This window comes from Psychrobacter sp. 4Dc, from assembly GCF_002836715.1.
GTDB lineage: Bacteria > Pseudomonadota > Gammaproteobacteria > Pseudomonadales > Moraxellaceae > Psychrobacter.
In genome coordinates this window covers 1-43,777 of record NZ_PJAT01000103.1, presented here as the reverse complement: position 1 = coordinate 43,777, position 43,777 = coordinate 1, and the positions used below count along the sequence as shown (strand labels likewise).

Genomic DNA, 43,777 nt, shown 5'->3' with positions numbered 1-43,777 from the left:
GAGCCTAAGATTCAAACATATCTAAAAGATGCTGATAATATCATGGTAACGTCTGCTGATGAATTGACGCAGGCCGTTGAACAGGCGAAGACATCAAGTTTGTTTATTAACGAATCTTTAGACAGTTTGACAAGAGACGTATTTGATAGCGCACAACGTCAAGCAACTACCATTCGTCTTATTCAGGTACTTGGTGTTGCCGCTATCTTTACCTACTTCCTAATTTTCGTATTCTTCTTTGTACGTCGTCTACGTGAGACGGATGCTGAAGCATCTGCCGCTCGCCAAGAAACGCAAGAGATTATGGAAACGGTAAATACAGGTCTTTTCCTACTTGATAAAGACTTGAATATTGGTCAACAGCATTCTCGAGCGCTGAACAATATCATCGGCTCTGATAGCTTGGCAGGGGAAAACTTTACCAATGTCTTGCGTGGCCGTATCTCTGATAAAGACCTCAAGACCACACAGCAATTCATTGAACAGCTCTATAACCCTCGCGTTAAAGAAAAATTGGTAGATTCACTTAACCCATTAAACAAAGTCATGTTGCATAATTTGTCTGAAGACAAGAGTCTTGATAATCGCTTCTTAGATTTTAAATTCTCACGTGTTTATGACAATAAAGACATTGCCCGTATCTTGGTCAACGTGAACGATGTATCAGATGCAGTCTACTTAGAACAGCGCCTAGAAAAAGAGCGTTCACAAAACGATATGCAGATTGAGATGTTAACGACTATCTTGAATGTGAATCCAAAGATTATTAATGAGTTTATTGGTAATACACAAGCGCATATCGAGAAAATGAATAATATCTTGAAAAATCCTGGTAGCTCACAATACGAGCTTGAAGGCAAATTGAAAGCTATTTATCGTGAAATGCATAGCTTAAAAGGTGAAGCATCAGCACTAAAACTACATAGCTTTACAAAGATTGCTTCTGATGCTGAAGACAAGTTACATGCATTACAAAACCAAGGTCAGTTGTCTGGTAATGACTTCTTGCCATTGGCAGTACATTTGGATGATTTGCTTAGCTTATCGAACACGATTGCGACGTTGGGTGAGCGTATCAACCGCTCAGCACCGTCAGCAGCTAAGGCGTCAACCGTACAAGCACCAGTCGCTACTCAAAATTCAGTAGCAGATCATGCAGCTAGCAATGCTGACTTCGATGGTGGGCTAGATATCGACTTAGACAATGAAGCAGATGACGATTTATTGTCTTTTTACAATGAATTTACAAAAGAAATTGCTGCAAGACAAGGCAAGCGAGTACAGCTAAAAAGTACGACGCTAACCCAAACCAGTATTCCGGCGCATCTTGCAAAGCCAATCAAAGAAATCAGTATTCAGTTGCTACGTAATGCGGTAGTCCATGGTATCGAGTCACCAAGTGTGCGTCACACTGCTGGCAAAACTGAAGTTGGGATCATTGATTTGGAAGTGCAAGACAACGGTTCAAACTTTATGCTGGTTGTGCAAGACGACGGACAAGGTATCAACTACGACAGCATCCGTAATAAACTGATTGAAGAAGGTCGTTTCAGTACGGAAGAGGCAAATCAGCTTAGTAAAGGTGACTTGCTCAAACAGCTGTTCTCTTCTGGATTCTCTACCAAAGAGCACGCAGATGAAGACGGCGGTCGCGGTGTTGGACTTGATATCATCAAAGCAAAAGTAAAAGAGTATGATGGCAAGCTTAATGTAAATAGCGAGCTGGGTCAGATGACACGGTTTGTCATTACTTTACCTAAAGCTTAATCAAAATAGTAATTATATTGTCAGGGACGACAAGCACTTCATTAAAGGTAGTAGATAAATTATGTATAAGTTAATGATTGTTGATGATTCAAATATTATTAGAAACCGTATTCAGCGTGCATACGATTCAGGAAAGTTCATGCTGGTGGCGACAGCGACTAGCGGTGTTCAAGCCATCGAAAAGTTCAATGTCCATCGTCCTGATGTAATCACCATGGACCTAACCATGCCACAAATGGATGGGCTAGAATGCATTGAAAAAATCATCGCGATTGATCCTGAAGTACGTATTTTAGTGGTGTCAGCATTGTCCGATAAAGCCACTGGTATTGAGGCATTATCATTGGGTGCCAGCGGCTTTTTGTGCAAGCCCTTCTCAGAAGAGGAGCTTGTCGAGTCTTTGTATGAGCTGATGCAAGACTAACACCATTTATCGACTACAGCAGATATCATTATGAAAGAGCAAAAGTTACAGATTTTTTTGAGCATTATTAGTAATTACTTTGATCAGTTTGGCGGAGAAGAGCTTATTGCCGATACCCCTTACTTACTAGAAAACAAACAGCCAAAAGTCCATGACTATACAGGCGTGATTGGTATATCTGGTGGCCAAAAAGGCGTGGTATATTTTTCGGCGACGCGTGACTTGCTGTCTTCAATCTTAGACAGTATGGGCGAAACCGATAAAAGTGAAGAGAACTATGTAGATCTGGCTGGGGAAGTGGCCAATACAATCGCAGGCAATGCACGCAAAGAGTTTGGCTCAGAGTTTCATATCTCTGTACCATTTGTGTTCAAAGGTGCGCCGCAAAGTATTGTGTTGCCGAACGATGAGCGTTCTTTTATCATCCCCATCACTTGGCATTCTCAAGTAGGCGAGATTGTGGTTTGCTTGCAAGATTAATGCTGCCACGTAATACAGATGGATATTAATATATTATGGTTAAAGTAGAAAAATTGGGTGTGTTTCTAAGCTCGATCAATGCGTTTTTTGCGCAAATCGATGGCTCGGAAGTGTCAATTGATACCCCTTACTTGAATAACAACAAAAGCGCGATTGGCTTTGATTATAGCGGTGTCATTAAGATATCAGGGCCTTTAGAAGGTTGCGTCTATGTCAGTGCACCAAGCGCGATGTTGCGAGAAGTCATCAAAGTGATGGGCGAGCCTGACTCTTCAATCACGATGATGAAAGATTTGTTGGGTGAAATGGCCAATACAATCTCAGGTAACGCTCGGACAGAGTTTGGTTCAGAGTTTATTATCTCGCCGCCGCACATTGTTGAGAGTGCGCCAAGCGTGTCTTATTTGCCTAAAGATCGTCAAAGCTATATCACACCATTTACGTGGCGTGGTTACAAGGCGGTCATTGGTATTTGCATTGCATAAGTTATAGTCAGTCCTCTATAAACGAGTGATAACTATAAAAGAGTGACAGTGTTGACCTTGCTTGAAAAACAGCTATTAAAAAGATAATCATAAAAAAGCGATGCAAATGTGTCGCTTTTTTTGTTTTGTTATCGCCATATTTTGTTTTTATCTTATTGATACGCTACGAACAAACTGCTGGAGATTCTGAGGCGTTATGTGATAAAATACAGCGCAGCTATTTTTTATAATTCACTTTATAGTTTAGATTTGGGCATCTGCTTCAATCTAGCGATAGCTTCTTTTTTTAAACCAACCAATGACACACACATCATGGCAAAAAATTGCTGGGTGTTTGGCGACTTGATTAATTTGTGATCTGTTAGTGCTTTACTAATGAAAACTAACCGGTAGCAGATGCGTGTCGCTAAATAGGCTGTTTTTGTGATGTGGAGGCATAACCCAACCAATAGGATATATTCTCATGGCTACAAAGAATCCAACCAAAATCGAAATGCGCGACTTACTACAAGCAGGCGCTCACTTTGGTCACCAAACACGTTTTTGGAACCCAAAAATGGGTCCATACATCTTTGGCGCACGTAACAAAATCCATATCATCAACTTAGAGCACACCGTAAAAGCGTTCAACGAAGCGTTGACTTACGTAAACGGCCTAGCTGCTAAGAAAAACAAAGTATTATTTGTTGGTACTAAACGCGCTGCAAGCGGTATCGTACGTGAGCAAGCAGCTCGCGCTGGCATGCCATACGTTGACCATCGCTGGTTAGGTGGTATGTTGACTAACTGGAAAACTCTACGTCAGTCAATCAACCGTCTAAAAGAGCTAGAAAAGCAAGCAGAAGATGGTACTTTCGCTAAGCTGACTAAGCGTGAAGCGCTAGAGCGTACTCGCGATATGGAAAAACTTGAGCGTTCACTAGGTGGTATCAAAGATATGGGCGGTCTACCTGACGCTATCTTTGTAGTAGACGTAGATCACGAAGCTATCGCTATTAAAGAAGCCAAGAACTTGGGTATCCCAGTTATCGGTATCGTTGATACTAACTCTAGCCCAGACAACGTTGACTACATCATCCCAGCTAATGATGATGCTATCCGTGCTGTGACTTTGTACGTAACTTCTATGGCTGATGCTATCATCGCTGGTAAAGAATACGCACAAACTCAAGCTGGTGGTAAAGCTGAGCAAGCACCTGCTGCAACTGAGGAAGCGCCAGCTGCAGAAGAAGCTGCTGCAACTCCAGCAGAATAAGTAGCTGACTTAAAAAGTTGGTGGTGTGTCAAAAAGTATGCTGATTAAAATTTGAACAATTTTTGAAGCCTTGAAAGCTTTATAGAATCAGAGAACTTAGCTTAGATTTCTTATTGACTTTTATCGCCAGCATACTTTTTAGAACACCACCAAAAAGTTTAACTTTGTAAGGATGCCTTGATAGTGTTTCTATCAGCATCCATATAATGTTTTGAACAGCGTATAAGCTCATAATAGGCATGATGTAGTTTTACTCGTCATGCCTTGTTATTGAATAAAGCCTTATTAATAATGCCATGCGTATAAGCGAGTAGCTATTGGGCGAGTATTATCGCTCCTACTGGTCATATCGCTATATTGTAGAGATGTTATTTATTTGACATCATTGATGGCTATATTAGTAATCGTTCAAAACGAGCTGTCTGCTAGATTTTAAGTAATACCAAGATATCGAATAGAAATACAGCATTTAGAAATACAGCACTCCTATACATAACTATACTAAGGTGACTCTTATGACAGAAGTAAAAGTATCTGCCAAAATGGTAAAAGAATTGCGTGACCGTACTGGTCTTGGCATGATGGAATGTAAAAAAGCGTTAGAAGAATCAAACGGTGATGTTGAAGTTGCCATTGATAACCTACGTAAATCTGGTCAAGCTAAAGCAGCTAAAAAAGCGGGTAACATCGCAGCTGACGGCGCTATCATCATCGCTCAAGGCGAAAACAAAGCATTCTTGTTAGAAGTTAACTGCCAGACTGACTTCGTTGCAAAAGATGACAGCTTCACTGCATTTGCAGAAAAAGTTGCTAACCTTGCACTAGAAAACAACGTAACTGACGTTGCTGCTATCTCTGAATTGTCTTATGGCGAAGGTCAGACTGTTGAAGAAGCACGTGTATCTCTAGTACAAAAAATCGGTGAAAATATCCAGATTCGCCGTGTTGAAACACTTGAAGGTGCTAACATCGCTGCATACCGTCATGGTCTGCGTATCGGTGTAGTGGTATCTTTTGAAGGTGGCGACGCTGACACTGGTAAGAACCTTGCTATGCATATCGCTGCATTTAATCCTGTCGCTGTAGATGACGAAGATGTTGCTGCTGACGTATTGGCACGCGAAAAAGACATCATCGAAGCAAAAGCTCGTGAGTCTGGCAAGCCTGATAACATCGTTGAAAAAATGATCGAAGGTGGCCTACGTAAGTACCTAGACGAAGTAACTTTACTACGTCAGCCATACGTTATGGACAACGACAAGAAAGTTGGCGAAGTCCTAAAAGCTGAAGGCGTAAAAGTACTTGGCTTCAAACGTCTAGAAGTTGGTGAAGGCATCGAGAAGAAGCAAGAAGACTTCGCTGCTGAAGTTGCTGCAACTCAGGCTGCTAACAAGTAAGTATCAAATAGTGTTGGATAAGGCTGTGAGTCCTTAATTGTGGCTCACAGTTTGGCTTTATTACTCTTAATGCATCAAGATATAAAGCATCCAGACATAAAAAAGCCCATTAATTCGTTAATGGGCTTTTTTATGTCTGGCTTTTAGATAACTGGCTTAGCGTAAAGCCGCATAGGCTGAGTTGGCATAGCTGGCACTATTCACATTGCTGCTAGTAGCATAACTTACATTTTGTAAGCCATTACTTGTACTGGTGCTACTAGTTTGATTGTTAGCACTGATACTTGCACCAAACAGTCCGGCATCGTTTTTATACAGGCTATGATAACGGCTCATCACTCTTTGAACATAGTTACGTGTTTCTTTGAACGGAGGGATGCCACCGTATTTATCGACATTGCCTTCACCCGCATTGTAGCCTGCGACAGCATGTTCAACATTATTGTTGAAGCGGCGCATGAGCCATGCAATATATTTGGCTGATCCTTCGATATTATCTGCAGGGTTCCAAGGATTGCTCACATTGAATCGGCGCGCAGTCGCTGGCATCAACTGCATCAGGCCTTGTGCGCCTACTGGTGAGCGTGCATTTGGATTAAAAGCTGATTCAGTGTGCATCATTGCTTTCATTAGGGCAGGGTCCACACCGTTGCGCTCAGCGGACGCACGAATGTAGCTGTCGTAAGAGTTGCGACTTCCGCTATTGCTAGCGGCGCTGCTACCATAGCTATCGCTGCTTCCGTCATACATCTTAGAGTCTTTATAATAAGTTACTTTTACTTTTTTCGTAAACTTATCAAAATTTCCACTAGGATTGACGTTGGTCAACAGTACTTGTCCACCTTTGTCTTTGTAGATATACATGTTGCCTGCATTGGCAGCGACAGAAAAGGTCGAAAGAGCAATGGCACTTAGTAAAAGGGGAGATAAGCAGCGAGTCATCAAAGTAGCCGTATTTATCATAGTAAAATCACTTTTTATCGAATAACAGCAAATTATTTTGCCTATATATGCGTTGATTTAGGCGCTTAAGCGGTTACTGATTTTGCAGAATTATTTAGCCCACTGTGAGGACAGCAGCTGAGCAATTATCACTTTCAATAAGGAACCACTTGTAATAGATACAAAAAATAATAGTTGCTTACTATAACATATAATAATTTTTTGGCGCATCAGATTGACAAACTAAGTTGTAAAATCAGATTTCTATTATTAAATAACCTTAGATAAATCAATATACTAACTTTTCTAAGTGACTTAATGAGCCATTTGTAGTGGGCTTTTTGAGTTTATAAGTTCAGGTAAATAAAGTGTCTCAGTTTTTTAAGAAATAATAATGACATTTGAATAGTCGAGGTGATTTTCAATCTGACATTAACAGTAGATAAGCCTATTAATGGTTAAATTTTTAAAAATATAAGAATAGTTTAGGTAGACTTTTAGTGATGACTAGATACCGATAGCACTGATAAAAATAGGTACCCAAACTGCGGTAACTAACCCGTTCACTGCCAAGCCAAATGCGGCATAACGTCCGGCTGTGTGACTGATTTGCCAAGCTTCTACTGTACCAAACGCGTGAGCTGCTAACCCCAGTGCTAGACCTTTGGCTCGGTCGTCATTGATACCGCGGAACAAAAAGCGAGCGACCGTACCACCTATCAGACCTGAGACAATGATAATTAGGTTAGCCATTGCCAATGGTGCTTTGATTAAATCTGCAACACTCAGGCCAATCGGCGTAGTCACAGAACGGGTAGCGAAAGCCAATAGGGTCTCATGACTGAGCGAAAATAAATAGGCCAGTGACATAGGCAGTAATGCGCCAACAACACTAGCAATAGCGACAATTAGAGTGAGTTTTTTAACTGGTAAGCCTTTAAAGTTCATCGCCGCTAATGGCACAGCCAAGAGTACTGTGACATATCCCAATAGATGGTCAAATACAGGCTTTGCCGCGCTGTAATAGTTGTTGTAATCCCACTGCAGTATAAATAGGAAAACAAGCACTAGGACAAGTGCGGTAATGACCATCGGTAGCCATGACAATTTACGTGCTAATACACGTGCAATTATGTGTGCTGCTAATGTCAATAATATTGCGGCTAGGGTTGCCATAAATACGCTGTCAAAAGTCATAATATCTCTCCGCAGCTCACGGCTGTCCCTTTTGCTCAGTGGTAGTCTTACTATCAGTGTTTGCAGCGTGATTGAGCCAACGATTGGCCAATAATGCTAGTCCCCACAGCGGTATGAGCGTACTAACGATCATCGTTATCATCACGCCCAATAGCTCATCTCCTAGAGCAAATAGCAACAAGCCTGCACCAGCAGAAACGGGTAAGAAGGCAAAACCACTATCGACTAGCAATGTATTACTGGCCTGTGTGAGCCAGCTCGGTAATCCCTTAAGCAGTCGCCACGCCATCAAGATAACAAACATCGCAACCAAACCGACAATATTGGCCGCTTTTTCGATGCCTGCCATTTGACAGATGATAACCGCCGTTTCTCGGACAACGATAACCATGGTCAACGTTAGAACTAACGCAAGCCATAGTGGGAGATGGGGAGAGTGAGCAGACTTCATAAGCAATTCTGGCCAAGTCAGATATAAATGGAGGGTGTACAAAAAAAATGTGTGATCGCACCAAGAACACAACGTAGAAAATGATGCTATGCATACTGATGGTAGCAATGATTCATTTTCGAGATATTAACGCTATCTATCAATATTTATTGAATGTATAACAGGCGATTATATAGAGAGTGGGGCAACTAATAAAGCCTATGCACCGTGACTGGTCATATCCAAAAAAAATAGACGATATCAATGGATATCGTCTATTCTATTTTAACGTACTATATAAGGGTTTGTGATCTAACAGTATGAATCAAACGTTCATTCAACTACTGTCGCAAATGACTCACTTTAACAATAGTTCTTATTTTGCAGAAATGATCATTATTTTTCTGAATCAGCTGTTTCTGAGTGTAATGCATCAAACTCGTCAAACGCCTTTTCTTCAGCCTCTGTCATGGTTGGCTCTTCAACGTCGTCAACCTTCTCAAACTCTTCGAGTACCGGCATCAGTAGTGTTGCTTGTGCAAGCGGCAATACATCGATAGGTTTCAAGTTTGCTTGACCCAGTAGCTGTCTTAGACGGTCACTTGGCAGACGAATCGTCAGACATTCACGACCTGTATCGTCGTAGCTTTCTTCTTCAATAACACCCAGTTCATATAAGGTGTTTTTGAACTGTCCAGCATCATACGGCAAGGTCAAATCAAACGTCGTCAGTTTACCTGTCAGCAGTTGCTGTACGGCAAGCGTTAGCTCTTCCATGCCTAGGTTCTGTCTAGAAGAAACATAGACGCGGTTTGGCTGACCTTCGCTAGCATAGCCGATATGTGCAGGCTCATCAGTCAGATCAATCTTGTTGTAGACATTGAGCACAGGTACATCGTTATCGATTTCTGCCAATACTTCTTTGACCGCTTGAATCTGCTCGTGCATGTCCTCGCTAGAGGAGTCAATAACGTGCAATAACAAGTCTGCTTCTAGCGTTTCTTCTAGGGTTGCATGAAAAGACTCAACCAGCTCATGCGGCAGATGACGGACAAAACCAACCGTATCGACTAAGACGACACGACCAACTCCCTGCCAGTCCAGACGGCGTAGAGTAGGGTCTAGCGTCGCAAATAGTTTGTCAGCAGCGTAGATGTTTTCATCGACCAAACGGTTGAACAAAGTAGATTTGCCCGCATTGGTATAGCCGACCAATGAGATGGTCGGTACGTCTGATTTTTGGCGACGGGCTCGACCTTGCGCACGGGTCTGACGGACTTTTTCTAGCTTGCTCTTTAACTGATTGACGCGAGTCTGTAGTAGACGACGATCGGTCTCAAGCTGGGTCTCACCAGGTCCACGCAGACCAATACCACCTTTTTGACGTTCCAAATGCGTCCAACCACGTACCAGACGCGTTGATAGATGGTTAAGCTGAGCCAGCTCTACTTGCAGCTTACCTTCGTAGGTACGGGCGCGCTGCGCAAAAATATCCAAAATTAAACCAGTACGATCCAACACGCGGCACTTCACTAGCGCTTCGATATTACGCTCTTGTGATGGCGACAGGCTGTGGTTAAACAGTACGATATCTGCTTCGTGTTCGCGCACTAGTTCTGCGATTTCTTCTGCTTTTCCGCTACCAACGAAGTATTTGGCGTCAGGGCGCGAGCGTGATCCAGTGACCAGTGCCAAACGATCGGCACCTGCTGAATCAGCCAACAGCTCAAATTCACTAAGATCATCAGGATCTTGAATTTGGCGGATGTCTAAATGTACTAAAATGGCGCGTTCGCCACCTTCATGTCTTTCAAAATAATCCAAAGAGTATCACCTATTTAATAAAGTAAATGTCTCGCCATAATCAGCTCAATAAGCTTCAACGTAGCGTTCATATGATTATCTATATATGGTCTTATCACTTGATATTAAAGCGTATGAGCATAATTAGCGATGGTTTTATGTTACAGCGTTTGCTGCGGATAATTTTTTATAAATCTGCTTTATTACCCATTTGTATAAAAGTCAGCACTCACTGAGTGAACAAGCTATCACTGAGTGTGCGAACTTTGTTATACTGGGCTCGTTTTTTGACTATTAAACACCCGTTATTTAATCATGAGGGCGAAGATGAGCCAAGCTAAATCAAGCTTTTCACTCAGACGACAGTTGAGCCGAGGCCGTCAGGTTGCTGGTATGACCACGACTATGGTCGGCGGCATACGCGCGGCGAAGCGTATTGGTGCATTTAAGCAGCCACCACGCGAAACCCTACCACGTTATATCCAGACATTCTGCCGCAAGATGGCAGGCTCTTTTGGGGTTAAAGTAGTAGAAGTGGAACCTGTAGAGCAGTTCCATGGCTTGTGGGTATCGAATCACGTGTCATGGATGGATATTCCTGTCGTTGGTACTGTGAGCCCAGCGTTCTTTTTATCCAAGGCTGAAATCGGTGAATGGCCTGTATTTGGCAAACTTGCCCATGCCGCAGGGACGCTTTTCATCGAGCGTGGCTCCGGTGATGCAAGCTCAGTATCGGCACAGATTGCTGACTTTTTAGCCAAAGGTTTTTCGATTATTTTCTTCCCTGAAGCGACCACTACTAGTGGTAAAAAAGTAAAGCGCATTCATGGAACATTGCTGCAAGCAGCCATTGACGCTGATGTGCCTATCAGACCGATCATCATCGCTTATGTCAATAAAGACGGCACACTAAGCGACGCATTGCCATACTATGGTAAGCTGACGATGAAAGAAAGTATGAAAAAAGTGCTCGATAGCAAAAACGTGACCGCTTATGTATTGCCACTCGCGCCTATAGACCCAGAAGGTCGTAACAAAAGCGAGCTGACCAATTTATTACAAGCACGCATGAATGAAGGATTGGCTGAGCTGCACTCAAGAGTCCTTAGCGCACCAGTTGAAGACTGATTACTTAAAGTTGAGCTAGTGTAGCTAATATCAGATAGTCAATAAAAGGGCGCAAATCGTTTCGATTTGCGCCTTTTTTTACAGGAGGTTTAATAGAGCACGCATAATATTATTTATTCAGCAGGCTCTATTAACATCCAATCTCTATAGAAGACCAACTATGGTGATGGATTAGGTTGCTGTGTATGCACTGCTTCAATCGCTTCTAATACATCTGATGTTAGCTCCACATTGACACTATCGATGTTTGATTTGAGTTGCTCAGTCGTCGTTGCCCCAATAATGTTGCTGGTGACAAAGTGACGAGAGTTTACAAAAGCCAATGACATCTGCGCCATGTCCAAACCTGCATCAGCAGCTATCTTGGCATATTGTTCGGTGGCTGATTTGGCTTGTTCATTCACATAACGACCGAAACGATCATACATGGTCAGACGCGCGCCAGTTGGACGTTTACCATCAAGGTATTTACCAGACAATACACCAAAACCAAGCGGTGAATACGCAAGTAGACCCACGTTTTCACGATGGGCAATCTCAGCCATACCAACTTCGTATAAACGGTTCAATAGGCTATATGGGTTTTGTACGGTAAGTGGTGGAATTAGACCGTTTTTATCTGCTTCCCATAGGTAGTGCATGAGTCCCCACGCGGTATCATTCGATAAACCATAAGCACGAATACGACCTTTTTTGATCTCATCATTCAGGGCCTGAATAGTCTCTAGAAATGGCGTTAAATCGTCTAATGACTGTGCTGCCATCTCTTCATCATAGCCGCGCTGACCAAAGAAATTCGCTTGGCGTTCAGGCCAATGCAGCTGATAGATATCGATATAGTCGGTTTGTAGACGTTCCAAATTCCCGTCAATAGCGCTGCTGATGTGATCGGCATTAAAGCGCGTTTGACCATCACGCAAAAAGTTCATTGGCGATATCTTGCTAGCGAGAATAACTTTGTCACGCTGTTTAGTCTTGTTAAACCAAGTACCCATAAAGCGCTCGGTATCACCTTGTTTGTCTTTATCTGGTGGTGACGGGTACATCTCGGCGGTATCCCAAAAGTTCACACCCTCAGAGAGCGCCATGTCCATTTGCTCATGTGCTTCGGACTCAGTATTTTGCTGTCCCCACGTCATCGTGCCTAGACAAATTTTAGATACTTTTTCATTGAGTTGCGGTAACGTTTGATACTGCATATAAGTCTCCCTTTTGGCTGTTTTTATCGATATTAATTTTTATCGTCGCTAGTTTTTATCTTAGTTAACGTTTAACGAGTTTTCGTTAGTTTTTAAACGGCTACATTAACTTGATGCCTGTGACACCAGGCGGTGTGACTTTAAAGATTTTTACTTTGAACAACACGTCTTGTCCAGCAAGCGGATGATTAAAGTCGACTTCGACTTGATCATCATCGATGGCACTAATCGTACCGGGCAGCGTGTTTTTCCCTTTGTCTTCGAACTCAACCATCATGCCAATTTCTGGATTGTCAGCGACTAGCGCAAACTGAGTACGGCTAAAATGTTGGATGTTTTCAGGATTCCACTCACCAAAAGCTTGCTCTGGCTCAAGGTGTGCGGTACGAGTGTCACCGGCGCGCAAGTTCATCAGTACTTGCTCAAAACCAGGTAACAAGCTCTCATCACCAATGGTCAAAGACACAGGTGCATCACGATTAAAGGTTGAGTCGATGATGGTGCCGTTCTCTAGTGAAACTTCAAAGTGCAGCTTAACGAGGCTGCCGTAAGCGATACGAGTGTCTTCGTTTGGGTTAATAAATTGAGATTGAGTCATAATAAAAAGCCATCGGTTGCTAGAATAGAAAATAATGCGTTTGATTAAAGTGTTTTTAATTGCAGTATTATAGTGTAAGAAATAATAAGCCATCTAAGACCAGATGTAAGCGTCAATAATGTAACGCAGATGGTGTACTATAATTGGCAATTCTAAAAGATATGAGGTGTCGGTAGTGAATAAACAACAAGGCACTGTCAAAAAATGGCAGGACGATAAAGGGTTTGGCTTTATTGAAACTGAAGCGGGCGAGTCTGTCTTCTTTCATGTGAGTGAGTTTAAGGCTCAGCGCCGTCCTAACATCGGTGAGGCAGTGGTCTTTAGCATTGGACAAGATGCGGAGGGACGCAAGCGAGCCACGCAAGTACAAGAGCTTGGGTTTGTACAGCAAAAAATGGCACAAAAAAATCATCAGATCCGTCAGCGCAATCAGAAACGTAGCCATCAAGCAGAGTTTGAAGCGGGCCAAAAGAAACGCTCGTTTCTTGGACTGGCTTTTTATGGTGTCTTAGCTTTATTAGCAGCGACAGATAAACTAAGCTGGCTAGTGGTCGGCTGGTACGTCGTGCTAGGGATTATTACTTATGGCATGTATGCCAAAGACAAAGCTGCTGCGCAAAGTGGCGACTGGCGTACGCCTGAGTCTAAATTACATATACTAAGCGCGCTTGGCGGTTGGGTAGGAGCATTGCTCGCCCAAACGTATTTACGTCACAAATCACAAAAGTCTGAGTTTCGAGTGACTTATTATTTGACCGTCGTTGTGAATATGGCAGGGTTGCTATTTTTATTAGCAGGTGGCGGCTTAGAGACTGTGACTGATTTATTATCAGAGTTGCTATAAATGAATAATTGCTTTCACGACTGGCAGCATTGCTACGTGTCTGACGAAAGCACTAAAACGATCGACAAAAAAAGGTGGGTTACGACTACGTAACCCACCTTTTTCGTTTATAAATTGCATTAATGTCTCTAGCTATAGACGATTATGACCGTGGCATTTCACGCTTCTTTTCCAAAAACAGCATATCAATGACAATCAATAGTACACCGATAGATATACCGATATCCGCGATATTAAAAATCGGATAATGCCAAACATCAGCATAATGCACATGGATAAAATCAATCACATGACCATGTAGTAAGCGGTCGATTAAATTACCAACTGCACCGCCCAATACTAAGGCTAGGCCAAAAGATAACAGCGTGGCTTTGCGTGGTGCTTTAATCAGATAGATGATTAGAAATAGCGACATTAGTAATGCCAGTCCTGAAAAAAACCACTTCTGCCAACCGCCAGCATCCGCCAAAAAGCTAAATGCCGCGCCATAGTTATAAGCCAATGTCCAATTGAGAAATGGCTCAATCACAGGTACTGGATCATGAAAGGTCAGTTTGGTTTCTGCCAACCATTTGGTCCACTGATCGATAATGACGATAACCAATGCCAGAATATACCATACAAAAGCACGACTGCCATTTGCCACCATTTTCGGGGTCTTGGTCAGGCGACTTCTAGGTGTAGTCGAGCTACCTGTGGTTGCATGAGCAGGCTTAGGCGAATGGTCAACCTTCACCTGCGGCTGCTGGTCATGCTGGCTTTCAGGTGAGTCTGTTGGGTTAGGCATAGTGACGTACCTCGCCATCGCCACTAACATTGGTCACGCAGCGCGCGCATAGCTCAGGGTGTGCGCTATCTGTACCGATGTCATCACGGATGTGCCAGCAGCGTACACACTTAGTACCAGTAGCCGCGCTTACTTGTACCACTAAATCTACAGCCTCTTCGGTATTGGTGTCGGTCACATCTTCTGTCTGTGTGATGCTATCAGCAGGTGCTTCGTTCATTGGCTTTAGTGCAGCGTTACTAGTAATTAGTACAAAACGAAGCTCTTCATCAAGCTTAGCTAAGCTCTCATACATTGCACCGTCAGCGTATAGACTCACGTCGGCAGACAAGTTGGCATTGATGATTTTTTCGCCACGTGCAGTTTCGATATGTTTGTTTACCATGTCTTTTGCGAACATGATGCGCTGCCAGTCATCGTTGCTGATAGCACTTAGCTCAAACGCTGGGAACTCGTACCATTCTTGAGTAAATACATAGCCGCCTTTATCCGCATCACGTTGGTTCAGTACTTCCCAAGCCTCTTGCGCCGTAAATGACAGGATTGGTGTAATCCAGCGAATCAGCGCATGAGTGATATGGTAGATAGCAGTCTGCGCAGAACGACGAGGCTGTCCATCTGCCTGCGTGGTGTACTGGCGATCCTTGATAATATCTAGATAGAAGCTACCCAAGTCTTGCGAGCAAAACGCAGTGACGTGCTGAGTGACTTGGTGAAAGTCCATCGCATCGTAAGCGCTAATGATTTGCGCTTGTACGGTTTGTGCGCGCTCAATGATGAATTTATCAAGGCTAACCAATTCATTGATATCAATGCTATCAGTCGCTGGATTGAAGTCATCGGTATTGGCAAGCAAGAAACGTAAGGTGTTACGGATACGGCGATACATATCGATCGCACCTTTAAAGACCGTCTTACCCGCGCTCATTTCATAACGATAGTCACTTGAAGCAATCCATAGACGTAGCATGTCCGCGCCTGTCTTATTGATCTCTTCTTGCGGCGTGATGATGTTGCCCAGTGACTTACTCATTTTGCGACCGTTTTCATCGACCACAAAGCCATGCGTCAGTACTTGCTTAAACGGTGGACGCTCATACATCGCTTCTGACGTCAGTAGTGACGTCTGGAACCAGCCGCGATGCTGGTCAGAGCCTTCTAGATACATATCAGCTGGATTGGTCAATTCATCACGTTGATCAAGTACCGCAAAATGCGTTGTGCCTGAGTCAAACCAAACGTCTAGTGTATCGGTAGCTTTGTCATAGTCAGCGGCTTCACTGCCTAAGAAATCTTCACAGCTAGCATCAAACCACGCTTCTACGCCGCCTTCATTGATTTTTTGCGCCGCAGTTTCCATTAGCTCAAGGGTGTTTGGATGCAGCTCGCCTGTTTCCTTATGCGTAAAGAAAGTAATCGGCACGCCCCACGTACGCTGACGCGAAATACACCAATCAGGACGACCCGTCATCATTGATTCGATACGATTTTGTCCCCACGCTGGCGTCCAGTTGACTGTAGGGATGTCAGCAAGCGCGCGAGCACGTAGGCCTTTGGTTTCCATATTGATAAACCACTGAGGCGTAGCACGGAAAATAATTGGTGACTTATGACGCCAGCAATGCGGGTAGCTGTGCTCAATTTTGGTATGGCTGATTAGATGGCCATTTTCATGTAGTGCAGCGATGATTTTTGGATTGGCTTTATAGATGTGCTCGCCGGCAAATACAGCAGCGCTATCTAAATAAACGCCCGTACCGCTTACTGGGTTTTCCACGGGTAAGTTGTATTTTAGACCAACGATATAATCGTCTAAACCGTGACCAGGTGCGGTATGTACCAGACCAGTACCACTATCGGTAGTTACATGATCGCCCAAGATGAGCGGCACTTGACGGTCTTCAATCAGTGGATGCTGAGCATGTAGACCTTCAAGCTCGCTACCTGAAACAGTTGCTAAGATACCGTTATTTTCTAGTTTTAGCTCACTCAATGCAGTTTCAACCAGATCAGCAGCCAGTAGTAAATTGCCCCTTGAAGTCGCGACCACACTGTAGTTATGTTCTGGATGTACTGAGATAGCTTGGTTAGCAGGTAACGTCCATGGCGTTGTAGTCCAAATAACAGCAGCGATGTTATCTGCGATATCTGCCAATGCAGCTACTTTGTCCGTACCGAGCACATCAAAGCTGACATAGATCGCGTCAGAGACTTTGTCTTGATATTCTACTTCTGCTTCTGCTAGGGCAGAGCTACAGTCCAAGCACCAGTTGACCGGCTTCATACCGCGAGTCACATGACCATTGTCATAGATTTTGGCAAGCGCGCGCACGATATTGGCTTCTTGATGGAAGTTCATAGTCAGATAAGGGTTGTCCCAATCACCAAACACACCTAAGCGCTTGAAGTCTGCTTTTTGCAATTCAATTTGAGTACTCGCATATTCGCGGCATAGACCACGGAATTCGGTTGCAGACACTTTTTGACCCACTTTACCAACCTTAGCTTCGACTTTTTGTTCGATTGGCAGACCATGACAATCCCAACCAGGGACATAAGGCGCATCAAATCCTGACAAGGTTTTTGATTTTACAATAATGTCTTTTAGTACTTTATTGACTGCGTGACCCAAGTGAATCTGACCGTTGGCGTATGGAGGGCCATCGTGCAAAATATATTTGGTTGCACCAGCACGCGCCTGACGAATTTTACCGTAGACGTCATCCGCTTCCCAAGCAGCTAACCAATCTGGCTCGCGTTTGGCAAGGTTTGCGCGCATCGCAAATGGCGTATCCGCAAGGTTCAGCGTGTCTTTGTAATCTTGGCTTGGTGTGTCAGTGCTTTTATCAGTCATAGAAGGTATCTTTTTAAAAGGTAGGTTTGTGTGTCGGTTCAAAACCGGATACAAGGCTCGATGTTCAATGTAGTGCTGAGGTTAATGCTGTGTCGATATTATTCAATTACTAATAGTAGGTATATTGCTCATCATAGTCGGTTTATCAACCATCATGTCAATAAATACCCATTGTCGCTCATCAGTCGGTAAATAGTTACGTCAATAATAAATGGTAACGAGACGATTGCAACATAAAATATGCTAGTAAAAATAATTCAAAAAAATATTTAGATCGGCAGCTATTATATGACAAAAAGGGTAGGGTAAAAAGAGCTGTGCGAGGTCGACCCAATTTTGTCCAATATCAATCGTTTATCTGTGTCATATATCATTGGTGAAGACATAGCTATAGGCCTTTTACACAATGACTTATTGAAACATAAAGTACGACTCAACTGCTAAAACACAGATGCTAACCACAAGCGCAGTTTCAATGACCATAATGGCTGAATACCTGTTAGCCCTTGTATCATCTCGCCATTCTCTAATACCACATAGGACGGTGTGACTTGTCCTTGCCAATCTGCAAAGATATTGCCTTGTTGATCATTTATGGTGGTGAAATCAAACTTATGTTGATCGAGGTAGCCGCGTAGCTCTTGGTTTGAGCCTGACTGTACGGCAATAGTGACAACGGGATAGTTATCTGCTGCTAGTTTATTGATGGTGGGCGAAGTAAAACTACAGACTGAACACCACGTACCCCAAAAGTATACCAGTGTAGGACGCTCGTGACTCATCGCTGCTAGATCGATAGTCTGTCCTTGGTAATCGGTCAGTTGCAATTGAGGGTTGGCAGGCATGACAGGTTGTCGCCACCAATTGACCACGCTATAGATTACAACAAACATGAGACCATATAACATTATCGTTTTAAATATCGAAACTATCTTTCGCTTCGACTGCTTCTTTGGCTTTACTTCTTTTTGCTCAATATCAGTCGTCATGACATCCGCTTTTTAGTTTGTATATTGTTTTCAGTTATTTTCAAATAATGGCTTATCGTTACTGCTTATCTTATCGTGATTGCCTATATGATCATTGCACAAAGAGTGGATAGTAGATAAAAATAAACGGCTGAAAATCAGCCGTATTATTTATAAAGTCTACTATAAGTGTGCGACGTCAACCGACCATAACTAACTACAATTAACTACGGCTTTTGTGCTCGGTTTTGTAATGGATCACCAATCAGTACGCTACCTGAATTTTCACGGCGCTGCTCATCACTCAACTTGCTCGCTGGCACTTTGGCCTTGCGCTTCCACTTTAAGCTGAACAAATCATCACGGCGGTCAATCAGGTTATGTACTGAGCCTTCGTGACGAACGTGAGTCAGCTTGTCCAAGTTTACATCAGAGAAGAATACCATCTCCGTGTTGGCAGTGGTCTCTGCCATAATCGCATCATGCGGGAACGCAAAGTCTGACGGTGAAAAAATCGACGATTGAGCGTATTGAATATCTAAGCTCTCAACTTGCGGTAAGTTGCCCACTGAACCACAAATCATCACATAGCATTCGTTTTCGATAGCACGGGCTTGCGCACAGTGGCGGACACGTAGATAGCCGTTTTTGGTATCGGTCCAGAAGGGCACAAACAAGATATCCATGTCATCAAGTGCCATCAGACGTGCAAGCTCAGGGAACTCAACATCATAGCAAACCAAGATACCGATACGACCCGCATCCGTGTCGAATACTTTGACTTCATCGCCACCTTCGATTACCCAAGCGCTGCGCTCATGCGGAGTAATATGAATTTTGCGTTGCTCTTCAACGGTACCGTCACGGCGGCACAGATAGCTGACGTTGTATAAGGTATCGTCTTCATCCAGTAACGGCATCGAACCGGTAATGACGTTGACGTTATAACTGACGGCTAAATGCGAGATTTCATTTTTGAACCACTCGGTATAACCTGCCAAAAATCGAATGGCAATATTTTGATCGGTTTCTTCGCACAGACCCATCAATGGCGCATTGAAAAATTCAGGTAAGCAAGCAAAGTCTGAGTTGTAATCAGCCATGATATCAACAAAGAACTCAACTTGTTGCAGTAATTCTTCAGGTGATTCGACTTCACGCATCTGCCACTGAATACCACCAATACGAACCTCAGACTTGCGAGTATTAGGCTTATAGTCTTTAGGCTCATAATAAATATTTGCCCACTCAAGCAAGGTAGCAAAGCCCTTTGACTGCTTATCATCTGGCAGATAAGCAGTCAAAATACGTTTAACGATAAAGCCATTAGACAGCTGGAATGACAAAGCTGAATCGTGAATTTCACGGCTTTCAACGGCATCAATATATTCACCTGGAGTCAGATCTTTATGGTTATGATAGTTAGGTATGCGTCCACCGGCTAAGATAGCGCGGAAATTCAACTGTCGGCACAGCTCTTTACGTGCATCATACAGACGTCGACCGAGACGGTAGCCGCGATAATCAGGGTCGATGAGCGCATCCAAACCATAAATGGCATCACCTTCTGGATTGTCTCTGATGATTTCTTTTTGCCCAATCAAATCGTCATAGGTATGCGGATTTGAAAACTTGGCATAGTCAACGCGCATAGAGAGCACGATACCAATCAGCTGATCGTGATCAAACAAGGCAATCTGGCCTTCTGGGAAAGCATCAATCAAAGTATGAATGGTTGTCTTTGACCATGCGCCACCCAAGTTTACATAGACACGATCCATCAATGCCTTTAATTGTGGATAATCTTTTTTCTTAATCTCAGCAATCGTGAGGTGAAAGTCATCTAGTTTTTCCATCTTACTCATAAGTTTCCTGTTTTAAATAGCTATTGAATGTAGTGGTATCACATAATGGTGTCATGGCACATTGATGTACCGATTTTTGTGCAAAAAAGTAATAAAAACATTCCAATAGGAAGATATTGTCGTTACAATAATTTATTGCCGTATTTACAATAGGTTATGTTGATATCTTAGGCCGTTTTACTCACTTTATTTAGTAATGATTTTGGCTAACATAGAGGACTAAAGGATAGCGAACGCCGCATTCTATACCACTTTATACCTATTGGGTTTGTGAGCACCGATAAGCGCCTAACTCTGCATTATCATTGTACCTGCGACTGTCTTGCTATTTATTATCTCAATATAGAATCTAAATAATATCTATCAGCACCTTTTGTTTTGCTTGTTATCATAGCAAGCTGTAACGGTAATAACAGTCTCACGTAGTAAATATTTGCTACGTTTTTGTGAGTCAATTTTTTGGTTCAACTCAGGCATAGTATTGTGTTGCTTGTTTCGTTTAGCCGTATCTCATCGGCTTCTTAGGATTATTTTATTATGCCTTTAAATCATACCAATAGAATCATGAAGTGGGATGACATAGATGACTCCGCTTTGGTTCAGTTGGTTTATGTCAGTACGCTGACTCTTGGCTCGCGTTTGAGCACCTCTATTTTTGATGAAGTAGAAGGTCACGCACGTAACTACAATCAGCAGCATAAAATCACAGGCACGCTATGCTACGGCAATGGTCATTTTCTGCAATGTATTGAAGGCAAAAAGTCAGACGTATTTAATCTGCAAGAGCGTATCTTTGTCGATAGCCGTCATAAAAATGTAGAAGTGTTGCTATTACAAGTCATCAATCATCGCAGCTTTGCCGACTGGCGTATGCGCTTGCTGTTTTTGGAGCGTTGGTTATGGTCCCCCGCGACCAAGAAACAGGCCGTACAATTATCTCCATTTTTACCATTTGCGCCGCACGGTTGGTCATCTGATCGGACCGAACAGTTTTTGCAAATTATCAAAACTTTCGATAGTCCACCTCATATTAAGGCGGCAGGTATTACTTATAATGCATTGGGTAATATGGTGCGTCATATCGCGGCACCGCATCAGGCATTTCTGATTATTCAAGGGTTTTTGAGCATACTACTGGTCGTCGCATTGATACTGTTATATTTATAGATTGTAGTTTTTGCGAATTATAAAGCCATAAAAAAGACGCTAGCTCTCGGGTTAGCGTCTTTTTTTTGGGTTAAGCGTTTAGAGTACTAATCACATATCAAAAATCTTACCACGGTTCATAATGTTGTTTGGATCGAATACTTTTTTGACTTCTCGTAAATAATCAATCTCCGTCTCACTGCGGCTATAGTGCAGGTACGGCTTCTTCGTCATACCAACCCCATGCTCAGCAGACACTGAACCGCCATATTTCTGTACCGTCTCAAACACGTATTTATTGACGACCTGACACTCTGCAAAGAAATCATCCTTATTCATATTCTCAGGTTTTAAGATATTCAAATGCAAATTACCATCGCCGATATGACCGAACCAACAGACTTCAAAGTCAGGATAGTTGCTGCTAACAATATGATCAATCTCTTCGATAAAGGTCGGTACGTGACTTATTAGCACCGAGACATCGTTTTTATAAGGGGTAAATACTGAGATGGTCTCAGAGATATACTCACGTAGCTTCCATAACTCTTCAGCCTGTGTGAGGTTTTGGCTCATGACACCATCAACAACCCAACCTTGCTCCATACAATGCTCAAATATGGCCATGGCTTTGTCCATGATTGGCTCATAAGGTGCTTCAAACTCTAGCAATGTATAAAACTTGGTACGTGATTCAAACGGCTCTTGTACTTGACCATGTGCCATCAGCTTATCAATCGCCACATCGTCAAAGAACTCAAACGCTGTTAAATCAATCTGTGCCTGAAAAGCAGAGAGTACGTTCATCACGTCATTGAAGCTGTCCATGCCAAGCACCATGACGTTTAAGTCTTGTGGCTGACGCTCAAGTTTGATTTGCGCATGAGTGACAAGGCCAAGTGTGCCTTCACTACCGATGAACAATTGGCGCAGATCATAGCCGGTGGCGTTCTTTACCATGCCGCGATTGAGATGCAAGATATCACCTTTACCCGTAACGACAGTCAGACCCATAATCCATTGACGGGTCATGCCATAGCGAATGACTTTGATGCCGCCTGCGTTGGTGCCGATGTTGCCGCCTATCTGACTAGAGCCTGCTGAGGCAAAGTCGACAGGGTAGTATAGGTCTTTTGATTCAGCGAATTCTTGCAACTGCTGGGTGACGACACCGGCTTCGACTTCAACCATGCGATCGGCAGGATAGAACTGTCCGATCTGGTTCATTTTATCCATGCTAACCACGATCTCACCGTTGGCTGCTACTGCACCAGCAGACAATCCAGTACGACCACCACTAGGGGTGAGGACGACGTTGTGTTCATTAGCTAGTAGCACAATAGCTTGTACTTGCTCGGTGGTCTTTGGAAAGACGATGGCAGCAGCAGCAGGAGCAAAGTGTTTGGTCCAGTCTTTACCCCAATGCTCTAAGCTCTCAGCATCAGTTTTGATTTGGGTCGGGTCGAAATCATGGGTATCAGTGAGCGTGCTCAAGATGGTTTGCACGGCATTGGTTTCGGATGTGTTTTGAGCGGTAGTTGGCGTCATGGTCAAATCTCAATATTGGCGTAAGCACGATGCTGGGGCTGCTTATTATATAGTGAAATAACTATAAATTCAGTGATGAGTCAGCTCGTAGAAGTAATAAGGGGGTGATAATTTTTACCTATAAGAAGAGGTAAGTAATAAATAACTGGTTCGATCGGTTTCAAACAGAATAATTCACTATAGCATAAAAATTTTTCAGGCTTGATAACCAATAATTCATCTAATCTGCTAACATCGACCTCAAATTTTGTGTAAGATATCGGGACTGTTTTCGTTTCCTCCATCATAGATTATCCAACAGTTAATCTTATAAAACAATTATAGGACAGTTCTCATATGGCGTTATCACTACAAAAAGACAAAATCCGGTTTTTATTGCTTGAAGGTCTACATGACAATGCCCTAAAAGTATTGGAAGGAGCTGGTTACCACAACATCGAGAATATCAGTCACGCCTTAGATCAAGACGAGCTGATCGAAAAGATCAAAGATGCTCACTTTATCGGTATTCGTTCGCGCACTCAGTTGACGCGTGAAGTACTTGAGCACGCACACAAGCTTATCGGCATTGGTTGCTTTTGTATTGGTACCAACCAAGTAGATCTAGACGCCGCTCGTGATCTTGGTATCCCTGTCTTTAACGCGCCATTCTCGAACACTCGTTCGGTAGCTGAGCTAGTATTGGCCGAGGCTATTATGCTGTACCGCGGTATTCCCGAAAAGAATGCAACCGTACATCGCGGCGGCTGGGGCAAGTCTGCGACCAACTCACACGAAGTGCGTGGCAAGACTATCGGTATCGTCGGTTATGGTTCTATCGGTTCGCAGCTGTCTGTCTTGGCAGAGAGCTTCGGTATGAAAGTCATCTATCATGATGCTGTGACCAAATTGCCACTAGGCAATGCGGTACAAGTTGGTAGCCTAGAAGAGCTATTATCAACGGCTGACATCGTGACATTGCATGTACCTGATGTGCCAAGCACTCGCTATATGATGAAAGCTGAGCAGTTCGCTCAGATGAAAGAAGGCAGCTACTTTATCAATGCGGCACGCGGTACGTGCGTCGAGATTGATGATCTAGCAGATGCGCTTGAGTCTGGTAAAATCTTGGGCGCGGCTATCGATGTGTTCCCAAAAGAGCCAAAATCAGCTGACGAAGAGTTTGAGTCACCACTACGTAAGTTTGATAATGTGATTTTGACGCCGCATATCGGTGGTTCAACACAAGAAGCACAGGCCAATATCGGACTGGAAGTAGCAGATAAGTTTGTTAGATACTCTGATCAAGGTGATACGGCGACGGCTGTGAACTTCCCAGAAGTTTCTATCCCGTTCAAAGAAAACTCGCATCGTCTACTACACATTCACAAAAACGTGCCAGGCGTACTGTCTCAGATTAACCGCCTATTTGCTGAAGCTGGTATTAACATCCTAGCGCAGAGCCTGATGACAGAAGGTGATGTTGGTTATCTAGTGATGGATGTCGATTACAATGATTCGACCGCTGCACTAGACCAGTTAAAAGATGTAGAAGAGACTATCCGCGTACGTATCTTATTCTAATATAGTCAATCCACTATAAAGTTGGATTAACTATATCAGTGCTAATAGCTTTGATAAGCATTGAAGATTTATCATAAAAAAAGAGAGGCTCTATTGATTAGAGCCTCTCTTTTTTATTTCACTTCTTTTTTATTGTACTAATGCTAAGTTTAGTTGGCTTTAGCGTTGTTTGCAGCTTCTGCTTGTAAACGAGCTTCCGTCTTAGCAGCTTTGCGTTTTTCTATGACATCCATCACATCGCTACCGATATGAGCTTCGCCGCGCTTTTTCGCTAGCTGCATTTGATGCTCACGCTCACGGAAACGCGCTTTTTGCTCATCGGTCGCTTTATCGATACAGTGTGGGCAGGATTCGCCTTTGATGTAGGCTGGGCTTTGCATGTCATCGCTAGTGATCGGCATACGGCAAGCAAAACACTGCTCATAGTTGCCTTTTTCTAAGTTGTGATTGACCGATACACGGTTGTCAAAAACAAAGCAGTCGCCTTGCCACATAGAGTCACTGGCAGGAACTTCTTCTAGGTATTTTAGGATACCGCCTTCTAAATGATAGACCTCTTCAAACCCTTGCTCGCGCAAATACGCAGTTGACTTCTCGCAGCGGATACCACCTGTACAAAACATGGCGACTTTTTTATGCTTGGTTGGATCCAGCTCTTTTGAGACGTATTCTGGAAACTCGCGGAACGTTTCAGTGTTTGGGTTAACCGCATTTTGAAAGGTGCCGATTTGCACTTCATAGTCGTTACGCGTGTCGATTAAGGTAACTTCAGGATCTGAGATCAACGCATTCCACTCGCTTGGCTTTACATAGCGACCAACGGATTCCAATGGATCGATATTCTCGACACCCATAGTGACGATTTCTTTTTTCAGTTTCACCTTAGTGCGATAAAAAGGCTGTGCGTCAGTATAGGATTCTTTAAAGGTAAACGTACCAATCGCCTCAATACTACGCAGGTAGTCAAGTACGGTATCGATACCTTGACGCGTACCAGAAATCGTACCGTTAATGCCTTCGCTTGCAAGTAACAACGTACCTTTTACATCGTGATCGAGCATAGTGTTTAAGATAGGCTCACGATATTGCTCAAAATCAGCAAAGCGCGTGAACTTATATAGTGCGGCAACGACGATATTATTAGTCACACTATCGTATACAGGGGCTGAATTGCTGTCAGTTATCGCGGTTTCTTTATTGATGCTCATGTCTTTCTCCTGCTGGCTAGGTCGCAAACCTAGTGCAATGATAATAAAAAAGTAGATAGGTATATAACATTATCTCAATTGTGGAATTGATTAATGCGCGCGTAGTGTAGCAAATTTTAGATGGGTTTTGAATAGTTTGTATTGCTTGGCTTGCTGTCATAGAAAACAAAAAAGCCCAGTAAAATACTGAGCTTTTTTTATATTCAATTCGTAGTACGAAAGTTAGATACTATTTACTCTGGAACCAAGTATCTGCTTTGCTACGAGCACTAGCGATATCATCACTTGATAAGTTCAATGCCAACTGACCAATTTTACCACGCGCTTTGTTACGGACTTTTTCATCTAGCATGCCATCACGGGCAGCCAAGTCATACCATTTATAGGCATCGACTAGATTTTTTTGCTTTTCATCTAATAGCGCAAGCGTATAGCTGGCACGGTTATCGCCACGCATTGCAGCTTTTTCTAACCAAAGACGGGCTTGTTGCAAGTTAGGCTGTACGCCTTCGCCACGCAAATACATGATGGCAAGGTTCAACTGAGCAGGAGCAACGCCTTGCTGAGCGGCTTTGGTATACCACTGGATTGCTTGTTGAGTATTTTGAGAAATACCTTCACCTTTTTGTAAGCGCTTGGCCAAATAGAACTGAGCGTGATCGTTACCTTGGGCGGCACGACTAGACAACTCGCTCACAGGCATGAGTTCAAAACGTGAGGTATCAAGCGGTACGTTTGATATTAACTCAGCATTGGCTAAACCAGCACAAGAAAATAATGCAGTAAACAACGCAGCTTTTAATAGTTTCATAGCAGCTCCAAAATTAGGCAGTTAATAAGCAAAAAAAAATTGTACCGCTAAACATTGTCTCGCTAAAGACAGTCAGACGGCGATAACAATTAGGTGGAATCTTGCGATATGAACTTACCTAATCATTAGCAAAAGGGGGTTGTCATCTCTAAATCAGAGATTTCACCCTAACTGATTAGACAAACGGTCGTAATAGTGGGGTGGCTGACAATATTTTGCTAGCTTAACACCCAAACTTACGAAACTCAAATACTAATTACAAGGTCTAATAGACGTTTGTACCTGATTGTCCTTAACAAAATCAGACAGTTACTAAAAAATTATATTAAGTTAACAATCTATTAAGGTTAATATCAGTACTTACAGCACTGTTTAGTATTCTATAAAACATAAAGACAGCTGAGCATTCACCGGTTATTTCTTGGTCACTCGGTAGATAGCGACGTCTGCTAAAAAGTTAGGGGCTTGTCTTATTAACGCTTTCATTAGCGGTGTGTGACCTTTCTCAGAATCGCTAACGGCAAAACGATTAATAATATGAATATCATGCTGCGCACATAACAGTTCAAAATCTTTAAAGGTACATAGGTGAATGTTCGGCGTGTTGTACCATTCGTAAGGCAGCGCTTCAGAGACGGGCATCATACCTTTTAGCCCTAAATGAATGCGGTTTTGCCAATGCGCAAAGTTAGGGAAAGTGATGACTGCTTCACGGGCAACTCTCAGCATATCAAGCAACAACTCGTCAGGTGCTTTTACTGCTTGTAGGGCACGTGCCATGACGACCGTGTCAAAGCTGTTATCAGCAAAGCGCGCTAGGCCATCGTTGAGGTCCTGCTCGACAATTGATAAGCCATTACCAATCGCCTCATTGATTTTGTCTTCATCAATCTCTAGTCCGTAACCTGTTACGCCTAGTTTCTGCTGTAAGTGGGCAAGCAGCTCGCCATTGCCACAACCTAAGTCCAGTACATGTGCTTGCGGCGCAATCCAGCGCTCTGCCAGTTGGTGGTCCATTCTCATGAGCGCTCTCCTGTGGCTGAGCGGCTAGGGGTAATAAATGGCGCAGTCAAAAATCCTTTAACCGCACCCATGTAGCGAGGAATATCAAATAAGAAAGAGTCATGTCCATGCGGCGCGTCAATATTGATATAGCTGACTGGTTTGCCAGTGGCCATCAGCGCATCGACAATCTCTTGCGAGCGCTCAGGTGCAAAGCGCCAGTCAGTGGTGAATGAAACGACTAGATACTGGCATTGTGTATGGGCAAAGGCGGCTTTGAGCGCAGAAAGCTCTTGCTGACGATCAGATTCAATATCCTCAATCGTCGTTACCGCATCTTCTAACTCACTCTGTGCATTCGCTTTGCTAGATTCGACTGACGCCGCGATTGAGTCTTCTATTTGCACTGCCGACTCTGTAGTATCTTTTGCTACCGTTGATGGATAGTCGCGCGTCGGATCAAAGTAATCTAAGGCTTTAGTCATGAGCAGATAAGTATTGGCATCGAAGTTTTCACTAAAGCGCTCGCCTTGATAGCGTAGGTAGCTTTCGACCTGAAACTCGACATCGTAGCCATACATGAATTTACCTGATTTTAAATCACGGCCAAATTTGGCTTTCATCGCGTCATCAGTTAAATAGGTAATATGCCCAACCATACGCGCCAATATCAGTCCGCGACGAGGATAAGTGCCTTCTTGTATATAGCGCCCGTCTTTAAAGTCAGGATCGGATAATATAGATTGGCGCGCCACTTCGTTAAAGGCGATATTTTGAGCAGATAGCTTTGGCGTACTGGCGATGACCACACAGCGCTTTAACCGCTCTGGATAATCAACAGACCATTGTAGCGCTTGCATACCGCCCATTGAGCCGCCGACAATGGCGTGCCAAACGTCGATGCCTAGACGATCTGAGAGCATTGCTTGGGTTTTCACCCAGTCTTTGATAGTGATCAGCGGAAAATCAGGACCATACACTTGCGGCTCATTGCTACTATTTGAATCAACGCTGTCCGAACTAACACTATCCGAGCCAACGCTATCTGGGTTAATAGTGGTAGGCCCTGTTGAACCAAAACAGCTGCCGATATTATTGACACACACCACATAGAACTGATTGGTATCAATTGCTTTATTGGGGCCAATCATATTGTCCCACCAGCCTGCTTTTTTGTCATCAGCGCTATGGAAGCCAGCTGCATGATGATTGCCCGATAACGCGTGGCAAATCAGAATCGCATTTGATTTATCGCGATTGAGCGTACCATAAGTCTCTACCATCAAGTCAAACGAGGGTAGGGTACGGTTGCATTCTAACGTTAAGGGCTCAGCGAAATGGAAATTCTGGGGCGTAACGACACCCACAGACCCTACGGCACTGTCGGTATTGGCTGAGCTATTAGGGTGAGGGTGTGAATTAGGATGCTGGTCACTGGTATTATCAGAGCGTGCGTTCAAAGCTACCTCGCAAGACTACAATCATCAATAAAATAAAAGCAAAATGGCATGTTGTTAACAGGCTATTTTACCTACACGGTTTTTATAAACTGGGCCTGCCTATTGTATGGTGATGCGCGTTGGAGTACAACCGTCGAGCGCGCCTTTCGAGCGTATCGATCATAGTTGGTATGTAAAATTCGCCATAGGCAAATAATGAACAAGCCGCTAGCATCAAGTAATCAAGAGTCAATAAATAGCAACTGCGTATCAAATTGTATAGGGGCGCTTTTAGCCCGCGTTATTAATAGATAAAATGCTACACTAATGAGGTGTTTATTCAACTGTGTCTTAACAGTATCGTCTCTTATTATTTTGACCTAACCCTTAATAACTTACTGCTAATAAAGTGCTGCTATGAAACCTAAATTGCCCCCACGTATTGCCGTTTTGTTAGTGAATCTTGGTACCCCAGATGAGCCAACGGCACCTGCCGTACGTCGCTACCTCAAACAGTTTTTGTCAGACCCACGAGTGATCGAGATTCCCAAATTCCTATGGGCTATTATTCTGAATCTATTTGTCTTGCCCAGTCGTCCTAAGCGCGTAGCAAAGGCTTACGCTAGTATTTGGGAAGGTGACTCACCGATTCGTAAAATACTAAAAAGCCAAGTTGAGCTATTAGAACCACGTTTGGCCGATAGTGTGTCACCATTTCGTGTCTCTGTGCATCCTGCGATGAGCTATGGTAATCCTGGTTTGCCTGATGTCATGGATGCGCTACGCGGTGAAGGGGTTGATCACTTTGTCATTCTGCCATTGTTTCCGCAGTACTCTGCCTCTTCAGGCGGTGCGGTATATGATGCGCTGACGAAGTGGACGCTCAAGCAACGCAACTTGCCAAATTATACAATTGTCAAAGATTACTTTGCCCATCCGCTATATATTCAAGCATTGGCCAACTCTATTCGCCGTTTTCAAGAGAAGCATGGCAAGCCTGAAAAATTGATGTTTAGTTTTCATGGTATTCCGCAGCCTTATGCTGATAAAGGCGATCCTTATCCTAAACGTTGTAAATGTACCGCTGCACAAGTGGCGCATGAACTTGGCCTGAACGATGACGAATGGATTATCAGTTTCCAGTCACGCTTTGGTAAGCAAGAGTGGGTTAAGCCGTATACTGATGTAGTGTTGGAAGATTGGGGTCAGTCAGGTGTGCGCTCGGTGCAAGTGATTAGTCCGGCGTTTTCAGCAGATTGTCTAGAGACACTAGAAGAGCTAGCCATTGAAAACCGTGATAACTTCCTTAATGCTGGCGGGCAAGAGTATCATTATATCCCTGCATTAAACCTTGATGAGACACATATTGAATTGCTTGAAGCGTTGAGTCTGCCTTTGGTAAAAGGTTGGGCTGGCACGTTAGATGGCTGGGTTTAAACAGTCGAAAGTCGCTATCGTGGTGAATTGAATAGCAAAATAAGAAAAAGCACGCTTAATATAGTTAAGCGTGCTTTTTTGGTTTAGAGGAGTAGGTCAACAATCGTATTAAGTTCTAAAAATCATCATCGTTGCTACGTTCGGCCGCTTCTCTATCAACAATATCCATGGCATCTGGATAATCGCTGTCATCAAGATTGTCCTGAACCAAAATCTCATCGACACGTGACTCATCGATATTTTGACGATGCGCAGGTGTTAGTCCTTGGGTCGCATCACTACCGACTTCAGAGTTATTGAATCCTGCACTATTATCAATCACATCATCGTTATCGATGGTATGCAACATAGGATTGTCCAAATCGACCAATTGGTCGTCTTGTTCATCCTGATTATTGTTACGACGATTACCGTCAATATGATCCATCTCTTCTGGTAGTGGGTTTTTTGAGTTTTCCATGAATAATTCCTTATTGTAGTTATTAAATGTCGCCATCATTAGAAGTAAAAATATCGTGCTGGCTTGTTAAAGCATCGTTCGTTGTAACGTGGATAATATGCTTCTCAGTTTGTACGCTTAATCAACTTTTCACTAGTAGCAAGGTGTGACAGGATGTTCAAAAAATGTAAGACAATGACTAGAACGCAAAACGACTACTCAAGATGAGTAGCCGTAATTATTTATGAAATTTATGCTAAGTCTTTGTACGATAGCCAGATCGCTACATAAATAATAAAACTTATAGTGTTAATTATTGGCATGGTCGAACTTATAATTTAACTTCTGTACTAGACATGACTGATAATCAGCCAGTTTACATCGCCATAAATAGGTCAAGGCGATACCATAAATGGCAGTCTCAGCCAGCTCTTCGACAATTTCCCCAAATGTATGCGGGAACATAATAGCGTTCTCGCCCATGTACTGAATGATAGCAAGTACAGTAACGCTAAGATAGAGCGAAACGGGCACGTGTTTTAGCACTGCCCATAGGTAATGCCTTGAGTAGACCAGCAAACCAAGTGCGACGAGATAAATAACGGTAAGGACGCTGTCCTCCCACCAGTCATAAGACTGGCCAAGCATCGAAAAATCGCTTGGAACTAGTAAGTCTGGTAGATAGTTCAACTCTCGACGAATGACAGAGACAAATATAAGTACGGCTGCCAGCCAAAAAGCCTTAATTTGTTTGACATGACTTTTCATAACATATTGTGAACTGCGCAATAGGCATATTATCAAAAGTATAATGCCAGGGACTTCAATGATGCCATCTGAACTCAAAATAACTGGCTCCTGCGTATCAAAAAGAATGTGTTAAAAACAAAAAAGTGAGCCCAAAGGCTCACTTTAAAGCAAAAAATATCGAATAGTTAGGGTGTAACAGATGACCTATTATAAACCCCGTACCTAGACATTACTGTTATGAAATATAACTAACTGGTCATAAGTGATTGTTAATATAAACAATATATAATGATTTATTGTAGTATCCATTATCAAAAACTCTCATATCTGCAAGGTACATCGATAATCATACCTTGCATGCTTGATTAAATGGCAGTGAGTGACTAATGCGCCTCATCCCAGTTTTGACCGCTATCAGTCTCGACTAATAAAGGTACTGCAAAGTCGACGTTCCAACCTTTTCCTACTGCCGTAGTCGTCAATACATCTTGCATAGCATCGGTAATTAGCTGGCTAACTTCGTCTACTTTATCGGCATCCACTTCAAACACCAATTCATCGTGAACCTGTAGCAGCATTTTGGCTTGCTCTTTTGGCAGCACTTTATCAACGGCAATCATAGCAAGCTTGATTAGATCAGCAGCAGAGCCTTGTAGTGGGGCGTTAATCGCCGCGCGCTCAGCACCTTGCTTGACCATACGGTTACTATGATTGATATCAGGCGTATAGAGCTTACGACCTAATATCGTCTCGACATAACCTTGCTCATAGGCGCTGGCACGCGTATTGATCATATAGTTTTTGACGCCTGGATAACGCTTAAAGTACATATCGATATAGTCTTGTGCCTCGCCGCGGCTCATCTGTAACTGCTTGGCAAGTCCAAAGGCACTCATCCCGTATAGCAGACCAAAGTTAATAGCTTTAGCATTACGACGTTCGGTCGAAGTGACGTCTGCGACATCTTTACCAAGTACTTCGGCAGCGGTGGCTGCATGAATATCTAACCCTTCGTTAAAGGCATGAGTTAGGTTTTTATCACCCGAAAAATGCGCCATTAAACGTAATTCAATTTGTGAATAATCGGCGGCTAAAATAACGCGATCTTCTGGTGCGATAAAGGCTTGACGAATTAAACGACCAGTCGCAGTACGAATTGGGATATTTTGCAAGTTAGGATCTGTCGATGACAAACGACCAGTGCTCGTTAATGCCTGATGGTAGCTAGTGTGTACGCGATCGGTTTCGCTATCTGCGACATTATCCAGCGCATCAGTATAAGTGCTTTTGAGCTTAGATAGTCCACGATACTCTAGCGTAATATCGACCAATGGATGATCGATTTTTGATAGTACCGCCTCACCAGTCGAGTATTGACCAGACTTGGTTTTTTTACCACCAGCGACGCCTAGCTTTTCAAACAGCATCTCACCTAATTGCTTAGGAGAGCCTAAGTTAAACTCTTCACCAGCTACTTCATAAGCGCGCTTCTCTAGGGCGATGATTTCTTCGTCGAAGCGTTTTGATAGCTCGTTTAAGAATGAACGTTTAATCAAAATACCATGCGCTTCCATTTGGCAAAGTATCTCTGCTGTTGGAATCTCTAGCTCGTGTAACAGTTTGGCATTATTGGCATCGTTAGCCAGCTCAACGCTGAACACGTCAAATAATTGATAGGTGATGTCGGCATCTTCACACGCATAGTCGCTCGCGATATCGATGGCCACTTGGTCAAAGGTAACTTGCTTAGCGCCTTTACCTGCCACATCTTCAAAGCTGATGGTTTGCGTTTGTAGATAATGACGTGCCAAATCGTCCATACCGTGGCGAGTGGCTGCCGCATTGATGACGTAGCTGGCAAGCATGGTGTCCATTGCCCAGTTATTTGGCTGCTCATGTATGGCGCCAACTAGGTCGATATCGTAGTGAGCGAGGATGTGCGCATCGTACTTTAGATGCTGACCGATTTTACCGATATTTGGGTTCTCTAAGATAGGTTTTAAGCGAGCTAATACTGTATCGCGATCAAGTTGCTTGGCAGTTAGCTCATCACCTTCTAGGCTATGCGTAAGCGGAATGTAATAGGCTTCGTGTGCTTGCAACGCAAAGGATAAACCGACAATTTGTGCATCACGCCAATGAACGCTAGTGGTTTCGGTATCAATGACAAAATGCGGAGCAGCTTCTAACAATTCGACCAAGCTATCAAACGCTGGCTCATCGAGTACAGTGTGCCACGCTTTATCATGGTTAGTGCTGTCTTTGATGTTGTCGCTCTTGGTTGATTGGAGCGATTTTGCCACCTGTGCCTGTGACTCCGTATCGGCTTGGCTATCAGCAACACTTTTAGAGCCATTGGCAGGATGATTTGGATGGTCAAGCGATGCCAGCTCATTTCTAAACTCAAGCTCATTATATAATTCACGCAATTCATCTATATGCGCACAAGGGTCAGTATTGATTTTTAGGTCATTCCAATCTTGACCGATTGCTAAGTTAGTGACGATGGTGGCTAGCTTTCGATTAAAAGGAATATCGTCAGCGTGTTCAATCAGACCTTTCGCCCCGCGACCTTTAATAAAGCCAATATGCTTGAGCATATTTTCGATATCACCATACTCAACGAGTAGGTCTTTAGCGGTCTTTTTACCGATGCCAGGTACACCTTTGATACCGTCAGAGGCATCACCCATGAGCGTCAAAAAATCAATCATTTGGTTTGGGTTAATGCCGAACTTATCGATCACCGCTGGTGTATCCGTGACTTTACCAGTAAAGCTGTCTTCTAAGATGACGCAATCATTGACCAACTGCATCATGTCTTTATCGCCCGTTGAGATGACCACATGGTGACCTTGCTCGACGGCACGATAGGCAAGTGTACCGATGATATCATCGGCCTCTGCACCCTCGATACGTAATAGCGGAATACCCAAGGCGCTGACCAAACGATGAATATAAGGAATTTGCTCTACCAGTTCTATATCGATAGGCGGACGAGCGGCCTTATAGTCAGGCGACATATGATGGCGAAAAGTCGGTGACTTTGTATCGAAGCAGACGGCCATATGAGTAGGGTGATAACGACGCATCAGTTTTAGCAGCGCATTCAAGGTACCGCGAATCGCATTGGTGATTAGACCCTGCGAGTTTTGCATGGTCTTTGGGAGGGCATGATAGGTGCGAAACAGATAATACGAGCCGTCGACTAAGATAAAGGGCGGCTGATCTTTGTCTACGTGACTGGTATCCATCAGTGCCACATTTGGCATATCGTCAAAATTCGGTAAGGTTTTAGGATCGAGTGCTTGATGGGAGTTGTGGTCGTTATCGGCGGTATTGTCAGCTATATTATCAGTCATAAAAGTCACTTATCAGCTATTAGATAAAAATATGTCCTTATTATAACGATAAAAACAGTGCGTGCCGAACTGCTTAACCGTTACGAGATGTTCTGGCGGTTTTATTTTTTCACCAAAATTTCAAACAAAAAAAGAACCCAGACCAGCTGAGTTCTTCTATAATTAACGTATTTTTAATTAACTACTTTCTTAATTAATCATTGATAATGAGTCTCATAATGCGTTACTTTACTTCTGAGGTGACTTCAACATCGATGTTGCCGCGTGTGGCTTTAGAATATGGGCATACTTGGTGCGCTTTCTCGACCAACTGTTGAAACTCGTCAGCTGACAGGTCTGTATTATCAGCGATGACATGGATTTTTACGGCAAGCTTATATTCGTGATTGTCACCTTGTAATAGGTCTACAGAGGTCTCAACAGTTGAGCCAAATGTTGCGCTTTCCATCTTTTTGACTACGCCTAAGGCGCCATCAAAACAAGCGCCATAACCCATTGCGAGTAATTGCTCAGGGTTATTACCTTTTTCATTACCGCCTGGTGGTACCATATTGATTTCAAGATCACTATCGCTTAAGGTTGCTGTACCCATGCGGCCGCCAGTAACAGTAGATTTGGTAGAGTATAGAGATTTCATGACACATCCTTTGTTGTGAGTTTTTATGTTTATAGTTGAGTGGTAAAACTTAATATGAAACCTAGCATAACAAATCGCTCACGCAGCTCAGTGCATAGAGAGTAAATATATACTGCTAGTTTGTAAATGAGATTTTGAGCACAGTTTTATTCGTTTCTAGATTTACAAGCTTATCGTACAGACGTTGAAGAGGTACAATAGCGGTAATGAGCCATATATACGTTATCAGTACGGATAATAGAAATCTAAATCATAAGGACATTGTTCGATGAATAGAGTGGTTGCGATATCTGGTGTTTTCTTCTGGACAATACTTGCTTTGATAGGCTGCGAAGTAGATGACGGCAGTTATGGTTCTGACAGCGACAATATTACGTTGACGAGCTTTGCCAATAGTTACGATAGTAAGGCCAACGATACCGCTATTGCACGCATCGATGAAACCTATCGCACAGGCGCACGCAACATCAAAACTACCAATCTCATCAACAGTTATAGCAATCAAAGCCTGAATGATTTAGACAGAACGGTACTGGCAGATGATTTCGAGGGTCGACTTGAAAATAAAGACATCGAGGTTAATAATCGGACGGTCAAACGCCCCATATATGAAAAAAACACCAACAATCAGCTAGACTATCAAACTACTTATAAGACGCTCAATTTGTCGGGTTTGCGTGCGAACAGCTATGTTGCTAGTACAAATGTGAACAATAGATACGGTATTATTACCGACTTAAACAACTATTCTGAAATTCCGACCAATGTTGCCTTTCCTGAAGGGTCAGTTTGTTATATCCCTGTGGTAACTAGTGAGCGCTGGTTTTTGGCATTTAATGAGAAAAACAAAAGCGGATACGCTACAATAGATGAATGGCTTGATGCAGCCAAACAACGCTCTAGTGACAACAGAGATCATAGAACCTCTCAGTTCGGAGTGGGCATAGGCAATCAGAAACAAGCCGCGCAAGTCATGTTTTTTGAGTATGATGATCAGCCTGCTTATGAATATAGCGGTGTTGAGTATGGAAAAGACGTCTATGAGGCAAACTATGTCGCCAAAGGTAGCACCGACCCGAACACAGACAGTCGTTTTGACGTAGTTGATTGTACAATCGTCAATGAGATAGCTGGCGACTTCTTGGCTGAGCAAATCGAACGCTACTATTGAGATGAATTGATGACTATTAGTCGTGCTAATTAAGCAGGATGATCGTAATTAAAAAGCCCAAAAACACGCTTCGTTTAAATAACGGGGCGTGTTTTTTTATACGCTAATTCTGCACCCTGATGCTAAATCCGCTACAATACGCCCATTATTTATTTTATTTATTTAGAGTCACTTCTAAATCACATAACTGTTGAAGCTGAAAATTATGAGCGTAGATCCAAAGAAATTAAACAAAGAAGTTGCTAAGCGCCGCACCTTTGCCATCATCTCGCATCCCGATGCTGGTAAGACCACCATGACCGAAAAACTCCTGTTGTGGGGTCAAGCGATTCAGGTAGTGGGCGAAGTAAAAGGCCGTAAGACAGATCGTCATGCAACCTCAGATTGGATGAGCATGGAGCAAGAGCGTGGTATCTCGATTACGACGTCTGTCATGCAGTTTCCGTATAAAGACCATATGGTCAACCTACTAGATACCCCAGGTCACGCCGACTTTAGTGAAGATACTTACCGTACTTTGACCGCAGTGGATAGTGCGCTGATGATGGTCGATGGCGCAAAAGGTGTCGAAGAACGAACCATCAAGCTGATGGAAGTGTGTCGTATGCGCGATACACCTATCATCTCATTCGTCAACAAGCTAGATCGTCAGATTCGTGAGCCGCTTGAATTGCTTAGCGAAATCGAAGCAGTGTTGAAAATCAAATGTATCCCAGTGACTTGGCCTATCGGTATGGGTCAAGACTTCATCGGTGTCTATCATTTGACTGAAAATAAAACTTACTTTTATGAAAAAGGTAATGGCGGCAAGATGACGGTCTCTGAGACCCGAGAAGGCTACGATTATCCAGATATCCGTGAGCGTCTAGGACAGTTGATGTTTGATGCTTTTGAAGAGTCGCTTGAGCTGGTACAGATGGCGCTAGAAGAGTTCAGTGTTGAAGCGTTTTTGGCTGGCGAGATGACGCCAGTATTGTTTGGCACAGCATTGGGTAACTTTGGGGTAAACATGGTACTTGATACCTTGGTCAAATATGCACCGCCACCAAAAGCCCATCCAACGACTGAGCGTGAAGTATCAGCCACTGAGACAGATTTCACAGGCTTCGTCTTTAAGATTCAGGCCAATATGGATCCGCGTCATCGTGACCGTATTGCGTTCTTGCGAGTGTGCTCTGGTAAGTACGAGAAGGGTATGAAAATGAAGCATGTGCGTCTGGGGAAAGACGTACGTATTGCTGATGCTTTGACCTTTTTAGCAGGTGACCGTGAGGCGTTAGAAGAAGCCTATCCGGGTGATATCATTGGTTTGCATAACCATGGCACCATCTCTATTGGTGACAGTTTCACTGAAGGCGAGGAGTTGAGCTTTACGGGTATTCCGCATTTTGCCCCTGAATTGTTCCGCCGTGTGGTATTAAAAGATCCGCTCAAATCAAAAGCTCTGCAAAAAGGTCTTCAACAATTAAGTGAAGAGGGCGCAACGCAGGTCTTTATGCCGCAGATTAATAATGACTTGGTCTTAGGCGCAGTCGGTGTCCTACAGTTTGAAGTGGTCGCGCATCGTCTAAAAGAAGAGTACAAGGTTCAATGTACCTTTGAGCCAGTATCGATAGCTACGGTACGCTGGATTCATTGCGATGATGAAGTAGCATTGGCAAAGTTCAAGAAAAAAGCCCATGACCAATTATCATTAGATGGTGGTGGTTATTTGACTTACCTTGCACCGTCACGCGTCAATCTCCAGCTGATGCAAGATCGTTATCCAGAAGTGACTTTTAGCAGTACGCGTGAGCATTAAAATCAGCCACATCGCTGTATTGTTTATCTATTAAGACACGCTAGCCGTGTCTTTTTTATTGTCTGTTATTTATGTGATAAATGCGAGGAGATAAGCATTTAATTGTCAACAGAACCTTAAAAACACAAACAGTGTTCCTACAATACAGTGCAATTGTTACGGTAGAATGATAAACAACATTTTATATTTATAAAAGAGGACATATGCACACTACGACTCAAACTGATGATAAATCTATATCGGCTGATCTATTTTCGATAAAGGTAAGCCAGAGACGTTCAATTGCTATGTTGACTGGCAGCCTATTATTAAGTGCCGTTAGTACGTCGGTAAATGCAGGAAACTTTATTAGCAGCACTGAATATCTACCGTATCAACTACCCAGTAATATACAAGAGACGTGTGACAAGCGTGATAACTGTCCAGAGATTGAAGTTAAATATCTCAAAAGCAGTCAAAACTGGATAGATGAGATTGCCAATGCCCGTATCGATAACTTAGTCGTCAATAGTCAGATGACAGAGTCAGCACCTATTAAGGGTAAAATCAGCGAAAAAGAAGTTAAAGATGCTCTTGATAGCTTTGTGAGTTCGCAATTCCAAGATATGCCTGATGATGTGTCATGGGGTTATAATCTGATGGTAGCGCCCAATTATCTAGGTCATGTCGATGACTTTGAACTGTTTGAGATAAGCTCTTACGTCTATACTGGCGGTGCACACGGCATGCCTTATAGCGAGTACCTAGTATTTGACCCAAGTACCAAAAAGCAAGTCACGCTTGACGACATGCTTATCTCAGGTAAAAAACCTCGTTTTAAGGCGCTTGCCTATGATGCGTATAAAGTGTGGGTTAAAACGGTTGCCGAAGACGTGAGCAGTTATGAGAAAAACTGGCCATTTACGTTGAGCGATAATGTGACCTTGACTGATACAGGCGTTAGCATTCGTTACCAGCATTATTCTATCGGCCCATATGCTTACGGTATGCCTATTCTTAATATCCCCTATAACAAGCTCGACAAAGTTATAAAACCTCACTTTATACCAAAGTAAATACTGTATGGTGTCTGAGGAAAGTACTTAATAAACCGTGCTAGGCAACTATTATTAAAGAAATAGCGACAATACTTATCACAAATTGGCAGTAATATTTTAGAGTTATTATTTTTAGCATCATTGGATATTCAATAGAAAAATAAGGAGTTATAACATGACAAACGAGACAGAAAGTACGAATACGGCAGCAAGTACAACTTGGCAGCTGAATGCATTGACCGAAGCGCTAGGTGACCTAACACTGACGGTTAGTGATAGCTTATCTATAGGTCGTGGTAGTGATAACGACGTAGTACTAGGTAGCAAGCAGGTCTCTCGCAACCATGCAGTGCTCAGTGTGCTAGATGGTCAGTTGTACGTGAAGGACTTAGACTCTTCTAATGGCACGTTTATCAATGAGCAACGTATTGCAAATAATGAATCTAGTCATCTAAAGGCAGACGATACGCTTGGCTTTGCAAGTTTTAGCTTTCAAGTACAGGAATCTACTGCACCTGTGACGACGTCAGAGAGTAAAACGCTAGCGCCAGTGACCACAGAAGAGCCAGTAGCAGATACACATGAGAATGCTGACACGGCTACTGTGCTAGAAACTCCTGCCAGTGAGCCTGTGACCGAAGAGCAAGTAGTTGAGGAAAGCGTTCTTGAAGAAGATCCAATCAAAGAGCAAACAATTAATGAGCCCGTGATTAAAGAAACTGGTATCGAAGAAATGTTACCTGCTACAGATGATACTGTACCTGTAGAACCTTTATCTGTAGATGCCGGCTCAGATATGACCGAAGACTCAGTAACTTCTACGCATGAAACCGTTGAACCAGTTATTGAAGAGCTAACTACTGAAGAAGCCGTTGCTACAGAGCCAGTTGTCAAAGAAACAGGGATTAATGAAGTACTGTCTGACGCGGAAGCAGCATCGCCTAAGCCAGTAGAAGAAACGCCAGTTGCCACAGAAGGGGTGGATGACACATCTGTACCAACAGCAACTGAAACAGAGGCTGTGACGTCTACAGAGTCATCACATGCAGCATCTACTGATAGCGCGCCAGTGGTAGAAGAGCAGCCAGCAGTGCATGAAGAGCCAGCAGTCCAAGACGAACACGACAAAACAACAAAAACAGAGTTACAAGAAGAAGCTGACCCTGAAGTTTTAAAAGCCAAACAAGCAGCTAGTGCACAGTTTTCAGGCACGGCTAATTTAGGGCAGCCGCGCGATCTTGGTACCGAAGGCAATAATGCGATGGATCAAGAAATCAGCAACCCTGCCCATGCAGGTCATGTAGAGAAAAAAGCAAGCGGTGGCTGGTTTATATGGGTATTTGTGACCATTCTAATTATCGGTTTGGCCTTATGGTTGTTTAATATGGGCGGTGCATAATTCAATTTTACACTAGGTCTTTGTCGTAATTTTTGATAGAGAGCCTTGTTGTACTTACCGTTTTTTAAACAAATGACTCATTATAGCGTCGATATTTTAGCGAATATTGGCGCTATATTTTATAGAGCAGCTTATAGTTTATGATTGCCTATAAGGTGCTAAGAGAGCGCTATTATGATGACTTTTGAAGAATACCAAGCTTTTAGAGATAGAGGCTTTAGTCACGCACCACTAGTAAAAAAACGTCTGATGGATGCGCAGACTCCCGTATCTGTATTCTCCAAAGTACGTGATCTAAACGGCTCTGCCTATCTGTTTGAGTCTGTAGTAGGCGGTGAGCGCTGGGCACGATACTCCATGATTGGATTGGGTAGCGATCTGATTTTGCAGTACGCTGATGGCAATATGACGACCAAACGAAACGATCATATTGATACAGAGTCAGTAGAGAATCCCTTTGATTACCTGCGTGAGCTGATGGCACAATATCATATGCCAACCGCTGAAGATGTGCCAACGATGCCGAGCTTTAGCGGCGGTCTAGTCGGTTACTTTGGATACGATATAGTACGTGTTATTGAGCCAAGTGTCGGCTTATCTGATGCGCCCAATCCAATGTCGATGCCAGATATGTGGCTGATGCTTTCGATGAGCGTTATTGTATTTGATAATTTAGAGAATACGCTGTCAATCATCGTCTATGCTGATTGCCAGTCTGAGGATGGCTACAGTTCAGCTATTCGTGAGCTAGAACAAATCGAGGAAAAGCTAGCAGAACCATCCAACCTGCGTGCCCCTGTAATGCCTACGCCTAAATTTATATCGCAAACAGGTGCCGAAAAATACTGTAGCGATGTCAATAAAATAAAGGATTACATCGCCGCAGGTGACGTCATGCAGGTAGTGCCAGCGCAGCGCTTGACAGCGGACTATACAGGCGACTCTCTAGCCGTCTATCGTGCGCTTCGCTACCTAAACCCATCACCGTATCTGTTTTTAGTGCATGGCTATACACTCGACGATCACAAACGCTTTGATATTATCGGTGCTTCTCCTGAAATCCTATCCCGTATCGAAAATGGCAAAGTGACGGTAAGGCCGCTGGCAGGGACACGGCAACGTGGCCGAGATGAGGCTGAAGACCTAGCGCTTGAGCAAGGTCTGTTAAATGATGAGAAGGAAACGGCCGAGCATTTGATGCTCATTGATTTAGGTCGCAATGATATTGGCCGCGTTTGCGAGTATGGCAGTGTCAAGGTCACAGAAAAGATGTTTATAGAGCGCTACTCACAAGTGATGCATATCGCATCTAATGTTGAGGGTACGATACGAGCTGACAAAGATGCACTAGATGTATTTTGTGCCACTTTCCCAGCTGGGACGCTATCAGGTGCACCCAAAATCCGCGCCATGCAAATTATCGATGAGATAGAACCGGTGCGCCGAACAGTGTTTGGCGGTTCAGTAGGTTATTTAGGTTGGAATGGTAATATGGACACTGCCATTGCTATCCGTACTGCGGTGATGCGCCGTGGTGAAATACATATTCAAGCCGGAGCAGGGGTTTTTGCTGATTCTGTACCAGAAAAAGAATGGGATGAAACCAATAAAAAAGCATTGGCCTTAATAAAAGCGGTAGAAATGGCCTGTAATGGCTTGCGTATTCGCTAATTAAATAGCCAATAATGTGATAAAAATAAGGGCTGCAAGTAAAAAGCCAATTTATTGCCATATTTTTATTTATAAAAAAACCAGCTTAATCAGTAACTTAAATATTCATATCAAATTAATTTAAAAAAAGATGAAAAAGTACTTGCGCATCTCAAAAAATTTGATAGAATAGCCACCACTTTAAGAGAACAAGCCGACTTAGCTCAGTTGGTAGAGCAACTGACTTGTAATCAGTAGGTCGCCAGTTCGATCCCGGCAGTCGGCACCATCTCTCTTAAAGTAGCTTTTTATGAATTTGTCTTAAATGTAAGTCATTTTTGTTCAAAGCAACCTAAGGTGGGGTTGGGGAGCGGTCAAACCCAACAGACTGTAAATCTGTCGCGAAAGCTTCGAAGGTTCGAATCCTTCCCCCACCACCATATTTTCTAAAGTTTGTCATAGCGCCAAGCATACTCTCTATATCTCATAACTCTCGATTAGAGTTATCCTGAATAAGAGTAAATGCGGGTGTGGTATAATGGTAACACCTTAGCCTTCCAAGCTAATGACGCGGGTTCGATTCCCGCCACCCGCTCCATATATACACCATCGCAAAGCATAACAATAAATCATCACGAGAGTCAGTAATTATTGCTGCATCGTGATATTTTTTTTAGTGCAGTTCAAGGTTTCAATATACGCTCATATAGCTCAGCGGTAGAGCACTCCCTTGGTAAGGGAGAGGTCTCGAGTTCAATTCTCGATATGAGCTCCATTTATTGTTTATACCTTTTATGCTTGTTTTGCTATTTATATAACTTTGCGTCGATATCGAAATTATAGAATATTGAAATATATAACAGTAGTGCGGTAGACAATGATTCAAAGGTGACACTGAGGTGTTGCCTTTTAGTGCTGTCAGTATATTAATAAATATTGGTTTTGATGGTCTTA

Annotated in this window: 35 protein-coding genes and 4 tRNA genes; 20 read left to right on the top strand and 19 right to left on the bottom strand. The window is 43.2% G+C overall.

The features are described from left to right. The 6 genes from CXF61_RS08970 to tsf all read left to right on the top strand — a co-directional run. Positions 1–1,767: ATP-binding protein (locus CXF61_RS08970; protein WP_165597960.1), on the top strand; the 1,767-nt coding region annotated here is incomplete at its 5' end. Positions 1,768–1,828: 61 nt separating this feature from the next. Further along, on the top strand, positions 1,829–2,191 hold the full coding sequence (locus tag CXF61_RS08965) for a response regulator (protein WP_102091535.1): 363 nt from the start codon (positions 1,829–1,831) through the stop codon (positions 2,189–2,191). Between the two features lie 30 nt (positions 2,192–2,221). After that, entirely contained in the window at positions 2,222–2,671 is a 450-nt protein-coding gene (locus tag CXF61_RS08960; RefSeq protein WP_057758427.1) for a chemotaxis protein CheX, read from the top strand. A gap of 35 nt (positions 2,672–2,706) precedes the next feature. Then, positions 2,707–3,156: a chemotaxis protein CheX gene (locus CXF61_RS08955; RefSeq protein ID WP_102091536.1), complete on the top strand. Its 450-nt coding sequence runs from the start codon at positions 2,707–2,709 to the stop codon at positions 3,154–3,156. A gap of 463 nt (positions 3,157–3,619) precedes the next feature. After that, positions 3,620–4,411, top strand: a complete 792-nt coding sequence (gene rpsB / locus CXF61_RS08950) for a 30S ribosomal protein S2 (RefSeq protein ID WP_057758431.1) — start codon at positions 3,620–3,622, stop codon at positions 4,409–4,411. A gap of 515 nt (positions 4,412–4,926) precedes the next feature. After that, positions 4,927–5,808 (top strand): translation elongation factor Ts, encoded by an 882-nt coding sequence (gene tsf / locus CXF61_RS08945; protein WP_057758434.1) that lies wholly within the window; start codon positions 4,927–4,929, stop codon positions 5,806–5,808. Between the two features lie 156 nt (positions 5,809–5,964). On the opposite strand, the gene CXF61_RS08940 is transcribed toward tsf, so the two are convergent. The 4 genes from CXF61_RS08940 to hflX form a co-directional block, all read right to left on the bottom strand. Next, positions 5,965–6,771 (bottom strand): lytic transglycosylase domain-containing protein, encoded by an 807-nt coding sequence (locus tag CXF61_RS08940; RefSeq protein WP_165597959.1) that lies wholly within the window; start codon positions 6,769–6,771, stop codon positions 5,965–5,967. Positions 6,772–7,257: 486 nt separating this feature from the next. Then, a complete protein-coding gene (locus tag CXF61_RS08935; RefSeq protein ID WP_165597958.1) occupies positions 7,258–7,947 on the bottom strand; it encodes an LrgB family protein in 690 nt (229 codons plus the stop codon). Between the two features lie 16 nt (positions 7,948–7,963). Next, the gene (locus CXF61_RS08930; RefSeq protein ID WP_165597957.1) at positions 7,964–8,398 is read right to left on the bottom strand and encodes a CidA/LrgA family protein; all 435 of its coding nucleotides are present in this window, start codon (positions 8,396–8,398) and stop codon (positions 7,964–7,966) included. Between the two features lie 375 nt (positions 8,399–8,773). Further along, positions 8,774–10,201 carry a ribosome rescue GTPase HflX gene (gene hflX, locus CXF61_RS08925; protein WP_057758442.1) on the bottom strand — a complete coding sequence of 476 codons (1,428 nt, stop codon included), beginning with the start codon at positions 10,199–10,201 and terminating at the stop codon, positions 8,774–8,776. A 306-nt stretch (positions 10,202–10,507) separates the two neighbouring features. Between hflX and CXF61_RS08920 the strand changes: the two genes are divergently transcribed. Then, positions 10,508–11,308: a lysophospholipid acyltransferase family protein gene (locus CXF61_RS08920; RefSeq protein WP_057758444.1), complete on the top strand. Its 801-nt coding sequence runs from the start codon at positions 10,508–10,510 to the stop codon at positions 11,306–11,308. 158 nt (positions 11,309–11,466) lie between these two features. On the opposite strand, the gene CXF61_RS08915 is transcribed toward CXF61_RS08920, so the two are convergent. After that, complete coding sequence (locus tag CXF61_RS08915; protein ID WP_165597956.1) at positions 11,467–12,507, bottom strand: aldo/keto reductase; 1,041 nt, start codon at positions 12,505–12,507, stop codon at positions 11,467–11,469. 100 nt (positions 12,508–12,607) lie between these two features. Next, the gene (locus CXF61_RS08910) at positions 12,608–13,105 is read right to left on the bottom strand and encodes an FKBP-type peptidyl-prolyl cis-trans isomerase (RefSeq protein ID WP_134292630.1); all 498 of its coding nucleotides are present in this window, start codon (positions 13,103–13,105) and stop codon (positions 12,608–12,610) included. Positions 13,106–13,280: 175 nt separating this feature from the next. On the opposite strand from CXF61_RS08910, the gene CXF61_RS08905 reads away from it, so the two are divergent. Beyond that, positions 13,281–13,949, top strand: coding sequence for a DUF1294 domain-containing protein (locus CXF61_RS08905; RefSeq protein WP_227526645.1), 669 nt, complete (start codon positions 13,281–13,283; stop codon positions 13,947–13,949). Positions 13,950–14,091: 142 nt separating this feature from the next. Here the strand turns inward: CXF61_RS08905 and lspA are convergent, their stop codons facing one another. The 4 genes from lspA to CXF61_RS08885 form a co-directional block, all read right to left on the bottom strand. Then, on the bottom strand, positions 14,092–14,736 hold the full coding sequence (lspA, locus tag CXF61_RS08900; protein ID WP_165597954.1) for a signal peptidase II: 645 nt from the start codon (positions 14,734–14,736) through the stop codon (positions 14,092–14,094). Further along, positions 14,729–17,590 carry an isoleucine--tRNA ligase gene (gene ileS / locus CXF61_RS08895; protein ID WP_165597953.1) on the bottom strand — a complete coding sequence of 954 codons (2,862 nt, stop codon included), beginning with the start codon at positions 17,588–17,590 and terminating at the stop codon, positions 14,729–14,731. The genes lspA and ileS overlap by 8 nt, the downstream gene beginning before the upstream one ends. 440 nt (positions 17,591–18,030) lie before the next feature. Further along, positions 18,031–18,579 (bottom strand): protein disulfide oxidoreductase, encoded by a 549-nt coding sequence (locus CXF61_RS08890; protein ID WP_165597952.1) that lies wholly within the window; start codon positions 18,577–18,579, stop codon positions 18,031–18,033. Positions 18,580–18,785: 206 nt separating this feature from the next. Continuing rightward, positions 18,786–20,423 carry a carbon-nitrogen hydrolase family protein gene (locus CXF61_RS08885; RefSeq protein ID WP_102094613.1) on the bottom strand — a complete coding sequence of 546 codons (1,638 nt, stop codon included), beginning with the start codon at positions 20,421–20,423 and terminating at the stop codon, positions 18,786–18,788. A 537-nt stretch (positions 20,424–20,960) separates the two neighbouring features. Between CXF61_RS08885 and CXF61_RS08880 the strand changes: the two genes are divergently transcribed. Then, positions 20,961–21,590 carry a BLUF domain-containing protein gene (locus CXF61_RS08880; RefSeq protein WP_165597951.1) on the top strand — a complete coding sequence of 210 codons (630 nt, stop codon included), beginning with the start codon at positions 20,961–20,963 and terminating at the stop codon, positions 21,588–21,590. Positions 21,591–21,680: 90 nt separating this feature from the next. Here the strand turns inward: CXF61_RS08880 and CXF61_RS08875 are convergent, their stop codons facing one another. Beyond that, entirely contained in the window at positions 21,681–23,117 is a 1,437-nt protein-coding gene (locus CXF61_RS08875) for an FAD-binding oxidoreductase (protein ID WP_165597950.1), read from the bottom strand. Positions 23,118–23,453: 336 nt separating this feature from the next. On the opposite strand from CXF61_RS08875, the gene serA reads away from it, so the two are divergent. Then, positions 23,454–24,680 (top strand): phosphoglycerate dehydrogenase, encoded by a 1,227-nt coding sequence (gene serA / locus CXF61_RS08870; RefSeq protein ID WP_057758460.1) that lies wholly within the window; start codon positions 23,454–23,456, stop codon positions 24,678–24,680. Between the two features lie 149 nt (positions 24,681–24,829). Here the strand turns inward: serA and CXF61_RS08865 are convergent, their stop codons facing one another. The 4 genes from CXF61_RS08865 to metX form a co-directional block, all read right to left on the bottom strand. Then, positions 24,830–25,828, bottom strand: coding sequence for an oxygen-dependent tRNA uridine(34) hydroxylase TrhO (locus tag CXF61_RS08865; protein ID WP_319830347.1), 999 nt, complete (start codon positions 25,826–25,828; stop codon positions 24,830–24,832). Between the two features lie 289 nt (positions 25,829–26,117). Further along, entirely contained in the window at positions 26,118–26,699 is a 582-nt protein-coding gene (locus CXF61_RS08860; RefSeq protein ID WP_165597948.1) for a tetratricopeptide repeat protein, read from the bottom strand. Between the two features lie 414 nt (positions 26,700–27,113). Further along, positions 27,114–27,722, bottom strand: a complete 609-nt coding sequence (gene metW / locus CXF61_RS08855) for a methionine biosynthesis protein MetW (protein ID WP_160021497.1) — start codon at positions 27,720–27,722, stop codon at positions 27,114–27,116. Continuing rightward, complete coding sequence (metX, locus tag CXF61_RS08850; protein ID WP_227526647.1) at positions 27,719–29,068, bottom strand: homoserine O-acetyltransferase MetX; 1,350 nt, start codon at positions 29,066–29,068, stop codon at positions 27,719–27,721. Before metX ends, metW begins: the two co-directional genes overlap by 4 nt. 489 nt (positions 29,069–29,557) lie before the next feature. Here metX and hemH point away from each other — a divergent pair, with 489 nt between their 5' ends. Beyond that, the gene (gene hemH / locus CXF61_RS08845) at positions 29,558–30,577 is read left to right on the top strand and encodes a ferrochelatase (RefSeq protein ID WP_165597946.1); all 1,020 of its coding nucleotides are present in this window, start codon (positions 29,558–29,560) and stop codon (positions 30,575–30,577) included. 115 nt (positions 30,578–30,692) lie between these two features. Here hemH and CXF61_RS08840 read toward each other — a convergent pair whose 3' ends face one another. The 4 genes from CXF61_RS08840 to CXF61_RS08825 form a co-directional block, all read right to left on the bottom strand. Further along, entirely contained in the window at positions 30,693–31,037 is a 345-nt protein-coding gene (locus CXF61_RS08840; protein ID WP_165597945.1) for a hypothetical protein, read from the bottom strand. Between the two features lie 288 nt (positions 31,038–31,325). After that, entirely contained in the window at positions 31,326–31,784 is a 459-nt protein-coding gene (locus tag CXF61_RS08835; protein WP_227526644.1) for a hypothetical protein, read from the bottom strand. A 365-nt stretch (positions 31,785–32,149) separates the two neighbouring features. Beyond that, a complete protein-coding gene (gene polA / locus CXF61_RS08830; RefSeq protein ID WP_165597943.1) occupies positions 32,150–35,128 on the bottom strand; it encodes a DNA polymerase I in 2,979 nt (992 codons plus the stop codon). A 223-nt stretch (positions 35,129–35,351) separates the two neighbouring features. Continuing rightward, complete coding sequence (locus tag CXF61_RS08825) at positions 35,352–35,765, bottom strand: organic hydroperoxide resistance protein (protein WP_165597942.1); 414 nt, start codon at positions 35,763–35,765, stop codon at positions 35,352–35,354. Between the two features lie 268 nt (positions 35,766–36,033). Here CXF61_RS08825 and CXF61_RS08820 point away from each other — a divergent pair, with 268 nt between their 5' ends. The 9 genes from CXF61_RS08820 (at position 36,034) to CXF61_RS08780 (ending at position 43,598) form a co-directional block, all read left to right on the top strand. Then, positions 36,034–36,936: a hypothetical protein gene (locus tag CXF61_RS08820; RefSeq protein ID WP_165597941.1), complete on the top strand. Its 903-nt coding sequence runs from the start codon at positions 36,034–36,036 to the stop codon at positions 36,934–36,936. 205 nt (positions 36,937–37,141) lie between these two features. Further along, on the top strand, positions 37,142–38,737 hold the full coding sequence (locus CXF61_RS08815; protein WP_057758477.1) for a peptide chain release factor 3: 1,596 nt from the start codon (positions 37,142–37,144) through the stop codon (positions 38,735–38,737). A 203-nt stretch (positions 38,738–38,940) separates the two neighbouring features. Further along, positions 38,941–39,792, top strand: coding sequence for an RsiV family protein (locus tag CXF61_RS08810; protein WP_165597940.1), 852 nt, complete (start codon positions 38,941–38,943; stop codon positions 39,790–39,792). A gap of 157 nt (positions 39,793–39,949) precedes the next feature. Next, positions 39,950–41,173, top strand: a complete 1,224-nt coding sequence (locus tag CXF61_RS08805) for an FHA domain-containing protein (RefSeq protein ID WP_165597939.1) — start codon at positions 39,950–39,952, stop codon at positions 41,171–41,173. Positions 41,174–41,347: 174 nt separating this feature from the next. After that, complete coding sequence (locus CXF61_RS08800; protein WP_165597938.1) at positions 41,348–42,844, top strand: anthranilate synthase component I family protein; 1,497 nt, start codon at positions 41,348–41,350, stop codon at positions 42,842–42,844. A 192-nt stretch (positions 42,845–43,036) separates the two neighbouring features. Beyond that, positions 43,037–43,112, top strand: a tRNA-Thr gene (locus CXF61_RS08795). Between the two features lie 67 nt (positions 43,113–43,179). Further along, a tRNA-Tyr gene (locus CXF61_RS08790) sits at positions 43,180–43,263 on the top strand. Between the two features lie 84 nt (positions 43,264–43,347). After that, positions 43,348–43,421 (top strand) — tRNA-Gly (locus tag CXF61_RS08785). A 102-nt stretch (positions 43,422–43,523) separates the two neighbouring features. Further along, positions 43,524–43,598, top strand: a tRNA-Thr gene (locus CXF61_RS08780). Positions 43,599–43,777: the final 179 nt, after the last annotated feature.

What these genes read in the sequence shown, in the direction of transcription:
- CXF61_RS08800 (WP_165597938.1), top strand. Translation starts at nt 41,348, where the DNA reads ATGATGACTTTTGAAGAATACCAAGCTTTTAGAGATAGAGGCTTTAGT.
- CXF61_RS08825 (WP_165597942.1), bottom strand. Translation starts at nt 35,765, where the DNA reads ATGAAATCTCTATACTCTACCAAATCTACTGTTACTGGCGGCCGCATG.
- CXF61_RS08940 (WP_165597959.1), bottom strand. Translation starts at nt 6,771, where the DNA reads ATGATAAATACGGCTACTTTGATGACTCGCTGCTTATCTCCCCTTTTA.
- CXF61_RS08965 (WP_102091535.1), top strand. Translation starts at nt 1,829, where the DNA reads ATGTATAAGTTAATGATTGTTGATGATTCAAATATTATTAGAAACCGT.
- CXF61_RS08875 (WP_165597950.1), bottom strand. Translation starts at nt 23,117, where the DNA reads ATGACGCCAACTACCGCTCAAAACACATCCGAAACCAATGCCGTGCAA.
- metW (WP_160021497.1), bottom strand. Translation starts at nt 27,722, where the DNA reads ATGAGAATGGACCACCAACTGGCAGAGCGCTGGATTGCGCCGCAAGCA.
- CXF61_RS08930 (WP_165597957.1), bottom strand. Translation starts at nt 8,398, where the DNA reads ATGAAGTCTGCTCACTCTCCCCATCTCCCACTATGGCTTGCGTTAGTT.
- CXF61_RS08885 (WP_102094613.1), bottom strand. Translation starts at nt 20,423, where the DNA reads ATGAGTAAGATGGAAAAACTAGATGACTTTCACCTCACGATTGCTGAG.
- CXF61_RS08810 (WP_165597940.1), top strand. Translation starts at nt 38,941, where the DNA reads ATGCACACTACGACTCAAACTGATGATAAATCTATATCGGCTGATCTA.
- CXF61_RS08935 (WP_165597958.1), bottom strand. Translation starts at nt 7,947, where the DNA reads ATGACTTTTGACAGCGTATTTATGGCAACCCTAGCCGCAATATTATTG.
- hemH (WP_165597946.1), top strand. Translation starts at nt 29,558, where the DNA reads ATGAAACCTAAATTGCCCCCACGTATTGCCGTTTTGTTAGTGAATCTT.
- polA (WP_165597943.1), bottom strand. Translation starts at nt 35,128, where the DNA reads ATGACTGATAATATAGCTGACAATACCGCCGATAACGACCACAACTCC.
- tsf (WP_057758434.1), top strand. Translation starts at nt 4,927, where the DNA reads ATGACAGAAGTAAAAGTATCTGCCAAAATGGTAAAAGAATTGCGTGAC.
- lspA (WP_165597954.1), bottom strand. Translation starts at nt 14,736, where the DNA reads ATGCCTAACCCAACAGACTCACCTGAAAGCCAGCATGACCAGCAGCCG.
- CXF61_RS08820 (WP_165597941.1), top strand. Translation starts at nt 36,034, where the DNA reads ATGAATAGAGTGGTTGCGATATCTGGTGTTTTCTTCTGGACAATACTT.
- CXF61_RS08890 (WP_165597952.1), bottom strand. Translation starts at nt 18,579, where the DNA reads ATGACGACTGATATTGAGCAAAAAGAAGTAAAGCCAAAGAAGCAGTCG.
- CXF61_RS08910 (WP_134292630.1), bottom strand. Translation starts at nt 13,105, where the DNA reads ATGACTCAATCTCAATTTATTAACCCAAACGAAGACACTCGTATCGCT.
- CXF61_RS08915 (WP_165597956.1), bottom strand. Translation starts at nt 12,507, where the DNA reads ATGCAGTATCAAACGTTACCGCAACTCAATGAAAAAGTATCTAAAATT.
- ileS (WP_165597953.1), bottom strand. Translation starts at nt 17,590, where the DNA reads ATGACTGATAAAAGCACTGACACACCAAGCCAAGATTACAAAGACACG.
- CXF61_RS08920 (WP_057758444.1), top strand. Translation starts at nt 10,508, where the DNA reads ATGAGCCAAGCTAAATCAAGCTTTTCACTCAGACGACAGTTGAGCCGA.
- rpsB (WP_057758431.1), top strand. Translation starts at nt 3,620, where the DNA reads ATGGCTACAAAGAATCCAACCAAAATCGAAATGCGCGACTTACTACAA.
- CXF61_RS08805 (WP_165597939.1), top strand. Translation starts at nt 39,950, where the DNA reads ATGACAAACGAGACAGAAAGTACGAATACGGCAGCAAGTACAACTTGG.
- CXF61_RS08860 (WP_165597948.1), bottom strand. Translation starts at nt 26,699, where the DNA reads ATGAAACTATTAAAAGCTGCGTTGTTTACTGCATTATTTTCTTGTGCT.
- CXF61_RS08880 (WP_165597951.1), top strand. Translation starts at nt 20,961, where the DNA reads ATGCCTTTAAATCATACCAATAGAATCATGAAGTGGGATGACATAGAT.
- CXF61_RS08835 (WP_227526644.1), bottom strand. Translation starts at nt 31,784, where the DNA reads ATGAAAAGTCATGTCAAACAAATTAAGGCTTTTTGGCTGGCAGCCGTA.
- CXF61_RS08840 (WP_165597945.1), bottom strand. Translation starts at nt 31,037, where the DNA reads ATGGAAAACTCAAAAAACCCACTACCAGAAGAGATGGATCATATTGAC.
- CXF61_RS08815 (WP_057758477.1), top strand. Translation starts at nt 37,142, where the DNA reads ATGAGCGTAGATCCAAAGAAATTAAACAAAGAAGTTGCTAAGCGCCGC.
- CXF61_RS08960 (WP_057758427.1), top strand. Translation starts at nt 2,222, where the DNA reads ATGAAAGAGCAAAAGTTACAGATTTTTTTGAGCATTATTAGTAATTAC.
- serA (WP_057758460.1), top strand. Translation starts at nt 23,454, where the DNA reads ATGGCGTTATCACTACAAAAAGACAAAATCCGGTTTTTATTGCTTGAA.
- CXF61_RS08955 (WP_102091536.1), top strand. Translation starts at nt 2,707, where the DNA reads ATGGTTAAAGTAGAAAAATTGGGTGTGTTTCTAAGCTCGATCAATGCG.